Consider the following 56022-nt stretch of genomic DNA (forward strand, 5'->3'; position numbering starts at 1 on the left):
TCGATCCCGGTCTTCTGCGCTTCGGCAGCCTGTTCGGTCATGATCGTGGCGAACACACCCATCCGGCTCCACCGCTTCCAGCGGTTGCAGAACGTCTTCGGCGGGTCATAGGCTGCAGGCGCGTCCTTTCACATCAACCCATTGCGCTGGAAGAAGTTATCCCGCTCAACACCCGCAGGTCATCGGCCCTCGGCCTGCCCGGGACTTCGGAAAGAACGGCCGCAACTGCTCAATTTTCAGGAATGGATTTAATTTACATAATTCGCGTTATCAGCTATTGGGCAGCTGAAGTATTGGTCATCCGGCCACCTCGCGCAGCTGTGTGGTGGCTGGCTGCCCACAAATATAACGCCGGTGTTTTGATGGGGAGCGTGCTGACATATTGCAACGGCGCCCAAAGGGACCAGCATGAACGCCGGTATCACTGCCCCGATATCTTAGCTGCCCATATTGCGAAGCGCCCAGAGTGCGAGCAAAGGCTCATCCTCCGATCGCATGGCATGAATCGCATTCGGCGGCACGTAGAAGCTGCCACCGATCCCCGGCTGAAACCAGTTCCGTCCCGGTTTGCGGAAACTGCCGGGCGAGAGTACCAGATAAGTTTCCTCGGGCATATGCTGATGGTCGGGATAACGCGTACCTGGGGCAAGCAGGCTTAAGCCCAGCCAGATGTCACGCCGCTCTTCAATACCACCGGGACCAAGCAGCATTGCATTGGCATGATTTTCCGCAAACCCGGGGCTGGCGGTGGCGTCTCCTGTTCGTCTTCGCCAGCAGAGCAACGGCGCAAGGCGCCTCACCGCTTGCAAAAGACTGGTGAGATCCCGACCCTCGATCTGCCGGCTCAATGCCTCAGCAAGCCAAATATCCACCACAGGAAGCCTAAGGGGGGCTGCACCCCCCTGCCCCTCGGATCGGCTCGCCTCGGCAATAGCTTCCAGCGAGGCAGGCGAGTTGCCGTCATGGGCACGCGCCTGCATGGCCGGAAGTGCGATATCGAGGAAGTCTTGCAGAACTTGAGGTCTGGGCATCTCGCATTGCCTCCTCATTGGGGGTGCTGTTCGTGTTTACAGATCCTTGACCAGCCTGAGCGCGTCATAGATCGCGGCATGGGTATTCCTCGCAGAGACCGCGTCGCCGATACGGAACAAGCGGAAACGACCCTCGGGATTCTTGTGAACCGCTTGAAGGCGACCCGATGTCAGCGCGTCATAATCCACCTCACCCAGGTTTGCGGATAGCGGCTTCAGCGCAAAATACAGCTCATCCAGCGGCCTGGTGCCGTGGTTAACGACGACCTGATCTACCATCCTGTCACGGGTAAAATCGCCATAGTCGCTGCCCAGCCGCGCCCGCAGCATATTTCCATCGCGCGTCACCGATTGCAGTCGCCAAGTCACGGTAAAGGTAGTGTCCCGTTTTTGCAGGTTACGCATATAAGGTACGAGGTTCATTGCCATGACCTCGGGTGAAAAGCTGCGATCCGGGGTGACAATCTCGACCCTCGCTCCGGTGGCCGAGATCAGATCAGCCGCCTGCAGGGCAGAATGATCGCCAGCATCGTCAAAGATCAGTACATTCCGGCCCGGCTTTACGTCACCCGACAGGATGTCCCATGCCGAGCAGACAAGGTCGTTGCCTTGCCCCAGCACATCGGTATGAGGCAGGCCGCCAGTAGCGATGATGACTTCGTCAGGGGTGGTCGTCAACACATCCTCGGCCTCGGCATAGGTGTTGAAGCGGAAGGTGACGCCCCGCTTTTCGCACTGCGCCATGCGCCAGGCGACGATTGAGATCATCTCGCGCCGACGCTCATCCAGCGCGGTCAGGCGGATCTGGCCCCCAGGTTCATCTGCGGCCTCAAAGACGGTGACTTCATGGCCCCGCTCGGCAGCAACGCGAGCAGCCTCGAGTCCGGCAGGACCAGCGCCCACGATGGTGACACGCTTTCTGGCCGTAGCAGCCGGAATTACATGCGGCATGGTCTCTTCACGACCAGTAGCTGCGTTGTGCAGGCAGAACGCCAGCCCGCCCTGATAAATGCGGTCAAGGCAATAGTTCGCACCAACGCAGGGGCGGATATCATCCTCGCGCCCCTCGATCACCTTGCGGACCAGATGGGGGTCGGCCATATGCGCCCGCGTCATGCCAACCATATCCAGCAGTCCCGAGGCGATGGCATGGCGCGCTGTCGGTACATCCGGGATCTTGGCTGCGTGGAAGGTCGGAAAATCGGTGGCCTTGCGGATCTGCCCCGCGAATTCCAGATGCGGGGCGTTGCGCATCCCCTGCACCGGGATCACATCTGTAAGCCCCGGATCAGTGTCGATGTGACCCCGCACCACGTTCAGGAAATCAACAAGCCCACTGTTCCTGAGCATCTGCGACACCTGCAGCCCCTCGCCAGCGGTCATGCCGCCCGGCTGCATCTGATCACCGGTATAGCGCAGACCGACGATAAACTCGGGTCCGCAACGGTCGCGGATCGCTTGCAGGACCTCAAGCGTAAAGCGCAGCCGGTTTTCCAGAGAACCACCATAGGGCGGGTCAAGTTCATTGGTCAGCGGCGACCAGAATTGTTCAAGCAGATGGCCATAGGCTTCAAGCTCGATACCGTCGACACCCGCCGCCTTCATACGCTCGGCTGCATCAGCAAAGTCGCGGATGATGCGGGTCATGTCCCAGTCCTCGATCCGCTTGGGAAAGGCGCGATGGGCCGCCTCACGCTCATGGCTGGGCGCGACCACCGGCAGCCAGTCCGCCTTGTCCCAGCGTGTGCGGCGTCCCAGATGGGTCAGTTGGATCATCACCGCCGCGCCATGATCGTGACATTCATCGACCAGGCGCTTCATCCAGCCCACAACCTCATCCTTCCAGGCAAGGATGTTGTTAAAGACCGGCGGGCTGTCGCGCGATACTGCTGCCGAACCCGCAGTCATTGTCAGCGCCACACCCGCCTTGGCACGTTCGACATGATAGGCACGGTAGCGGTCTTTTGGCATGCCGTCCTCGGGATAGGCCGGCTCGTGGCTGGTGATCATGATCCGGTTGCGAAGCGTCAGATGCTTCAGCTGAAAGGGCTGCAAAAGAGGATCGTTCGACATGGCTCTGCCTGTGGAGGTGGATTCGTCCCCATAAGCAAGGCGAGAAATGTTCATATGTGTCAATAAAAAATTCACGCATGATCCTAAAGTATGCACCTATGAACAATCGGGTTGAGCCGAATCGTGCAGCGGGCTATGCAGGCAGGCATGGAAAACCTTGTTGCTCCTGAAACGGGCTGGCGTGGGTCACGCGAAGGCTGGCTAGAGGCTGGCTATCGGGCGCTGATCGACAGCGGCATTGACGCGGTTAAAATCCTGCCTCTCGCCCGGCAACTGAACCTGTCGCGTACCAGCTTCTACTGGTTCTTCGAGGATCGAGAGGCGCTGCTGACCGCGCTTATCGAAGGATGGGAGGCGCGGACCACCCGGCCCTTTATCGCTGCGACCCAGGAATATGCCGAGACGCAGACCGAGGCGATGTTGAATCTTTTGGCCTGCTTTCTGCTGGACGCCTTTGATTCCCGACTGGAATTCGCAGTGCGCAGCTGGGCCCTGCAGGATCGTAAGGTGGCGGCGCGGATCGAGGCTGCGGATGAGGCACGGCTTAGTGCCTTGCGCGACATGCTGACCACGTGGGGACACAACCCGGCACTTGCCGATGTGCGGGCGCGCACGATCTATCTGACCCAGATCGGCTATATTTCGATGCGTGCGCAAGAGGATATCGAGACGCGGCTGACACGCATCCCGGCCTATGTTGAAATCTATACTGGCGAGGCCCCGGCCCCGCGTGAAATCGCCCGCTTCAACGCCCGTTTCGTCCCGTTCCGGCGACCGCCACCATGATCGGGACGGCGAGGGAATACGGACCCCCTGCCCCGGAATGTGCATACGGGAATGACGATATCGTTGCAGGATGTGACGCAATCGTTGCATTCCCATGCCCGCGAAGCGGACAGGATAAAACTCAGGCGGCTCTTGATCGTCCGGAAAACCCTTTCACGGCTGGCATCATCTTGTCCGATCTTGCCCCTTCCGACCTAAAACCTCTGGCCCGACGTGCCCCGGCCCCGCCGCTGGTGACCGGGTCGGCCTTCCTTATCAGAATTGCCACGGCGGCGACATGCCAGCCGCGGCGCAAGCCGGCAGGAATATCCTCCTGACCCAAATCAGGCGCCCCGCCTTCGGCGACGGGCCGGGCAGCCGTAACCAATGTCGCCACAGGGAAAGAACCATGAAAAAATCCATTCGTTTCGGCACTGCCCTTGCCCTGCCGCTGATGGCGATGGCCGGGGCTGCCTCGGCCGACTGTGGCAGCCTTTCGATCGCCAGCATGAACTGGCAAAGCGCCGAGGTTCTGGCCGAGCTCGACCGCTTTATCCTGAACGAAGGTTATGGCTGCAATGCCGAGATCGTTGCCGGCGACACCGTGCCCTCGATCACCTCGCTGGTCGAAAAGGGCAAGCCCGAGGTCGTTCCCGAATCCTGGGTGGACCTCATGCCCGAGATCGTCGATGCCGGCTTGAAAGAGGAAAAGATCGTCTCGCTTGGCCGCTCGCTGTCTGATGGCGGCCAGCAGGGCTGGTTCATTCCGCGCTATATGCTGGACGAGCATCCGAACCTGAACAAGATCGAGGAAATCCTCGCCCATCCCGAACTGTTCCCGGCCCCCGAGGATGCCTCGAAAGGCGCGGTGTACAACGGTCCGCAAGGCTGGGGCGGCACTGTCGTCACCACCCAGCTTGCCAAGGCGCTGGATATCGAAAGCCACGGTTTCACGCTGGTTGATACCGGCTCTGCTGCCGGGCTCGATGGCTCGATCGCGCGTGCCTATGAACGCAAAGAGCCGTGGCTCGGCTTCTACTGGGAGCCGACCTCGCTGCTGGGCAAATACGACATGGTCGCAGTCGATTTCGGCATGGAGCACGACCCCGAAGAGTGGAAGCGCTGCACCTCGATTCCTGACTGTCAGGATCCCAAACCGAACGCCTTTCCGGTCGATAACGTCTTTACGCTGGTCTCCAAACAATTCGCTGATGAGGCAGATCCCGCAGTCATCGACTATCTGTCCAAACGCAGCTGGACGAATGAGACTGTGAACAGGCTGATGGCGTGGATGACCGACAACCAGGCCACGAGTGAGGATGGGGCGCGCGAATTCCTGCGCAATAACGAGGCGATGTGGACCCCCTGGGTCACGCCCGAGGCGGCGGAACGCATCAAGGCCGCGCTGTAAGCGCAGCGCCTTTTCCGGGCGGGCGCCGATGCTGCCCGCCCTTCCCTTTCCGATCCAGCGCGGACGAGATCACCATGACATGGTCAACCTCATTTCCCCAGCTCGACGATAGCTATCTTCGTGACCTCAAGAAGGTCATCGATGAAGCATTTCGCAATTTCACCCGCAGTTACGGCGACATGATCGAGGGCTTTTTCAGCCCGCTGCAAACTTTGCTGATCTGGTCCGAACGGCTGCTGACCGGCACCCCCTGGCCGATCATCCTGCTTGTGGTCGCAGGCCTTGCCTGGGGCGCAAGCCGCAGCTGGCGCGTTGTCGTTGGCTCGATCCTGACCCTCGTGCTGATCGGCCTGTTCGGCATGTGGGAGGATACGATGAAAACCGTGTCGATGGTCCTTGCCGCGACGGTTCTTTCGATCATCATCGGCCTGCCACTTGGCATTTTCATGGCTCGTTCTGACCGTTTTCGCGCGGTGCTGAACCCGGTGCTTGACGTGATGCAGACCATGCCAAGCTTTGTCTACCTGATCCCGGTCGTCATGCTTTTGGGTATCGGCAAGGTTCCGGGGCTGATCGCGGTCGTGATCTATGCCCTGCCCCCGATGATCCGCCTGACCAACCTTGGCATCCGGCAGGTCGACCCCGAGGTGCTTGAGGCAGCCGATGCCTTTGGTTCCTCGGCCTGGCAAAAGCTCGTCAAAGCCGAGCTGCCGCTCGCATTGCCGACGATTATGGCAGGGATCAACCAGACCATCATGATGGCACTTGCCATGGTGGTGATTGCCTCAATGATCGGGGTGCAGGGGCTGGGCCAGCCGGTGCTGCGTGCCATCAATAACCAATATTTCACCCTGGGCGTGTTCAACGGTTTCGCCATCGTCGGCATCGCCATTCTGTTCGACCGCATCAGCCAGGCCTGGGGCAAGCGGCTGCAAAAACATCGTGAGGCAAGCCATGGCTGATCCGATCGGTATCGAGATCCGCAATCTTTACAAGATCTTTGGCCCGACGCCGGCCGCCTATGTGGACGCCGTCCGCGCGGGGATGACCAAGGCGGAACTACAGGCAAATCACGGCCATGTGCTGGGCCTGCGCGACATCAATATCTCGATCACGCCGGGCAGCATTCAGGTGATCATGGGCCTGTCCGGCTCGGGCAAATCAACACTGATCCGCCATATCAACCGGCTGATCGACCCGACCACCGGAGAGATCGAGATCGAGGGCCGCAATGTCGTCGACATGTCTCAGGACGAGCTGCGCGAATTCCGCCGCCACAAAACGGCGATGGTGTTCCAGAAATTTGCGCTGCTGCCCCATCGCACCGTGCTAGACAACGCCGCCTACGGGCTTGAAGTACAGGGCATTCCCGAGGCCGAGCGTTACCGCACTGCCATGCGCTGGATTGAGCGGGTCGGCCTGAAGGGCTTTGAAAAGAACTATCCAAGCCAGCTTTCGGGCGGTATGCAACAGCGCGTTGGCCTGGCCCGGGCACTGGCCAATGACGCACCGATCCTGCTGATGGATGAGGCTTACTCGGCCCTCGACCCCCTGATCCGCTATGACATGCAAACCGTGCTGCTGGATCTGCAACAAGAGGTGCGAAAGACCATCGTCTTCATCACCCATGACCTTGATGAGGCGCTACGTATCGGTGACCGGATCGCGCTTTTGCGTGACGGCCTGGTGATCCAGCAAGGCTCGGCACAGGATATCGTGCTGCGTCCGGCCGATGATTACGTCGCGAATTTCGTGCAGCATGTCGATCGTGGCAAGGTGCTCAAGGTGTCATCAATCATGTCACCTGCCCAGGAAGGTACCGGGGACGCGCCCCGCATCGACGCCAACGCCTCGCTGGCCGAGGCGCTTCGTCAGATGGCCGAGGCACGGGTCCAGACACTGCTTGTCACCGCCGGGAATGGGCGCGATGTCGGCACTATCCAGTTCGACAATGCCATCAACGCCTATGCCGGCGGGACAAAGCCGGCGGCATGAGGACCGGCATCATCGGCGCGACAGGCTGGCTTGGCTCTGCGCTGGGCGCGGGCCTCTTGTCGCGCCGCATTTCCCGGCCTGACGAGTTAGTCTTGCTAAACCGCAGCGGCCCAAGACCAGACTATCACGGGTATGAGAACGTCATCTGGGTGGCGAATGCCGCCGATCTGGTCGCGCAAAGCGAAGTGGTGGTCGTTTCGGTCAGGCCCGAGGACTGGGCGGCGCTGGAGCTAAAAGCGGATGGACGGCTCATCATCTCGTTCATGGCCGGGATCGACGCCCGTACCCTGTCGCGTTGCAGGGGGCGGATCGTTCGTGCCATGCCCAACGCTGCGGCCGAGATCGGCGCGTCCTACTCCCCCTTCTGGGCCGCCGAAGGGGTAAGCGAGGCCGACAGGGCCACGGTCCGGCGCCTACTGTCAGCCATAGGCACCACGGACGAGCTTGAGACCGAAGCTCAGATTGACCTCATGACCGCCCTGCCCGGCTCAGGTGCGGCCTATCCGGCAATGATGGCGGTTGCGATGGCCGGGTTCATGCGGGCACAGGGTGTATCTGATGTCATCGCCTGGCGCGCCGCCGAGGCGGCTGTTGTCGGCGGCGCGCGGCTGCTTGAAGGTCGGATGGCCGAGGCACCGGAGCTGCTCGCCGCCTATCGTGGCTATCGTGGCACCACCGCTGCCGGGATCGAGGCCGCCGAAGCTGCCGGGTTTACCAAGGCCGTAACCGTTGCGTTGGCGGCGGCTACCGACAAGGCAAGACGCATGACCATTGACGCGGGTGATCAGGTCTGACCACCCCTGCCGCCTATCCCTGCGTCAGCCAATCTGCAAAAAGCCGCGCGCGTTTTGAGGCGCGCGGGCTAAGCCGCAGGGAAAAGGCCAAGGGCGAAGGGATGCTTTCCGGGACCAGACAGGTCAGCCGCCCGGCTTGAAGGGCACGCGGCATCAAACCTTCCCACCCCATCACCGCGCCGACATCATCCTCGGCCGCCTGCAGCGCAATCATATGGTTGGTGACAAACAGGCCTCGACCCGTCGGAGGCGGATGGCCAAGCGCCCGGAACCAATCGCTCCAATTCGTCCAGCCGTTATTGTCATCGTTCATATGGATCAAAGGGGCGCGCAGCAGGTCTTCAACCCGGCTGATTGAATGCTCTTTGGCAAAGCGTAGCGTGCCATAGGCGCGGATCTGGTCGCGGAATATCTCGCGCCATTCGCCACTGTCATCGCCCGTCGCAGCATAGCCGATGCTGAGGTCGTGGCGGCTTGTCGTAGCGGCCACATCACTGATGATCTGCGAGACGGTGATTTCGGGGTGAATTTTCCAGAATGCGGTAATCTTTGGCGTCAGCCACAGCGCGCTGACGGCGGTGGTGGCGCGAATGGTCACGTCGGCGGTATCCGGCCGATCACGCAGCTGACTGACGGTATCCGATATTGTCTCAAAGCCGCGTTGCAGCGCGACCAGCAGGAATGCCCCCTTTTCCGTCAGCTCGACCCCGCGATGGCGGCGCAAGAACAGCGCGCAGCCCAGATCCTGCTCAAGCGCCTTGATCTGATGGCTGATCGCGGCAGGGGTCACGTTCATCTCTTGTGCGGCAGCCTTGAAGCCAAGGTTGCGGGCTGCCGCTTCAAAACAGATCAGCGCCGTCATTGAGGCAAAGTCATAGGGGCTGGGCACGGCGGTCCCTCAATTTAGATGAACTAATCCAGGATGAAAATTTATGCCGTTGTCAAGCAGGCTTCTTCTGACGGATTACCGGATAAGTTCAATCCTCAGCGGGAAGCCGAAAATGAACGCCACCCATCCTGATATTCGTACCCTGCTTCAACGCCGCATTCCCGGTCGTGCGCTGGAGCAGCCCTTTTACACCTCGGCCGAGATCTATCAGCAGGATCTTGAGAATATCTTCTACCGCGAGTGGCTTTATGCCATCCCGGCCTGCCAGCTTGCAAAACCCGGCGCCTATGCCACCATGCGTATAGGCGCCTATAACATCGTCATTGTCCGGGGTCGCGACGATCAGATCCGCGCCTTTCACAACTCATGCCGGCATCGCGGTTCAATCATCTGCAAAGAGCATCAGGGCAAGGTCGCAAAGCTGGTCTGCCCCTATCATCAATGGACCTACGACCTTGACGGCTCATTGGTTTGGGCAAGCAATATGGGCCCCGATTTCGACCCGGCGCGGCATGGGTTGCGGCCGGTCGCGCTGCGCAATCTCAGGGGGCTGATTTATGTCTGCCTGTCAGATGATCCCCCGGATTTCGACGATTTCGCCCGGCAGGCCGCCCCTTATCTGGAGGTCCATGACCTTGAGGATGCCAAGGTCGCCCATAGCTCGACGATCATCGAAAAAGGCAACTGGAAGCTGGTCTGGGAAAACAACCGCGAATGCTATCATTGCAGCGGTAACCACCCTGCCCTGTGCCGGTCATTCCCGCTGGACCCCGAAGTTGCGGGCGTCGCAGCTGATGGCTCGATCTCAGCACGGCTGCAGGCGCATTTCGACCGTTGCGCGGCGGCGGGCGCTCCGGCGCAGTTCCTGCTGTCAGGGGACGGACAGTTCCGGCTTGCACGGATGCCGCTGCAGGAAACCGCGGTCAGCTATACGATGGACGGCAAGGCCGGGGTACAAAAGCCACTTGGCCGGGTGGCGCTGCCTGACGCGGGTTCACTGTTGGCGTTCCATTACCCCTCGACCTGGAATCATTTCCTGCCCGACCATTCGCTGACGTTCCGGGTCATGCCGATCAGCCCGACCGAAACCGAGGTGACAACCACATGGCTTGTTCACAAGGATGCAGTTGAGGGCGTCGATTATGACCTCAAACGCCTGACCGAGGTCTGGATCGCCACCAATGACGAGGATCGCGAGATCGTCGAGACGAACCAGCAGGGCATCCTTTCGCCGGCCTATGTCCCCGGTCCCTATGCGCCCGACTGGGAAAGCGGGGTGATCCAGTTCATCGACTGGTATGCCGCGTGGATGGAACGTGCCCTCATCCCTGAACGCATGGCAGCCGAGTGACGATGACCGCAGCGACAAGACCCGCCCTGTCCTTTTGGAGCGATACCGAAGAGCTGGAAAGCGTCTCATGCCTGGAAGAGGTGCCGAATGTTATGACCTTTGCATTCCGCAGCCCTTCGGGGGCGCTTTTCACCTATGAGCCGGTGCCTCAGGGTATCGGGCATCGGACCTCTGCCATCTAATCCTCGCCCTCGCGGCCGGGATCGCTGACGGTGACGGTCAAGGCCCGGCCGGGTTCGGTCGGCACGCGCTGGATGCTTGATCATCTGCGCCCCCGGGTATGCGCCTGCGTGCCCGGGGAACCGGGCGGCAGCTTTTCGATCCTGCGCCGGCCTGCAGCGAAATACCTGCTCATCTCGGCCGGGTCAGGCATCACGCCAATGATGTCGATGACGGCATTTCCATATGATTTCTGGCGCGCGCCAGAAATTGTCTTTGTCAACTGCCCACGCCGTCCACAAAGGTCGCATCGCTACACGAACTGATGCCCGAGGTGATCTTTGCCGCCTTGGGCAAAAGCCTGCGTGCCGGCACATCGGGAAACCATCATGAACACCGTTCGGGCTGGGGCATGGGGATCTGCGGCACCTGTCAGGTGCTGAAACCCTTGGGTCAGGTTCAAATGGTTCATAACGGCGGGATCACCGACGAGGACGTCGATGCCGACTATAATTCTGGCCTGCTGCGCGCGTCCCCTGGGCGATGTCGTGATCGACCTGTGACGTCCTCAGACCGCCATGGCGCGGGCGATCCAGGCAGCAATCATCAGATCCAGATGCGCGCCGCCACCATTCTTGAAAACGGTGATCTCATCGTTGGATTGACGGCGGCGAGCGTCGGACTGCACGAGGTCGTAAAGATCGCCAAGCACGCTACCCGCCGTAATCGCGCCCGAGGCGATGGGCATCATCAGCTCTCCGATATGGCCAAGCGTGGTGGCACGGCTGTCCACGAACAGCGCGCCTTTCGCCATCAACGCATCATCGGCCTCTCGCATATCGGCCTTAAAGGCACCGATCAGATCGACATGGGTACCGGGCCGGACCCAATCGCCCAGAATGACTGGCTGGCGTGCCATGGTAGCCGATGAGATGATATCGGCATCTGCCGCCGCCGCCCTCAGATCCGTCACAGCAATCAGATCAGCGTTGACCCCTTCGAGCCTTGCGACCAGATCCTGTGCCTGCTCGGGTCGTCGAGACCAGATCGAAACACGCTCAATGCCGGACAGCACTGCCGTATAAGCTTTGACAAGGCTTGTCGCCACCGTCCCCGCCCCGACGATCAGCAGATGCCGGCTGTCGGCGCGTGCAAGCAGGCTGGCCCCAAGCACGGAATCTGCAGCAGTCTTGAATTCGGTGACTAGCGGGCTGTCCACGATCGACAAAAGCCCGCCGGTATCGTGGTCAAAGACCAGCATTGCCCCCTGAACCGTCGGCAGCCCCCGCGCGGCATTGCCGTCAAGCACGGTAAAGGTTTTGGCTCCATAACCCAGCCCCTCGATATAGGCCGAGCGGCTCATCATCGTTCCGGTCGGCGGGCCAAGAAAGGCGTCCCGGATCTCGGCACGCGGCAGGGTGTGACCATGACGCAGGGCCTCAACCGCATCGACCCATTTCAGCCGTCCAATCGCATCCCGATACGAAAGAAACTGCGGCGCAGAACCCTTGTTTGTCATGGATAGCGATGCCTCCTGTGCTGTGATCGCGGACCGGCGCCCGTGCCGGCATGGTCCCGGCATATCGGCCATTTTTCCCAGCGATGGTCAATCTTTCCTCCATCAAATCATGTGTGAAATCGTCCGGTTCAGTTCGATACTCAGGCAAAGTATTTACTAGTATGCAAGTATGCATTATGAATTGAGCGGGAAGAGGAATCATCTCAATGCAGCCAACCATCGACTTTACGCTTTCGACGGCGCCCCAGGTTTATGACTGGTTGCGGGATGCCATTCTGCGCGGGGCCCTGCCCCCCGGCACACGGCTAAGCGAGACCGAGATCGGCCAGCAGATCGGTGTCAGCCGCCAGCCGGTGCGCGAAGCCTTCATCCGGCTGACCGCCGACGGGCTGGCCGAGGTTCGACCCCAGCGGGGAACCTATATCCGCCGGATCTCGATTTCGGCGGTGCTTTCGGCCCGGCTGATCCGCGAGGCAGTGGAAAGCGACCTGATCCGCATGCTGGCCGAACAGGCAGACGACAAGCTGATCACACAGCTGGATCAGGAAATCGCCGAGCAAAGCGAAGCCGTGGCCCGCGATGACGCCGAAACCTTCGTACGCCTTGACGACCGTTTTCATCGCCTGCTGGCCGTCGCCGTCGGACAAGAGGCGGTGTGGGAGGTGCTTGAGGGCCTCAAATCCCAGATGAACCGGCTGCGCTACATCACGGCGCGAACCTTCGACATACAAAAGCTTATCGGCCAGCACGCCGAAATCGTGGACGGTCTGCGCAATCACGACCCCGCGCTGGCCGAGGCCGCAATGCGCCGCCATCTGCGCGAACTGCTGAACGACCTGCCCGAAATCAGCCGCAGCCGACCCGAACTTTTCATACCCTGACGTATCATCCCGGAGGAGAACGATGATCACCCTGAACCGTCGCCGCTTTGCGGCGCTGGCCATGGCCTGCCTGACCGCTGCATCTGCCCTGACCGCCTCGGCCGCTGAACTGACGCTCAAGCTTGGCCATCTCGCCAATGAACAGAACTCCTGGCACAAGGCCTCGCTGAAATTCGCCGAAGAGCTTGAGCAGCGGACCCAAGGCCGCATCGCAGTCGAGGTGTTCCCCAACGACTCGCTTGGCCGCGAGATGGACCTGATCAACGGCATGCAGCTGGGCACGGTCGAAATGACCATCACCGGCGAAAGCCTGCAGAACTGGGCGCCGATGGCGGCGCTGTTGGCCATCCCCTATGCCTATCGCTCGCTTGAGCATATGGATGAGGTCGCAGCAGGAGAGATCGGCGAAAAGATCAAGGCGCAGATCATCGAACGCGCCCAGGTCCGCCCCATCGCTTATTTCGCGCGCGGCCCGCGCAACCTGACCGCAAACCGCGCCATCACCAACCCGGGCGAACTGAACCGGATGCGGCTGCGGGTCCCGAACGTGCCGCTGTTCGTCGACACCTGGACCGCGCTAGGCGCCCAGCCGACGCCGATGGCCTTTTCCGAAGTGTTCACCTCGCTGCAAAACGGCACAATCGACGGGCAGGAAAACCCGGTGGCACTGATCCAGACTGCCTCGCTTAACGAGGTGCAAAGCCATGTGAACCTGACCGAACATGTGCGCAGCTGGATCTATCTGACCATCGCCGAGCAGGTCTGGCAGGGCCTTTCGGAAGAGGATCAGGGCCATGTGATGGAGGCCGCCCGCATCGCCCAGGAATACGAGCGTCAGCAGTTTCTGCAGGATGAGGATGCGATCCGCGCCGATCTCGAGGCCAAGAGTATGTCCTTTGTCGAGGTTGATCAGAAAGCTTTTGCCGACGCCTCGCGAGAAGCAGTGATCAAGAGCGTCGACGAAAGCATTCGTCCCATCGTCGAAGATCTCTTCAAACAGTGACCGCAACCTTGTGTCCTCCGGCCTGTCCCTTTTGCGGGCCGGCAAATGCCATCAGGGGTTTGGAACCATGAAAAATCTGGCTCTCTTGCAGCGCGGTCTTGCGGCACTTTGCCGGTTCGCCATCGGCGTGGTCTTCTTTGCGCTGATCGCGGTGGTTACGCTTCAGATCACCACACGTACCTTTGGCCTGCCCTCACCGGTCTGGACCGAAGAGCTGTCGCGCTATCTGCTGCTTTACATGACGGCGCTGGGCATCGGCATGTCGCTGATGACGGGCGAACTGGTGAACGTCGACCTGTTGCAGGAAACCGTATCAGCAAGCCGGGCATGGTGGATGCGCCTTATTGCCGCCATCTGCACGGCCGGGCTGGGCGCGGTGATGATCTGGCCGGCATGGAAATTCACCAGGATCGGGGCATTCCAGCAATCCCCAAGCCTGCGCTGGCCGATGGACATCATTCATGCCTCGGTGCTGCTGCTGTCCGTGATGCTGTTTCTTTTCGCCCTTTTGCGTGTGATCGGCATGATCGCGGGCAACGATGACGGGCGGCCCCATCTTTCTGAGGAAGCCTGAGTCCATGGATCTGTTCCTGCTTCTGACCACTTTCGTCGTCACGCTGGCACTGGGCGTGCCGGTTGCCGTCTGTCTTGGGCTTGCATCGCTGGCCTATATCCTGTCGGCTGGGCTGCCGGTGGTGATCATTCCGCAGCGCATGTATGCCGGCATGGATGTTTTTGTGCTGCTGTGCATCCCGGGCTTTATCCTTGCCGGGAACCTGATGAACTTTGGCGGCATCACCGAGCGGATCATCCGGCTTGCCAATGCGCTGGTCGGCTGGATGCGCGGCGGGCTTGCACTGGCCAATGTCGCGGATTCGATGATGTTCGGCGGCGTCTCGGGCACTGCCGTTGCCGATGTCGCCGCAACCGGCGGAGTGATGATCCCCGGCATGAAGAAATCCGGCTATCCCGGCGATTTTGCCGCTGCGATCACCGCCGCCTCGTCCACCGTCGGCCCGATGCTGCCGCCAAGCGTCCCGATGATCATCGTCGGCGCGCTGTCGGGCATCTCGGTCGGCCAGCTGTTTCTTGCGGGGGCGGTACCGGGCGTTCTGATGGGCATCGCCATGGGGGTGACCTGCTACATCCTCGCCGTACGCCGCAACTATCCGCGGCAAGAGTGGAAAGGTTTCAGCGAACTGCTCGCAGCATTCCTGTCGGCGTTCTGGGCCTTGGCCATGACCGGCCTGATCATCGGTGGCCTTCTGACCGGCATTGCCACCCCGACCGAAACCGCGATCGTTGCCTGCCTTTACGCCTTTGTCGTCGGTGCCTTCATCTACCGCGAATTGCCGATCCGCGCTGTGCCCCGCATTGTCATCGACAGCGCCATCTCTTCGGCTGGAATTCTGGCGCTGGTGGGTTTTGCCAACGTCTTTGGCTCGATCCTCGCGTCCGAACGTATTCCGCAAATGCTGGTCAACAGCGTGTTGGCGATCACCGACAACCCGATCCTGGTCATTCTGCTGATCAACATCCTGCTGCTGTTCGTCGGCATGTTCATGGAGACGATCGCCGCGCTTATCATCCTGTTCGTGCCTTTGCTGGGACTTGCGACCAGCGTCGGGATCGAGCCGCTGCATTTTGCGACCTTCGCGGTCCTGAACCTGATGATCGGGCTGACCACGCCTCCGGTCGGGGTGTGCCTGTTTGTCGCCTGCAACATCGCACGCGAACCGCTGGCGCGGGTAATCAGTGCCGTGATCCCCTTTCTTATCTCGAACATCATCGTACTGCTGCTGGTGTCCTATTACCCGCCCTTTGCCACCTGGCTGCCGTCGACACTGATGGGGAACTGACATGGCACAAGAGATCGCCTGCCGCCTGTATGCTGCCCGCGACCTGCGGATCGAGCCCTTGGCCCAACCGCAGCCCGGCGGGGACGTCGCCCTGATCCGCGTTCTGCGCGGGGGCATCTGCGGATCGGACCTGCATTACTATCACGACGGCGGCTTTGGACCGGTCAGGGTACGTGAACCCATCGTTCTGGGCCATGAGGCCGCCGGGGTGGTCGAGGCCGCCCCCGCAGGCTCGGGCCTTGCGCCGGGTCAGCTGGTGGCACTGTCACCCTCGCGTCCTTGCGGCGAATGCGAGTATTGCCGCGCGGGCGAGGATCGGCACTGCCTGGCAATGCGCTTTAGCGGTTCAGCGATGCGCCTGCCGCATGAGGATGGATTTTTCCGCAGTCGGCTGTACCACCCCGTCGCGCAATGCCTGCCGCTGCCCAATGATATCGGGGCAGAGGCCGCAGCCGGGGCCGAGCCTTTGGCGGTCTGTCTGCATGCCCTGACCATGGCGCCCGACCTTTCGGACCGTCGCGTGCTGATCACAGGCGCTGGCCCCATCGGCGCGATCTGCACCGCACTTGCCCGTCTGCACGGTGCTGCAGAAATCATTGTGACCGATGTTCAGGACTTCACCTTGGGGATCGCGCGCCGCATGGGGGCCGACCGTGCGGTAAACGTTGCCGAAAACCCCGAGGCGCTGAATGATCTGGCCGAGGGCAAGGGGCGCGTCGACGTGGTGCTGGAATGCTCGGCCAATCCCCATGCCATCGCGCAGGCCATCAGTATGACCCGCCCGCAGGGCACCATCGTTCAGATCGGTGTCGCGGGCACCCTGCCCCTGCCGCTGAACCTGATCGTCGCCAAAGAGCTACGCGTCTTTGGCACCCACCGGTTTGACCGCGAGTTTGCACAAGCGGTCCAGATGATCAGCACAGGCCGGATCGACCTGTCGCCCATGGTTACAGAAACCCTGCCTGCGACCGAGGCGCAGCGCGCCTTTGACCTTGCAGGCGACCGGACTCAGGCGGTCAAGGTTCAGCTTGATTTCGGGGCCTGAACGATGCCAGTAATCACCGAAATCGAGGACTTGCGCCGCCTGCACCGGCAACGTGTCCCGCGTATGTTCTATGATTATGTCGATGTCGGGGCCTGGACCGGCAGCACCTATCGCGCCAATCGTGCCGATTTCGGACGGATCCTGCTGCGCCAGCGCGTTGCCCGCAATATCGAGAACCGCAACCTTGCAACCACCATGCTGGGCCAGCCGGTCTCAATGCCTCTGGCGCTGGCGCCGGTCGGGCTGTTGGGTATGCAGCACCCGGACGGAGAGATCTGCGCCGCCCGTGCTGCGCTGGCTGCAGGCGTACCCTTTACGCTTTCGACCATGTCCATGTGCTCGATCGAGGATGTGGCCAGGGCGACAGGCGCACCTTTCTGGTTCCAGCTCTATACCCTGCGGGACGAAGAGTTTCTGGACAGCGTCCTTGACCGGGCCCGCCGCGCCGGGGTCTCGGCCCTGGTGCTGACGCTGGACCTGACCATTCAGGGTCAGCGCCATAAGGACTTAAAGAATCGCATGACCGCGCCACCGCGCATGACCTTGCCAAACCTCATTGATATCGCGATGCATCCCCGCTGGGCCTTGGGGATGCTGCGCACGCGCCGGCGCAGCTTTGGCAATATCGTCGGCCATGCACGCGGGGTCACCAGTCTGGGTGATCTGATGGACTGGACCTCGCGCCAGTTCGATCAGCGGCTTGACTGGGCGCGGGTCGAACAGATCATCCGCAAATGGGGCGGGCCGGTGATCCTTAAAGGCATCAACGACCCCGAGGACGCCCGCCGCGCGCTGGATACCGGTTGCGCCGCGATCCTTGTGTCGAACCACGGCGGGCGTCAGCTTGACGGCGCGCCTTCGACCATCCGCGCCCTGCCCTTGATCCGTCGCGCTGTCGGGCCGGACTTCCCGCTTTATCTCGACAGCGGAATCCAGTCCGGACAAGAGGCGCTGAAAGCCATCGCCAGCGGTGCGAACGGCGTCTTTATCGGCCGCGCCTTTACCTATGGCCTTGGCGCCATGGGTCAGAAGGGGGTCGAGACGGCGCTCACCATCCTGCGGCGCGAAATGGACATCACCATGGCGCTTTGCGGCGTCAATGATATCAGGAATTTCGGTCCCGAATGCCTCTGGCCCGGGGACCGAGGCAATGCTGCCTGAAGAATAAGGAACAAACGAATGCGACATACCTGGCGCTGGTTCGGTCCCAAAGACAGGGTCTCGATCGACGACATGCTGCAGGCGGGGGTACAGGGCGTGGTCACCGCGCTGCACCATGTGCCCACGGGTACCGTCTGGTCGCCCCAGGAAATCGCCCGTCGGCAGGCTGAACTGTCGGTGATGACCGATGGTGCGCCCTCGGGGCTGAAATGGGAGGTCGTCGAAAGCCTGCCCGTCAGCGAGGCGATCAAGACCCAGACCGGCGATTGGCGCGGCCATGTCCAGAACTGGATCACTTCGATGCGCCATCTTAAGGCCGCAGGAATCGAGGTGATCTGCTATAACTTCATGCCGGTTCTGGACTGGACGCGCACCGATCTGGCCTGGCGGCGGCCGAATGGCGCGCGCTGCATGCGCTTTGATCTGATCGACTTTGCGGCCTTCGATCTGCATATACTGCAACGCAAGGGTGCAGCCGAGGATTTCCCGGAAGAGCTGCGCGATGAGGCCGGCCGCCGCTTTGCCGCCATGGACGAAACGCGCCGCAAGGAACTGGCAGGCAACGTCGTCTTTGGCCTGCCCGGCGCGGCTGAGCATTTCACGCTTGAGGACGTGCGGGCGCTGCTGGACAGCTACGCACCGGTGACGGATGCGGTTCTGCGCCGGAACTTTCATGACTTCCTTGAACAGGTGGTTCCCGTCGCGCAAGAGATCGGCGTGCGCCTGTGCTGCCACCCAGACGATCCGCCCTTCCCACTGCTGGGCTTGCCCCGCGTCATGTCGACCGAGGCCGATTATGCCGAACGTATGGCAGCGGTCGACCTGCCGGCAAATGGCATCACGCTTTGCTCGGGCTCACTTGGGGCTCGGCCTGAAAATAACCTGCCCGGCATGATGGAACGGCTGGGCGACCGGGTGCATTTCCTGCATCTGCGCAACGTGCGCCGTGACACCGACACGGCCCCCTGTTCGTTCTTCGAGGATGAGCATCTGGCCGGTCAGACCGATATGATCGCGCTGATCGCCGCCGTTCTGCGCGAAGAGGCCCGACGCCGCGACGCTGGCCGCTCTGACGCATTGATCCCGATGCGCCCGGATCATGGTCAGGACATTCTTGACGATATCGGCCGTGGTGGCCAGCCGGGCTATCCCGCCATTGGCCGACTGAAAGGGCTCGCTGAGCTGCGCGGGGTTGAGCTGGCCCTTAGCCACGGGGCGCGGCTGTGACCGCGCGCCTGACCAGCCTTGACGGTCTGCCGCCCGAGGTCGCACTGCCCGGCTATGACCGGGCGGCGCATGGGTTTGGCATTCTGCATCTTGGGCTCGGGGCGTTTCATCGCGCCCATCAGGCCGTCCATACCGATGATGCACTGGCGGCAGAGGGCGGGGACTGGCGCATCATTGGCGCCAACCTGCGCAGCCGCGACATCCCCGAGGCTATGAACGCACAGAACGGGCTGTTCACCGTGCTTGAACGGTCCGGGACCGATCGCGCCCGGATCATCGGTGCCCATGGCCCGGCAATCGGCGGAGATGCGGCGGCGATCCTGCGCACAGCCTGTGGCCCCAAAATCCGCATCCTGTCGCTGACCGTTTCGGAAAAGGCCTATGGGATCGACCGCGCCGCGATGGATGCAGATCCTACCCATCCCGCCGTTGCCACCGACTTGGCCCGGCCGCAAGAACCGCAGGGCGTTCTGGGGATCATCACCGCCGCGCTTGCGGCCCGCCGCAAGGCCGGGGTCGCACCTTTCACTGTCCTTAGCTGCGACAACCTGCCCGACAATGGCCCTCTGCTGCGGGCCGGTGTGCTGGGGTTCGCCCGCCGCCTTGACACCGATCTGGGCGCGTGGATCGCGGATCATGTCGCCTTTCCGGCCACCATGGTGGACCATATCACCCCCGCCACGACCAAGCGCACGCTTGCCGATGTCGAGACGATGACCCTGTGCCGCGATCTTGCCGCAGTAGAAACCGAGCCGTTCAGCCAATGGGTGATCGAGGATCGTTTCCCGCAAGGCCGCCCGGCGTGGGAGGCAGGGGCCGCGCTTTTCGTCAGCGATGTTCGCCCCCATGAGGCGATGAAGCTGCGTATGCTGAACGGCAGCCACTCACTCATCGCATATGCCGGGCAGATGCTCGACCTGCTTCATGTGCGTGACGCGATGGCAGATGCGCCGCTGGTCGCACTGATCCGCCGTCACATGCAGGCAGCGGCGGCCACTCTGCCCAAAGAGGCCGGACTCGATCCCGACGCCTATGCCGAGGCGTTACTTGCCCGCTTTGCCAATCCGGCTATCGCCCATCAGACCCGCCAGATCGCCATGGACGGGACCGAGAAACTGCCACAACGCTGGTTTGCCCCGGCAGCTGATCTGCTGCGCGCGGGGGGCGATACCGGCCCCTATGCTTTTGCAACCGCGATCTGGCTGGCCTGGCTTGCCTCGGTGACCCAGCCACCGGACGATCCGCGCGGGGCGCTGCTTTTGGATCTGGTGCGCAAAGCGGGCGCAGATAATGAGGCACTGACCCGTTCAATCCTTGCGCTGCCGGGGCTTGTCCCGCCGGATCTGGCCGCAAACGCGGGGTTCGTCAGCGCGGTGCAGGAAAACCTTGCCCATATCCGCCGCGACGGATTACGTGCGGCCATCACGACAGAGCTGAATTCATGAGCAAGACGATCCTTTCCATCGGTGAGGCAATGGTCGAGCTGTCGCCATCGGGTCAGGACGGGCTGTGGCGGCTGGGCATTGCCGGGGACACGCTGAATACCGCATGGTATCTGCGCCATCAGCTGTCCTCCGACTGGCGCATTGCATATTGCAGCCGCATCGGCATGGGGCAGTTTTCGCAACAGATGGTCGATTTCCTGACCGGCGAGGGGATCGACGCCACCCACGTCTCTCGCGACCCACAGCGCGAAATTGCGCTTTACGCCATCTCGCTAAAGGATGGCGAGCGCAGCTTCAGCTATTGGCGCGACACCTCGGCGGCAAAGCGTCTGGCGGACGATCCGACTGTGCTTGCCTCAGCCCTGCAAGGGACGGCGATCGCCTATTTCTCGGGTATCACGCTTGCCATCCTGCCCGACGCGGGCCGCAAAGTTCTGATTCAGGCGCTTAGCGCCGCCCGCGCCGCGGGCACTCAGGTGGTCTTTGACCCTAACTTGCGCCCCCGGCTGTGGCCGGATCTGCCAGTCATGCGCAATGAGATCGAAGCCGCTGCCGCCATCGCCGATCTCGTCCTGCCAAGCTTTGACGATGAGCACAGCTTTTTCGGCGACGGCGATCCGCAGGCAACGATTGCCCGCTATCTAAGCCGGGGGGCGGGGCAGGTGGTGGTCAAGGCGGGCGGTGCCGCGATCCACTATGGCGGCCGCGAGGGCGCAGGGTTGATCAAGGATCTGCCGCGTGAAACCCCGGTCGATACCACCGCCGCCGGCGACAGTTTCAACGCCGGATATCTGGCTGCACGTATCGGCGGAGCCGATATTCCTGCCGCGATCCATGCTGCGCATGACCTCAGCCGGAAGGTGATCCTTAACCACGGCGCATTGGTCCGTGAGGCAGTGGCGCGGTAAGATGGTCACGAAACGACAGCAGATGCCCTTGGGCGAAATGCTTCAGGTTCTGACACTGGGTGATGTGCGAAAGCCCGACCGGCAGGCCGGTCGGCAGCCGCGATGACTATTGATGGCGGCTGAAGCGTAAGCGATATTTCAGGCCGGAGGTCGCCATGCCAAAGTATCGCTTTAAATTTAATTTATATCAATGGGTTGAGGTTTATTTATTATAAATAAAATCAAGAACAACCCCCTGTAGAAAACCTTGGCCACAGTCCAGTTTTCATCCACCGCAGATCCTCTGGCACAAACTCCCCGGGCAGGTTCTGATAGCACACTGGACGTAGAAACCTGCGGATCGCCATGGTGCCGGCCGAGGTCGCGCCAAAGTTCGTCGAGGTCGGATATGGGCCGCCGTTAACCATGACGTCACAGACCTCGACGCCAGTTGGAAAGCCATTCACCAGTACCCTGCCCGCCTTGCACTCAAGGATCGGCAGCAGACGCTGCGCATGGGGCAGATCGGCGCCATCCATATGCAGGGTGGCGGTCAATCGCCCCTCAAGGCCACGCGCCAGAGTCAGCATCTCGTCCAGATCGCACACCAGCACGATCAGACCCAAGGGACCAAAAACCTCCTGGCCAAGCGCCGGGTCGGCGAGAAGTTCCGAAACTCTCGTTTCGTAAAGGTTTGGCCCTGCCTCGCGGCCAGCAGCATCAGAAGTCACAAGCAGCCTGACTGCATTGCGACTGTCGAGCACCGAGTTGCTGCAACGATAGGCCTCGGCAATGCTCTCGGTCAGTATGACCTGAGGATCTACCTGTCCCGGCGCCGCACGGATGGCTGCGGCGAAACGGTCGGTATCGGGACCCTCAACCACAACGGTGATGCCGGGATCAGTACAAAACTGGCCTGCCCCCAACCGGCCCGGTCGCTGCCCGGATCATCAGCCCGCACGGCAAGAGCTGCCGACGAAAAAAAACATCGGATTGCCTGAACCCGGCTCGCCCAAAAACGGGATCGGTTCTGGCCGGGCAGCGCAAAGATCAAACGGCGCACGCCCCCTCCCGGCTAGGCTACCGGTACTGATCAGCGGATGCTGGACCAAGGCCGCGCCCGTCTGATGCTCCGCCCCCTGGATCAGACTGAATATACCCGGATGCATCCCGGATTTTGTAATGGCTGCACGAATCTCATCTGCAACAATCTCGGCGGTGCCGGGACCACCGGGCATCCGGTGGTAGAGGCCAAGGCGGTGTCGCCACCAGCGGTCGAGAAAGCCAGCGGCAAGTTCGAAGCACCGAACACTGCCACTGGCCCGATCGGGCGCTGGATCAGCCGCAGATCCGGGCGGGGCGCAGGCTGACGGTCGGGCAGCGCCGGGTCATGGCGTCGATCAAGGTAATCGCCCTTTGCGAATGTGGCTCACGAACATCCGCAGCTGGCCGGCGGTGCAGCCACGCTCACCCTGCAACCGCGCCCCGGGCAAGCCGGTTCCGCGGGTCCAGATCCGGGTGATCGCTTCGGCACAAGCCTTGATCTCATCAGCGATGATTTCGAGAAAGGTCGCCCTCACCTCGCGACTGGTCCAGCCAGAGGGCCGAAACGCATCCTCAGCCGCCTGCACCACCTGATTGACCAGATCAACACTGCCTTGCGAAAACTCATGCACCGGACCATCAACCGGCGCGTTGTGAAAGCGCCGGTCCAAGCCAATCCTTTCCCCCGCGATCAGATCGCCTGCCATGGGCGAAAAGCCCATATCAATATCCTTAAAATTCAAATTCTTTCACGGAATTCCTGCGACCCAACATGAAGGCGTCAGCGACCAGAACCAGCGGTGACAGATCGACATCACACGCTGACCCGGCGACCAGTTCAGCCATATGGGCATATAGCGCGGGATATTCGCCCATGATGCTCATCTGCCCCCCGGCAGGCTGGCCGTTGATTTCAAGCACATTGCCGCCCATGCGTAGGGCGAGCGTACCGCTGTCAGTCTCGAATTCCATATCCCAGGTCTGCGGCCCCTCTTGCCGAAAGTCGAAATCGGCGGAAATTCCCTGAGACAAGCTTAGCCGTGCAGCGATGGGCGCCTGACGGTTGGCAGGAAAATCAAGCTCTGCGCTCAGCACCCTTGCCGGCTGCGGCAGGATTTCGGTCAGGATAGACAGTGCGTTGATTCCGGGATCGAAAACTCCCATGCCTCCTGCGGCAAAGATCCAGTCCTGACCGGGATGCCATTTACGCACATCCTCGCGCCAGATGATGCGGCCACCACGTATCTTGCGCCCGGAAAGCCAGACTTTTGCCGCCGCTACGGCCTGTGCCGCCCGCGAATGCCATGAGGCAAACAGCGTCACCCCTTGCGCAAGGGCGAGGTCGTGCAGCGCATGAACCTCGGCTATCGTCGCGCCCGGCGGCTTTTCCAGCATCACATGCCGGCCCGCCCGCAAGGCAGCGCAGGCCACTGCAAAGCGCGGCACCGGAGGCAGGCAAAGCGACACCACCCCGATGTCCGGCCGGGCTGCAAGCAGATCCTCGATCTGTACGAAATTCTCGACCCCATCGACGCGGCCATGCCGTGAGACCGTGGCAGAAAGCCGCCACTCAGAAGATGAAGATATGGATGGAACATGCTGATCCTGAGCGATTTTTCCAATCCCGACAAGCGCGATCTTTCGCATCAATGGCTGTCCTTTCCAACCTCGCGGCCCCTGCAGCCGCGCAGGAAATCGAAATCAGCCCCGGTATCGGCTCCCCCGACATGCTCATGGAATAGCTGCGCATACCCGCCCTGCGGATGCGGCGCGGGGCTTTGCCAGACGGCCAGCCTGCGCTCGATCTCTTCCTGCGGGACGTCCAGATGCAGGCGACGGTTCGGCACATCAAGCTCGATCATGTCACCGTTGCGGACGATGGCCAAAGGCCCCCCCCGCGCCGCCTCGGGCGAAACATGCAGCACCACCGTACCATAGGCCGTACCCGACATGCGCGCGTCCGAAATCCGTACCATGTCCGTGATCCCCTTGCGCAGCACCTTGGGCGGCAGGCCCATGTTGCCAACCTCGGCCATGCCTGGATAGCCGCGCGGACCGCACATCTTCAGCACCATGACGCAGGTTTCGTCGATATCGAGTGCCTCGTCATTGATGCGCGCCTTGTAGTCGTCGATATCCTCAAAAACCACGGCGCGACCACGATGGCGCATCAGATGCGGACTGGCGGCCGAAGGTTTAAGCACCGCGCCATCCGGAGCAAGGTTGCCCCGCAGGACGGCGATGCCGCCCTGATCTGTCAGCGGGTGTTCAGCAGGCAAGATGACCTCTTCGTTCCAGTTCCGCACATCTTTGACCTCATCCCAGACTGAACGGCCCGAGACAGTCAGCGCCTCCTGATGCAACAGGCCAGCCTCTCCCAAACGCTTAAGAACTACAGGTAAACCACCGGCATAAAAGAATTCTTCCATCAAGTACTGGCCGGACGGCATCAGGTTCACGATGGTCGGAACGTCGCGGCCAAGCCGGTCCCAATCGTCCAGCGTCAGATCGACCCCGACCCGACCAGCCAGCGCCAGAAGGTGGATCACCGCATTGGTCGATCCGCCAATCGCGCCATTGGTACGGATCGCGTTCTCAAAGGCCTCACGGGTCAGGATATCGCTGGGCTTAAGGTCGTCCTTGACCATCTGGACGATCCGACGCCCGGTCAGTTGCGCCATGACGCGGCGGCGCGAATCCACGGCGGGGATCGCAGCATTGCCCGAAAGGGCCATCCCCAGCGCCTCGGCCATACTGGCCATGGTCGAGGCTGTGCCCATGGTGTTGCAGGTCCCTGAGGAACGGCTCATCGCGGCCTCGGCCTCAAGGAATTCCTCCTGCGTCATCTCGCCGGCTTTGACCGCCTCGCTGAATTTCCACAGATGCGTGCCCGAGCCGATCCTCTCGCCCCGGAACCAGCCGTTCAGCATCGGCCCGCCGGTGACAACGATCGAGGGGATATCAGTCGAGGCAGCCCCCATCAGCAAGCTGGGCGTGGTCTTGTCACAACCGACCATCAGCACCGCGCCGTCGATGGGCTGGCCGCGCATCGCCTCTTCGACAGCCATGGCGGCAAGATTGCGATACATCATCGCGGTCGGACGATAGGTGTTTTCGCTTGCTGAAAAGACCGGAACCTCGACGGGAAAGCCCCCGGCCTCCCACACGCCGGCTTTCACCTTTTCGGCCAGATCGCGCAGGTGACCGTTACAGGGTGTCAGATCAGACCAGGTGTTGAGAATGCCAATGACCGGACGTCCGTCAAAAATATCATGGGGATAGCCCTGATTCTTTAACCAGCCGCGATGATAGATGGTGTCACGGGAATTGCCGCCATACCAATGTTGGGAACGCAGCCTACGCGGCCAGGGGGCGGGAGTGAAAGACTTGGACATCAAAGCACCTCGACACAGGTCAGGGGTTCGCTACGCTGATCCAGTGCCAGCGGATTGCGCAGCGCGAGACCAAGTGCCGGGGCCTCGATCTCGAACACATCGCCTGCGCGGCAGCGAATATCATCGGCGAAGGACAGGGTCGCAGTGCCAAAGAAATGCACATGCACATCACCCGGCTGACGGAAAAGCGCGTATTTAAAGTGATGATGTTCAAGGTTGGCGATGCTATGGGACATATTCGCCTCTCCTGACAGAAAGGGTTTTTCCCACAGGACCGAGCCGCCCCGCAGAATACGGCTCATGCCCTCGACATGCCGGGGCAGATCGCCAAGCAGGATCTCGGGACCAAAGCTGGCCGGGCGCAGTTTGGAATGGGCAAGCCACAGGTAATTCCCCCGCTCGGTCACATGGTCCGAGAATTCGTTGCCAAGCGCAAAGCCAAGGCGAAAGGGCCGGCCATCCGGACCGATCAGATAAAGGCCGGCAATCTCGGGCTCTTCGCCCGCGTCCAGCGCAAAGGCGGGCGCGGTCAGGGGCGCGCCAGGCACGGCCAGCGCATGGCCGTTGCCCTTGTAGAACCATTCAGGCTGCACCCCCGGTTCATCCGGCGCGGGCTTTCCGCCTTCCAGACCCATGCGGAACATCTTCATACTGTCCGTGATATCGGCTGCATCAATTGCCGCACCATGCATGGCATCGCGCGCCGCAGCCGAACCAAGATGCGTCAAGCCTGTGCCGCTGACATGCAAATGCGCCGGATCGGGATGGTCGAGCGGTAGCAGAACCCGCCCCTCGGCCAGCGCGGCAACCAGATCGACCGCAGCACCCTGTCCACGGCTTTCAGCTTCGGCCGCAAGGCTGTGTCTGGCAGCGATGGCGGCCAAGGCCAGATCGCGGGTGCTTTCCGCCCCCGGCACCAGATGTGCCTGATCCTGACGGCGCAGAGCAACGGCCCGGCTGCCCTCAGGCAGAATTAGTTGAGACAGATACATGCTATGGCCCTCGCTGCGATCGGTCAGAGCGGGGTACCACCGGCATTTTGCAAGGCATCTCCTCCCACCGGGCAACCGTTCCCCTCTGACGGCTTGCGAATGATCCAGCCATGAAATTACATAATGGTAAAATTACTTCGTCTTCCATTTGCATATCGGATCTGTTATGTCATTACCTCCTGCCCGCCTGATGTTGAAACCTGCCCAACTGCGGCTGATCCAGCAGATCGCCGAAACTGGCCAGCTACAGATGGCGGCCGAACGTATTGGCATGACCCAACCCGCCGCCTCGCGTATGCTGGCCGAGATCGAAAACCAGGTCGGTGCCCAGCTTTTCCTGCGCCAGCCCAAGGGCATGGAACCGACCGAGATCGGACGCGCCGTCCTGCGCCGCGCACGCGTCATCCTGCGCGAGATGTTCAGCATGGCCTCGGACGTGCAGGCGCTGCGCAACGGCTTTGGCGGCGCCTTGCGGGTGGGCGCGGTGACCGGGCCTGCGGTCGGCTATCTCGTTTCGGCCATCCGCGAGATCAAGCAAGGTGCCCCCGATGCCGAGATCACCGTTGATGTCATGCCTTCGCGCGAGCTGTTGCAACATCTGGCGGCCGGAGAAATGGATTTCGTCCTTGCCCGTATCCTGCCGGAATTCGACAGCCGCGACTTCAACATCCTGCCGATGCGGGATGAAAAGGTGGCTTTTCTGGTTCGCTCGACCCACCCGCTAAGCCGCGCCGCCCCGGTGACACTGACCGAGCTTTGCGAACAGGAATGGATCATGCAGCAACGCGGCGCACCGATCCGCGAGGCGACGCTTTCCGCCTTTGCCGATGTTGGCCTGCCCGAACCGCGCAATATCGTCAACAGCCCCTCGTTGCTGCTGACCATCGCCTATCTTGCGCAAAGCGACGCGGTCGCGCCCATGTCCGAAGAGGTGGCCGAACTTCTGATCCGCCCTCCGGTCGGCGCGGGTTTTGCGGTCTTGCAGGTCCCGCATGAAATCCGGGTCTCGCCCTATTACCTGCTGGACCTCAGACGCCGCCCGCTGTCGCCTCTGGCGATGCGGCTACGAGAAAAGCTGGTCATGCTGTCAGAAAGCCCGGTGCGCGACACCTTTGGCCAAGGCGGCTAGTACCCTAAGCACTCTCGGCAGCAAGCTTCAGCCCCAGCCCTGCAAAACAGGCGGCAAAGGTGCGGCGCAGCCAGTTCATCGCCCTTTCGCTGTGCAAAAGGTGCTGCCTGCCCCGCGCCGCCAGTGCGGCATAGCCCAGAAAGACCACAAAGGTCATCAGCGTAAAGCCCAGCCCCAACTCGAACAGCAGGCTGATCGGGCTGCCTGCAGGGACGAATTGCGGGATGAAAGCTACAAAGAACAGCGGCAATTTCGGGTTAAGGATATTAAGCACCACCCCGCGCCAGACCAGCGCCCTACGCGACTGAGGCGCTGAGGGGCGCAGCGACAGCCCACCCCTATCCTTCAACACCGACCAGGCCGTCCACAGCAGATACGCAACGCCTGCATATTTGATCGTCTGAAAGATAACGGCGCTGGTGTGCAGGATCGCGGCAAGCCCCGCCATGGCGATGACCAGATGGATCACCGTGGTGATCGTGCATCCGGCCGCGGCCCAGAACCCTGCCCTCATCCCCCCTCCAAGGGTCGCGGACAGGGTATAGACCACGCCAATTCCCGGCGAAACGCAGATGACAAAGATGGTCAGAAGATATTCAAGGCTCACGCTTCAGGTTCCTCCACCCGGATTAAGCCGGGATTAAAGGAACTTCGGCCTCGCGCAAACACACAAGCACGCCGTTGCGCAAAGGTCCCGGCGCCGCGCTGTGGGTGCGGCACCGGGCAATAGTCAGGCGTTTTGCAGGCTGGGTTCGTCCCGGCTTTGCAAAACAGCCTTGTCGGTCTGGCCAAGGATCTGCGAGGTGACCGTGCCCGCCGTCATCGAACCCGAAACGTTCAGCGCCGTCCGGCCCATGTCGATCAGCGGTTCGACCGAGATCAGCAGCGCCACCAGCGTCACGGGCAGGCCCATGGCCGGCAGGACGATCAGCGCCGCCATGGTCGCACCCCCACCGACCCCGGCTACCCCGGCCGAGGACAAGGTGACAATGGCCAAAAGCGTCATGATCCAGCCCGGATCAAGCGGGTTGATCCCGACTGTCGGCGCCACCATCACAGCCAGCATGGCCGGATAAAGCCCGGCGCAGCCGTTCTGGCCAATGGTTGCCCCGAATGACGCCGAGAACGAGGCGATCGTTTGCGGCACGCCCAAACGGCGGGTCTGTATCTCGACGTTCAGCGGGATGGTCGCGGCACTTGACCGGCTGGAAAAGGCAAAGGTCAGCGCCGGCACGATCTTGCGGAAAAACACCAGCGGGTTCACCCCGGTCAGGCTCAGCAGCACAGCATGCACGACGAACATGATCCCCAGCCCCAGATAAGAGGCAACGACAAATTTGCCGAGGTTCAGGATGTCGCTGGCATTCGAGGTTGCCGCCATCTTGGTCATCAGGGCCATGACGCCATAGGGGGTCAGCACCATGATCAGCCGCACCAGCTGACCGATCCAGGCTTGCAGGATGTCGATCAGGTTCAGAAGGCTGCGTCCCTTTTCCTCGTCACGGCGCACCAGGCGGATCGCGGCGACGCCAAGGAAGGCCGCAAAAACCACCACCGCGATGATCGAGGTCGGGTTCGCCCCGGTCAGATCAGCAAAGGGGTTCTTGGGGATAAAGGACAGCAGCAGCTGCGGCACCGTCAGGTCGGCAACCTTGGGCGCATAGTTCGTCTCAAGCGCCGCCAGCCGGGCGGTTTCGGCCGCACCTTGCGTCAGCCCTTCGGCTGTCAGACCAAAGGCCAGCGCCATGACGACACCGACAAAGGCGGCGATCGCCGTGGTGACCAGAAGCGTGCCCAGCGTCAGGACCGAGATCCGCCCCAGCGCCGAGGCATCGTAAAGCCTCGACACCGCGCTGAGGATCGCGGCAAAGACCAGCGGCATCACCACCATCTGCAACAGCTGCACATAGCCGTTGCCGACCACGTTGATCCAGTCGATCGTGGTTTTCAGCACCGGTGCGCCGTTGCCATAGACAAGTTGCAGCCCGATCCCGAACAATGTGCCAAGGATAAGGCCGACAAAGACCCGCACCGACAGCGACAGCCGCCCGCCTTGCAGGCGGACCAGCACCACGATCAGCGCGGCAAAGATCAGTAGATTGACAAGAACGGTTGCCATCGCGTGTCTCCGGCAATTTCAGATTGAGTCATCAAGCCATAACCGAACCGCAACGTATAGAGACGACCGTTGCAAAACGGTCCTGCGTTGCCGACATGTCCCTGTCGCGGCGGTCGTCCGGGCCGGATCCGACAAGGGGGCAGCCATAGCCCGCCGCAGCACAATATTCAATCTGTTTTTGATTCTGTATATAGATATTGCAGATTATTACTTACTGCCCTGCCGGTTAATCTGCGCCCGCCGATGCCCTCTTTGAGATTTTTTCGCCCTATGGCTCGGCCCGTTTCCCGGTGATCCGGCCCATCGCAACAGCAAGGCAGGCCATGCACAAGCTTTCGCCCCAGATTGTCGCGCGCTTATTGCGCCAGCGGATGCATAGGCAATGACCAAAGACCGGAACGCAACCCTGCGACTGCTTATCGTGGTGGCATTGGTCGGGCTGGCGTTACGGCCCTTTCTGACCGGCGTCGGCCCCGTGACCGCGCCGATGCGGGCCGAAACCGGCCTGTCCCTGCAGGGACTGTCGGCGCTGACACTGGTGCCGATCCTGCTGATGGGCGCGGGGGCGTTCTTTGGTCCGGCCATACTGGCAAGGCTGGGGGCGAAACGCGCCACCGTTCTTGCGCTGGTCATTCTGGGCTTCGGTTCCGGGCTGCGGCTGGTGGCCCATTCGACCTTTGACCTTCTTGGCTCGGCAGTGCTGCTTGGCCTTGGCGCGGCGGGCGCGCAGGCTGCCTTTCCCGCCATCATCAAACGCGAATTCCAACAGGGGCTGAACCTCGCCATGGGGCTTTACGCCTCGATGATGATGGGCGGCGGCGCATTTGGCGCACAGGCCGCGCCGCTGATCGCGGCATGGTCTGGCAGCTGGAGGCTGGCGCTTGGCTGGCTTGCCGTGCCCGCCCTGATGACAGCCCTGCTGGCCGCGCTTGTCCTGCCGTCCGAAAAGCGCCAACCGCGAGAGGGTCGCCAACGGCTGGCCCATTGGCTGCGCCTGCCCCGGGTCTGGCTGCTTATGGCCTGTTTCGGGCTTATCAACGGGGGATACTCATCCTCGGTCGCGTGGATTTCGCCTACCTTTCAGGAACTAGGCTGGTCAGCCGGGGCAAGTGGCGGACTGCTCGCCCTGCTTGCCGTCGGACAGGCAGTTTCGGCGCTGCTGATCCCGGCACTCGCCAACCGCTCACGCGACCACAGGCCGTGGCTGGCGCTTTGCCTTGCAATGCAGATCATCGGCTTTGCCATGCTGATCCTGCGCCCCGAGGCCGCGCCGCATATGGTCACCTTTATGCTGGGCGCGGGGCTTGGCGGGTGTTTCTCGCTGATGATGATTGTCGCGCTGGACCATCTGCCTGGTCCGGCCGAGGCCGGAACGTTGGCAGCCCTGATGCAGGGCGGAGGCTTTCTGCTCGCCGCGCTGCCACCATGGGTGCTGGCCCTGCTGCATGATTTGACGGGCAGCTTCACCGCTGGCTGGGCGCTGCATCTTGCCGCTGTGCTGGTGGTGTCGGTGCTGATCCTTGCCCTGTCGCCCGCAGACTATGGCAAGGCCATGCAGCGCCTTGACGTTCCGGCCGGCCCCGCCGGGGATGCCGCGCCCGCCGAATAAAAGTTTCAACAGGAGGAGAAACCCATGCAAACCATCACCAGGCTGGATCAAGCCGACGCGCGCCTGCTTGTCGAAGGGGCCGAGGCCCATGCCCGCACCATCGGCGTCCCCATGTGCATCGCCGTCACCGATGAAAGCGGCCAGCTTTTGGCTTTTTCGCGCATGGACGGGGGCAAGGTGACATCAGCCACCATTGCCGTAGACAAGGCCTTTACTGCCGCAGCGGCTCGTAAAGCCACCCATGAATATGGCGCAGCTAGCCAGCCCGGCGCGCCAGCCTGGGGCATTTTCTCGGCTATCGGCGGGCGGCTGACGGTCGTGGGCGGTGGGCTGCCAGTTGAACACGAAGGCCAGACGGTCGGCGGGATCGGCGTATCATCAGGGACGCCCGATCAGGATCAGTCTGTCGCCCAGGCCGGTATCGACCACTGGCGGGCCCATCGCGCCTAAGGTTGTGGAAGCGCATCCGCCGCGACCCTGCAGGATCGGGGCGGATGCAGGTTCGGTCCTAGCGCGGGCCGGGCTTACCCGAACGGGTCCCGGGCTTCGGACGGGCACGGAAGGGCTTATCTTCCCCCTTGCCCTGCCAGCCACCCTCGGCGCGGTGCGAGCGGAAACCGGCGGCGCGTCTGGGCCGTCCCTCGGCGCCGTCATCGCGGGCCGATCCGCCATGAGACTTGAAGCCCGCCGATTTGGAGCCAGCCTTGGGACCGGGTTTCGCGGAGGTCTTATGAGCCAGCTTCTTTTCACTGCTCCAGCGTGCCTTGCGCGGTGCCTCGGCTGCCTCGGCCTGCGGCGCAGGCGCATTGCGCGTAACTGGCTCTGACGCGACAGGTTCAGGACGAAGCGGCGGTTTTGCCCCGGCCTTAGCCTTGGCACGCGGGCGCAGTTCCTGCGGCTCGGCGTAGGGGGCGCGGGGGAAATGTGCCCGTTCTGGTCCTCGTTCCTGGCTGCGATCCTGTCCACGGTGCGGCTTTTTCACCCGGGCAGCAGGAGCATCGAAAACCGGCTCGCCCTCAATGCGGCGCATGGTCAGGCCGGGCTCAAGTTCGGTCCGTTCGCCAAAATTATCGGCGACAGCTGCCGCGATTTGTACAAAGGTCTGTTCGGTCTTGACCCGGATCGCGCCAATCGCGTCACGGGTGATATCCCCGGCCTCGCAGATCTTGGGCAACAACCAGCGCGCCTCGGCCCGACCGGAATGGCCGACCGAAAGCAGGAACCATACCGCCGGGCCAAACTCTCCACGCTCCCGCGGGGCCGAAGGCGCCGGCACGACGTTTTCCGACAGTTCCTCGGGCGCCGGACGCCCTTCGCGCCACAGTCTCACAAAGGCCGAGGCAACCTGTTCCGCACCAAACCGGTCAAGCAGCGCAGAGGCCAGCGCGGCTTCGTCGCCCGGCGCTTCGCCCAGGGCGGGATGATCCGTCATCCGCTCATCATCGCGCGCCTGCACTTCCTCGGCCGAAGGGGCCTTGCCCCATTCCGCGACCAGCCGCGCACGCTGCAACAGCCGCTGAGCGCGCTTGTATTCCGAAGACGGCACGATCAGCACCGAGGTCCCCTTGGCCCCAGCCCGTCCGGTCCGGCCCGAACGATGCAAAAGCGTGTCCGGGTTGGTTGGCAGATCGGCATGAATCACCAGTTCAAGCCCCGGCAGGTCGATGCCGCGCGCGGCAACATCGGTAGCGATACAGACCCGCGCCCGCCCGTCACGCAGCGCCTGCAAGGCGTGGCTGCGTTCCTGCTGGGACAGCTCGCCCGACAGTGCCACGACCTTGAAGCCGCGATTGCCCATCCGCGCCAGCAGATGGTTCACATTAGCCCGGGTCTTGCAAAAGATGATCGCGCGGCTCGCCTCATAATAGCGCAGCGTGTTAAAGATCGCGTGCTCACGGTCGCGAGCCGCCACGGACAGGGCGCGATATTCGATATCGCCGTGCTGGCGCGCCTCGCCCATGGCCTGAATGCGCAGCGCGTCGCGCTGGAAATCGCGCGCAAGCTGTTCAATAGCCGGAGGCACGGTTGCCGAAAACAGCAGCGTGCGGCGGCTGGCCGGCGCGCTGCCCAGGATAAATTCCAGGTCCTCGCGAAAGCCGAGGTCCAGCATCTCATCGGCCTCGTCCAGAACGCAGGCGGCAAGTCCGCTCAGATCCAGCGACCCGCGTTCGATATGATCGCGCAGGCGGCCGGGCGTGCCGACGACGATATGCGCGCCACGCTCAAGCGCCCGGCGCTCGGTGCGGTAATCCATCCCACCAACGCAAGTGGCGATCCGCGCCCCGGCCTGGGCATAAAGCCAGCCAAGTTCGCGCGCCACCTGCAAGGCCAGTTCACGCGTGGGGGCAATCGCCAAAGCCAACGGCTGGCTGACATCGGGAAGGCTGTCGCCGTCAAGAATATCGCCCGCCATGGCAAGGCCAAAGGCCACGGTCTTGCCCGACCCGGTCTGGGCCGAGACCAGCACATCGCGTCCCCGCGTCTCGGGCTCAAGCGCCGCTTGTTGTACAGAGGTAAGGCTGGCATAGCCCTTGGCCGCCAGCGCCGCGGCCAGAGGCGCGGCAATATCATGTTCGTTCATCTTCTTCGCCAGAAAGGGGATGCGCAGCATCCGGGTGAAAGGCACCATCCCCTTTGCGGTCAGACCCCAGCCTTGGGTCGCCGGCCCGGAATGCAGAGCCAAGCTGCCCCCATAGCCGCCCCTGCCCCGCAAGTCAAAGCGAAACTCGGAAGCCGGTCTTTGACGTCAGGGCAGCGGCGGCTCTTTTTGGGTCGGCACGCCCGGGTCGTGACCAAGACAGCGACGCACCTCGGTCAGAAACAGTTGCAGTGCCGGGACCGGGTCGCGATGGTGATAGACGATATAGACCTCGGACACCGGGGGGTTCGGCCGGATCGGCAGAAATGTCAGCGGCCCGGCCGTCAGCCGTGCAATTCCCGCCGGCACGATGCTGACACCAAAGCCCGCAACGATCAGGCTGGGGATTGATTGCGCGTCAACGACCTGTTGCGAAACCTGCGGCCGATAGCCCGAAGCGATGATGCAGGACATGACATAGGCCGCGAAATCCGAGCTTTCGGGTCGCAGCACCACATGCTGATCCTCGCGCAGATCGTCGATCGACACATAGGTGCGTCCGGCCAGCCTATGGTCGCTGCGCACCAGCGCCATCATCTCTTCCCGCCAGCCGTATTCATAGGCCAGCTCATCATCACGCGGCACCGAGCGGTTAAAGCTGACATCCGTGCGCCGGCTCAAAACCTCGGTCAATTGAGTCGCTGGCGTCTGCTCATGAACACGCAACGTGATTCGTGGATGCAGGCGCGCAAACTGGGCCAGAAGCTCGGACAGGCCGCCGCGTAAAATCGAACCAGTTGCCCCGATTTCCAGCAATCCGTCCTGGCCGCGTTGAATTTCCCGGATCTCATGCAGGCTGCGTTCATATTGATCCAGCATGTTGCGCGCACGCGGCAGAAACAGCTCTCCGGCACGTGTAAGCGCCACCTTGCGGCTGGTGCGGCTGATGAGCTCGGCGCCAACTTCACGCTCAAGTGTCTGAAGTTGCGTGCTTAATGGCGGCTGCGACATGTTCAGCCTACGGGCTGCCCGGGTAAAGTTCAGCTCTTCGGCCAGAACGACAAAGCAGCGGAGTTGGCGCATTCTCATAGCGTCACCGTATAGATCACTAATAAATCAATATTAGACACGGATGTGACATTCGCCAACTATTGATCAAATAGGGGGCCTGTCTCGGCCTGCATGTTGCCCGATGCGAGTGAGGACGCATCCGGCATGTGCAGGCCGCGGCGCACCTCTTCCGTCACAGGGGGGAACGGAAACACATGCCAAAATGGTCCAGGTCCTTGTTTGGACAGGTTTGCGTGGCGCTGGTGCTGGGGGTCATCGCCGGCTTTTTCGCGCCTGAATTCGCAGCCAAGATGAAGCCGCTCGGGGACGGGTTCATCAAACTTATCAAGATGCTGATCCCCGTCATCGTCTTTTGCGTCGTCGTGCATGGCATCGCCAGCGCGGGTGACCTGAAAAAAGTCGGCAAGGTCGGCATTCGCGCCATCATCTATTTCGAGGTCATCACCACGATCGCTCTCGCCCTTGGCATCGCGATTGCCTACCTCTTTGGTCCCGGTCACGGGATGAACATAGATGTGACCCAGCTCGACGCCTCGGCCCTGTCGTCCTATGTCGACCGCGCCAATGAAGTCAGCAGCGGCGGCACGGTCGAATTCCTGATGAAGCTGATCCCGACCACGATGGTCAGCGGCTTTGCTCAGGGCGACGTACTGCAGGTGCTGCTGGTCGCCGTGCTGTTTGGCTGCGCGCTGTCGCTGGTTGGCGAACGTGGCAAGCCGCTTTTGCACATGATCGAACTGACGGGCGACGTGACCTTCAAGATCATGGGCTTTATCGTCCGTCTGGCCCCGATCGGTGTCTTTGGCGCCATCGCCTTTACGGTCGGCAAATACGGCATCAGTTCACTGGCACAGCTGGGTTATCTGGTCGGGCTGTTCTACGTCACCATCGCCATCTTTGTCTTTGTCGTCCTGGGTTTCGTGATGCGCATGGCCGGGTTCAGCATCATCAAGCTGATCCGCTACCTGCGCACCGAGGTCAGCATCGTTGCCGGCACCGCATCAAGCGACTCGGTCCTGCCCCAGACCATGCGCAAGCTGGAAAAGCTGGGCATCAAGGACTCGACCGTGGGTCTGGTGGTGCCGACGGGTTACTCGTTCAACCTTGACGCCTTCTCGATCTACCTGACGCTGGCAGCGGTCTTTATCGCCCAGGCGACCAACACGCCGCTGTCCACCACGGACCTGCTGGCTATTCTGGGCGTGGCACTGATCACCTCCAAGGGGGCGCATGGGGTGCCGGGTTCGGCTATCGTGATCCTGGCTGCAACGCTGGCCGCGATCCCCGCGATCCCCGCCATCGGTCTGGTGCTGGTGCTGTCGGTGGACTGGTTCATGGGCATCGCCCGTGCGCTGGGGAACTATCTGGGCAACTGCGTCGCCACCGTGGTCGTCGCATCCTGGGTGGGCGATATCGACCGCGACCGCGCCCGCCGCATCCTGGATGGCGAAGATATCTCAGAGCCGGATCTGCTGGACGAAGATGCACCCATGACCCAGCTGCAGCACGGCTGACGAGGTCCCTCGCAGGGCTGACCGGGGCCCGCGTGACAAGACCCGGTCAGCCCTGCCGAGACGACGGCCTGCGCCCTCCCTCCCGATGGCGCAGGCCCTTTTATGTCGGAAAGGCCAGCCTCAGGGCAGCCCGGTCACGAAACCCTCATCCGTCAGAATATCAATCAACGCCTGCACTGCACGGGTGCGATAGCGCCGCGGATTGGTTAACAACGCAAATGGCCTCTCGGCCCCCGTCAGCGGCTGGGTAATGATCCAGCCCGATGCCTCCGGTCGTGCCACCGCCCGCTGAGACAGTGCCGCAAGGCATCGGCTGGAGGCAACCGCGCTCAGCACTGCCTCGTTCGAGGGTAACTCCAGCGCCACCGGCAGCGCCGCAACAGACAGGCCCTGCTCAGTCAGCCAGACCTCGAACTCGGATCGTGTACCTGATCCCGGTTCGCGCAAAATCCAGCTTTGCGTGGTAAGCTCGGCCACCGGCACCGTCTCGCGCCCGGCCCAGGGATGGGTGGCGGCCATAATCAGGACCAGCCGATCTCGTGCCACCACCTGCCGATGCAGATCGCCGTGACTGACCGCGCCTTCGACCAGACCCAGATCAGCGCCCCCCTCTTGCACCGCATCAGCGACCTGAGTGGTATTGCTGACCGTCAGGCGCAGCTCGATCCCCGGATGCATCTCGCGCAGCGCGACCAGCCGCGGCGGCAGCCAATAGCTCGCCACGGTCTGGCTGGAGTGCACCCGCAACCGGCCGCGCGGCTCACGCGCCAGATCCTCCAGCACCATCTCGGCGGTCTCGGCCCGGTCCAGCACCGCGCGGGCCTCGGTCATAAAGGCGGCGCCGGTGTCAGTCAGCACGATCCGCCGCCCGATCCGGTCAAAAAAGCGTACACCATGCCGGGCCTCAAGCGCCGAAATCGCTGCGCTGACCGCTGACTGCGTCAAGTTCAGCGCCTCGGCAGCACGGGTGACATGCTGACGTTCGGCCACGGCCAGAAAGATACGAAGCTGCTCAAGGGTCATGCTTGATTAATAAGAATTATCGAACAATATGGCAAATATAATGCGATAGATTGAACAGCAGTCAGGGACCATGTTCCGCCTTAAAGATAGAAAGGTACGAACATGTCCTCGACAGATCAGCGTTCGCAAAACCAGATCACCGCTGCTGGCTGGCGATTCCCTGTCTTGCCGGGGCTGGGACTGACCTTTGCGATCGCGGTCGCCGCAACAGCGGTGCAGCAGCTGTCGGGCATCGCGGCGCTTAGCCCTCTGGTGGTGGCGATGGTGCTGGGAATGGCGATTGGGAACCTGACCGGCACCCCCGAGGCTGCCCGCGCCGGGATCGGTTTTTCGCTGCGCCGTATCCTGCGTCTGGCTATCGTCCTGCTGGGCTTTCAACTGACGCTTGAGCAGCTGCGCGCTGTCGGCCTGCCAGGTCTTACCGTGATTGCCGTGACACTGGCCGTGACTTTCGTGTTTACCCGCTGGGTGGGCCGCGTGTTGGGGGTCGAGGCACGGCTGGCCGAACTGATCGCCGCCGGCACCTCGGTCTGCGGTGCATCTGCGGTAATCGCCACCAATACGGTGACGCGTGGGACGGACGAGGACGTCGCCTATGCCATCGCCTGCGTGACGGTTTTTGGCTCGCTGTCGATGCTGGCGATGCCGATCCTTGGCGGGATGATGGCGATGGGGCCGACCTCGTACGGCATCTGGGTCGGGGCGACCATCCATGAGGTAGCACAAGTCGTCGGCGCAGGTTTCCAGCACGGGGCCGAGGCCGGGCAGGCCGCCACAGTCGCCAAGCTTAGCCGCGTCATCATGCTCGCCCCCCTGATCCTGACGCTGGGTGCGCTTGCCCGTCGGCGGGGAGCCAAGGGCACGGGCAAAGCCCCGACGCCGTGGTTCGTATTAGGATTTATAGCTGTGGTGGTGCTGAACAGCGCCCTGCCCCTTCCCGAGGCGCTGCATGCCGAAGTCGCAGGCCTGACCGCCTTTCTGCTGACCATGGCACTTGCCGCGATGGGGCTGGAGACTGATCTGCGCAAGCTGCGCGCCAAAGGCATACGACCCCTGTTGCTGGGCGCAGTGGCCTGGCTGTTCATCTCGGCGCTCGGGCTGGGGTTGGTTGCGCTGACATGAGGATTGAGCGCAGCAGCGCCCGCCCCTAGATATGGGCCATGTTGCAGCCCGCCGACACCCGCCCGATGACCCGGCGCGAAACAGAGGTTCGCCGTTTTGTCCGCGACCGCTACGGCTTGCGCGGCACCTTGGCGCTGCATTGCCATGCGCTTGGACTGGACCTGTTGCGCGCGCCGGTGAACGTCATGCTATCGCCACTGTTCCTGCTGGTGCGGCTGGGTGCACCAATCCTGCGGCGGTTAAGGCTGTTGCAGGCAGCAGACTGGCTGGCCGGGCGGCAGATATTCCTGAAATCCGATGTTGCCCGGCAGATCCGGGCCGATCTTGCGTATTTCATCGACGACCTTGCAGATAAGGATCTGGCCCCCAAGGCCCCGCCCGAAAGCATCGCCCGCGCAGTGGCCGATTATGCCGAGACCCGCAACGCCGTCGCTGAGATATCAACATCGCTCATCGTTCTGGTTGCGGGGCTGGTGCTTTTTCATCGCCCGACACCGGGGGTCATCTCGCTTGCCGGGCCGATCGCGCATCTGCAGGCGCAGGCACAGGCAGTGCGGGATTTCGCACTGGGAAGCTGGGCCGGCCGCATGTGGTACTGGGCCTTTCCGGCCGAGCTGTCGACGGCAAAGCTGGTACTGACCGGAATCGGTCTGGCCATGCTGGCCTCGGTCATAACCACCTTTGCCGGGTTGATCGCCGATCCTGTTCAGTTGTGGACCGGCATCCACAGGCGCCGGGTGATGCGCTTGCTAAGACGGCTCGACCGCGCCGAGAACGCCCCGGCGCTTGAGCGTGAGCATGTGCTTGCCCGGCTAGGCGATCTGTCCGATCTGGCGCTGAGCCTGTGGCGCAGCCTCAAGGGCTAGACCTTACAGATTGAATTGCCACCATCGGCCAGCATTGCAGAGCCGGTGATAAAGCTTGCATGGTCAGACAGCAGAAACAGCGCCGCCCGTGCGATCTCTGCGGGCTCAGCCATACGCTTCAGGGCATGCAGGCCCGAGATGAAACCTCCGGTTTCGGGGTTGGTCGCGGCATCTCCTGCCATCTCGGTCAGCGTGCCACCGGGCAGCAGGGCATTGGCGCGGATGCGTTGCGGGCCATAATCCACCGCCAGCGCCTGCACCAATCCGATCAACCCGGCCTTGGCCGCAGCATAGCTGCCCATGCCCGGCAGTACCGCAGTATGGCCGATGAAACTGCCGGTAAACACCAGTGCGCCCCCGCCCCGCGCCAACAGCGCCGGGACCTGCGCCCGCGCGGCCATAAATGCAGCAGTCAGGTTGGTGGCAATCAGTTGCTGCCATTCCGCATCAGCGATCTCATGCACCCGGGCGCCCGAGCCGGTCTGACCGGCATTGTTGAAAGCCCCATCAAGCCCGCCAAACCGGTCCTGCGCCAGCGTGACCAGCGCCTCGGCATGGCCCGGCGCCGTAACATCGCCCGCCAGTACCGCGATGCGACCCGCACCTTGATCGATTCGGGCAGCAAGATCGGTAAGCCGGTCTTCGCGCCGGGCCGAGATCACCAGCCGCGCGCCCTCGGCCGCGAATATCTGCGCTGCGGCGGCGCCGATTCCACTAGAGGCTCCGGTGATAATAATAGTCTTGTCCTTGAGCAGCATTCTGCCTCTCCCATGCTTGTTGCAGGGTCGGTATGGGCCAGGACAGGCACCGGAAAACCCGGTTTCTTGCTTTTGAACAGAATGGTTTCGTTAACATCCTGAATGCGGGCAATTACCCACAGGGACACTACATCTCTGTGGATAGCTTAGGAACCTGCACTATATCTAGTTGACGGCCCGAAACTCTCATGGCTTACTGACGGGGTCATGGTGAATCCGGCCCCGGCCGGACGAAGAAGAGGGAAGCCGGTGAAAATCCGGCACTGCCCCCGCAGCTGTAAGCGGCGAGCGACGCTGGAACACCACTGAGGCCCTGGCTTCGGGAAGGTCAGCCAAGCCGGGACCCGCAAGTCAGAAGACCTGCCATGACACGAGATGACGTAACCGTGCGGCGGGCACGGGGCTGGATCAGGACCGGATGGCATCGCCATCGGCCCGGCCCCTTGTTGCCGACAACACTGAAGGAGCCGAGGCATGACCATCACCGTTTATTCCAAACCCGCCTGCGTTCAATGCACCGCCACCACCCGGGCGCTTGACGCGCGTGGCCTGGCCTATCAGCTGGTCGACCTGACCGAGGACGAGGCGGCAATGGAGCTTGTGACCTCTCTTGGCTATCGTCAGGCCCCGGTGGTCATTGCTGGTGATGCGCATTGGGCCGGATTCCGCCCGGACATGATCGGCCGCCTGTCCTGACCAGCACGATGGGCGGGCTGATCTATTTCTCATCAGGCTCGGGGAACACGGCGCGTTTCGTGGACCAGCTTGGGCTGATTGCCGGGCGCATTCCGATTTCGCCCAAGGACGAGATACCGGCCCCTGCCCGCCCCTATGTGCTGATCTGCCCGACCTATGCCGATGGCGAGGGGCGCGGCGCGGTACCCAAACAGGTCATCCGCTTTCTCAACGATCCCGGCCGCCGGGCGCTGTTGCGCGGCGTCATCGCTGCGGGCAACCGCAACTTCGGCGCGACATATGCGCTGGCTGGCCGGGTAATCTCTGACAAATGCAAGGTGCCGGTTCTTTACCGTTTCGAACTGGCCGGCACCGAAATCGACATTTCCCGCGTCCGGGCGGGGTTAAAGAAATTCTGGGGGACGGAATGCTTGACAATGGCGTAAAGGCCGAACTGGACTATCACGCGCTGAACGCGATGCTGAACCTCTATGACGACGAGGGAAAGATCCGCTTTGACGCAGACCGCAAGGCCGCGCGGCAGTATTTCCTGCAGCACGTCAATCAGAACACCGTCTTCTTTCACTCTCTGGACGAAAAGCTGGGCTATCTGGTCGATGAGGGCTATTACGAGGCCGAGGTCCTTGACCAGTATCCGCGCGAGTTCCTGCACCGGATCTGGGAAGCCGCGTTCCGCCGCAAATTCCGCTTTCCGACCTTTCTTGGCGCCTTCAAATACTACACCAGCTACACGCTGAAGACCCGCGACGGCCAGCGCTATCTGGAACGTTACGAGGACCGGGTGGTCATGGTCGCGCTGGCACTGGCGCGCGGCGATGAGGTGCTGGCGATGCGCTTTATGGAGGAAATCCTTTCAGGCCGGTTCCAGCCTGCAACGCCGACATTCCTTAACGCCGGAAAAAAATCGCGGGGCGAGCTGATCTCGTGCTTCCTGCTGCGGGTCGAGGACAACATGGAATCGATCGGCCGCTCGATCAATTCGGCGCTGCAGCTCAGCAAGCGCGGCGGCGGGGTCGCACTGATGCTGACGAACCTGCGCGAGTCGGGTGCTCCGATCAAGGGGATCGAAAACCAGTCCTCTGGCGTCGTGCCGGTGATGAAGCTGCTTGAGGACAGCTTCAGCTATGCCAATCAGCTGGGCGCGCGTCAGGGTGCAGGTGCGGTCTATCTGCACGCCCATCACCCCGATATCATGCGCTTTCTGGACACCAAGCGCGAGAACGCAGACGAAAAGATCCGCATCAAGACGCTGAGCCTTGGCGTCGTTATCCCAGATGTGACCTTTGAGCTCGCCAAGCGTAATCAGGACATGTACCTGTTTTCGCCCCATGACGTTGAGCGGGTCTATGGCGTGCCCTTCTCGGAAATCCCGGTGTCCGAGAAATATGCCGAGATGGTGGACGACAAACGCATCCGCAAGAAAAAGATCAACGCCCGGGCCTTTTTCCAGACCCTGGCCGAGATTCAGTTCGAAAGCGGCTATCCCTACATCATGTTCGAAGACACGGTGAACCGCGCCAACCCCGTCGCGGGCCGCATCAGCATGTCGAACCTGTGCAGCGAGATTTTGCAGGTTAATGAGGCCTCGGAATATAATGAGGACCTTAGCTACAGTCATCTGGGCACGGATATTTCCTGCAACCTCGGCTCGCTCAATATCGCGGCGACCATGGACGGGCCGGATTTCGGCGCAACCGTCGAGGCAGCGATCCGGGCCCTGACCGCAGTGTCAGAGATGTCGGCGATCAATGCCGTGCCCTCGATCCGGCGCGGCAATGACGAAGCCCATGCCGTCGGCCTTGGCCAGATGAACCTGCACGGCTATCTCGCACGCGAACACATCCATTATGGCAGCCCGGAAGGGGTCGAGTTCACCAGTGTCTATTTTGCCGCCATCGCCTATCACGCGATCCGTGCGTCGAACCTGCTGGCGCAGGAAAAGGGTCGCAGCTTTGCCGGATTCGAGAAATCAAAATATGCCGACGGCTCGTTCTTTGACAAATACCTGAGCCGCGACTGGCTGCCGACGACGCCCGAGGTCGAACGCCTGTTCCAGAACATCCCCCTGCCGCGGCGCGAGGACTGGGCCAGGCTGAAAGACGATGTGATGGCCCACGGCCTTTACAATCGCAACCTGCAGGCGGTACCGCCGACGGGCTCGATCAGCTATATCAACAACTCGACGAGTTCGATCCACCCCATCGTCGCCAAGATCGAGATCCGCAAGGAAGGCAAGATCGGCCGGGTCTATTACCCCGCGCCCTACATGACGAACGAAAATCTGGACTATTACCGCGATGCCTATGAAATCGGGCCCGAAGCGATCATAGACACCTATGCGGCGGCGACCGAACATGTCGACCAGGGCCTGTCCCTGACTTTGTTCTTTCCTGCCGAGGCGACGACGCGCGATATCAACCGCGCCCAGATCTACGCGTGGAAAAAAGGGATCAAGACGATCTACTATATCCGCCTGCGTCAGACCGCATTGGAAGGTACCGAAGTGCAGGGCTGTGTTTCTTGCACGCTCTGAGCGGGGGCTGTCTGCCCCCGCACCCCCGAGGATATTTGTACACGAAAGAAAGGCTCTTCGGATGAAGGACCAAGCGCCGCGCCTGCCTTTGCGGGCGATCAACTGGAACCGGCTGGAGGACGAGAAGGATCTGGAGGTCTGGAACCGTCTTACGGTGAATTTCTGGCTGCCTGAAAAAGTGCCGCTGTCAAACGACGTGCAAAGCTGGGCAACGCTGCGGCCCGAAGAGCGCGAACTGACCATTCGCGTCTTTACCGGGCTGACGCTTCTGGACACGATCCAGAACTCGGTCGGCGCGCCGGCGATGATGCCCGACGCCCTGACCCCCCATGAAGAGGCGGTGCTGTCGAATATCTCTTTCATGGAGGCGGTACACGCGCGCAGCTATTCTTCGATCTTTTCGACGCTCTGCCTGACGCCAGAGGTGGATGCAGCCTTTCGCTGGGCTGAGGAAAACCCGCATCTGCAGCAAAAGGCGCGGCTGGTGGTCGATGAGTACCAGGCCGGTTCCTCGCCACTGAAGCGCAAGATCGCCAGTGTCTTTCTGGAGAGCTTTCTGTTCTATTCCGGCTTTTACCTGCCGATGTATTGGTCAAGCCGCGCCAAGCTGACCAATACCGCCGACCTGATCCGGCTGATCATCCGCGACGAGGCCGTGCATGGCTATTACATCGGTTACAAATATCAGCGCGGTCTTGAACGGCTGGACGAGGGTGAGCGCGCCGCGCTTAAGGATTTCGCCTTTTCGCTGATGTTCGACCTGTATGACATCGAGGCGAAATATACCGCCGAGCTTTATGACGGCATCGGTCTGACCGAGGATGTCAAAGCCTTCCTGCATTACAATGCCAACAAGGCGTTACAAAACCTTGGCTATGAGGCTCTGTTCCCGCCCCAGGCCTGTGAGGTGAACCCGGCGATCCTTGCCGCCCTGTCGCCCGATAGCGAAAACCATGATTTCTTTAGCGGATCGGGGTCAAGCTATGTGATCGGCAAGGCTGTCGCCACTGAGGATGAGGACTGGGATTTCTGATCCCGGCCCTATCCGTGCGCCCGTCTTTGCGCGATGGCCGAGCAGACGAGCAGTTGCGTCATGTGATAGATCATCACCGGCAGCACGGTAGCCCCCACCGCTGCTGCCGGAAAGATTGCCGTGGCGATGGGCAACCCGCTTGCCAGGCTTTTGGTCGAACCACAAAAGAACAGCACGGCCTGATCTTGGGGTGGTAGGCGGAAGAGCCGTCCCGCACCCGCCATGATCCCCATGGCCAGCGCCAAAAGCAGCGCCGTGACCAGAAAACACAGGATCAGCCCCGGAGCGGGGATCGCCGACCAGATCCCCGCGACCGTTCCTGCGCCAAAGGCTGAATAGACGATCAGCAGGATCGAGCCCCGGTCGACCACCATGGTCAGTAACCGGTGACGCCGAACAAAACCTCCGATCCAGCGGCGGGTAAGTTGCCCTATAGCAAAAGGCAGCAGGATCTGGACCGCGACTTTCTGGATCGCGTCGAGGCTTGCGCCTCCGCCTTCCTGATGCAGAAGATGGGTGACGAGCAGCGGGGTCAGCACCACGCCTACAAGGTTCGACAGAGAAGCCGCGCAGATCGCCGCCGGCACATTGCCATTGGCAATCGAGGTGAAGGCGATCGAGCTTTGTACCGTCGAGGGCAGCACGGCAAGAAACATCAGGCCCATGGTCAGTTCAGGCCCCAGCACCTGGCCAAACAGTGCCGCCAGCCCGAGCCCGAGCAACGGAAACAGCACATAGGTCGCGGCAAAGGTCAGTCCCTGCAGGCGCAGGTTCAGCAGCCCTGCCTTGACCGATGCCGGATCCAACCGCGCTCCGTACAGAAAGAAGAGCAGCGTTACAGCCCAGAAGGTCGCCCCTGACAGCAGATCCGCCGCCATGCCGCGCGCAGGCAGGAACAAGCCCAGCAACACCATGCCAAGCAAGAGCAGCATGTAGGTGTCGATGCCGATCCGTTTCAATGCGTTCATCCCTGACCTCCTGACGCGGATGCCCCCTGTCTCATACAGATCGGCGGCGGGCACAAGGCGGGGATCACGGATCATGCCGTTGCGCCCTGAACGCAGGGGCAGCATACCGCCAGGGGCTGTTGCCGCGATGGCGCTTGACAGCTGATGCTGCTGTGCGGCAATGCAAAGCCGCTACGGTTCCGGCGCTTCAGCCGGATGAAAAGGGAACGCCGGTACGCCTTATGGTCCGCGAAGGACCGGGGCAAGTCCGGGGCTGCCCCCGCAACTGTATGCGGAGAGCGATGGTCGATGATGCCACTGGGATAAAACCCGGGAAGGCCGGCCCGAGCAATGATCCGCAAGCCAGGAGACCTGCCGCAGCGATCACCCATTTCCGGCGCGGGGTGCGCCAGGAAAGCGGCCATCCCGCAGAGGTGACATTCACCATCCCGCAGGCTCTGCCCAGAGCCTTTACGGGATATTCTGCAATTCGCGGGTCAGTGACCCGCACTGGAAAGGCCAGGTCGGAATGTTCAGAACCACCGTTTCCCTTATCGCCATTACCGCCGCGCTGCTGCCTGTGATCGTGAGCGCCGAGGAGGTCCCCGAAACCGTGATCCTTGATCAGGTCGTATTGTCGGGCGGCCTCTCTCCGGTCGTCGAAAGCGCCTATGGCCGCGCCTATACCGTCCTGACCGCCGAAGATCTGCAACAGCGCCGCGTCACCACTGTTCAGGACGCGCTGCGCACCGTCCCCGGCCTGTCTGTCACCTCGACCGGAGAGTCGCTGACCAGTATCCGTATTCGCGGCGGTGAGACCAACCATGTCTTGGTGCTGATCGACGGGGTCGAGGCCAACTCTCCCGGTAGCGGGGATTATACCTTCAGCGGAATGCTTGCCGAGGATATCGAGCGCATCGAGGTGCTGCGCGGGCCACAATCGACCATCCACGGCGCCAATGCCGCATCGGGCGTGATCTCGATCACCACCCGCCAGGCCCGCACCCCCGGCCTTCATTATGGCGGAACGGTCGAGGTCGGCGGGCTCGGGACCCGCACGGCCAGTGCCTATGTGCAGGCGCGGGGTGAGCGCGGCGGCATCAGCCTGTCGGCGGTGTCACGGCGCAGCGATGGCGAGGATACATCCCGCACCCCGGGCGGGGATACCGACTTCAACGACCACGACACACTGGGCCTGACCGGCTCGTACGAATTGACCGATGGGATAAGCGCGGGCTTTACCCTGCGCCGCCGCTGGCAGGAATATGGCTATGACGGGACGAGCTGGACCGCCGTAGACTCTCCCGATGATTATGTGATTGATACGCCCTTTACCGCCAAACGCAACGAAACCTATGGTTCGCTCTGGTTAGAGGCAGAGGCGCTGGAGGGGCGGTTTCTGCACCGCTTCGTTCTGTCCGGCTCGAACCAGACGGCAGATCATTTCAACGCAGGTGTCCCGGATTACGACGATGCCTCGCGGCTGCGGGATATCAAATATACCGGCAGTTGGGCACTGGACGGCGGCCATGTCCGCGATGCACAGCAAAAACTAAGCGTGGCGCTGCAAGCAAAGCGCGAGACTTACGAAACTTCGAACGCTTACGGGGCGAACCGTTACGAGCGCGACAGCAAATCGGTGGCGCTGGAATATCAGGGCCAGTTCGACAACGGCCTTGGCATTCAAGCCGGGCTACGCCGCAGTTTCAACGACGTTTTCCGCGATGCCACCACCTGGAGCATCGCCGGCGCCTGGGCCCTGCCCGACCGCGACTTGAGGCTGCGCGCAGCAGCGGGCAAGGCAACCGTCAACCCGACCATGTTTGAACTTTATGGCTATACCTCAGGCACCTATCGGGGCAATCCGGACCTACGCCCCGAGACCAGCCACAGCTATGAACTGGGCGTGGACTGGACCTTTGCCGAGGGGCGGGCAAATCTGGGCGCGACACTTTTTACCAGCAAGGTCGAGGATATGATCACCGGCGCTGGCACCACCTCACAAAACATCTCTGGCACCAGCACCCGCAAGGGATTCGAGCTTGAGCTCGACTATGATGCCACCGACTGGCTGCGTCTGGGCGCAACCTATACCTATATGGACGCCCGGACCGAGGACGGAAAGCCGGTTCCCCGTCAGCCGCGCCATCAGCTGGGTCTGCGCGCCACGGCCGATTTTGCACAGGGTCGAGGCTCGGTTACCGCCGATCTGCGCTATGTTGCGGACAATTATGGGCAGGAATGGTTCAACACCGTATGGCCCGCAATTCCCGCCACGACCAAGCTGCCCGACTTTGTGACCGTGAACCTTGCTGCGCAATATGATCTGACCGACAATCTGCGCCTGACCGGACGGGTGGTGAATCTCTTTGACGAAGATTACTCAGAGGCTTGGGGATATTACGGTCAGGGCCGCACGGCCTATGTGGGGCTGACGGCGCAATGGTAGCACGGCTGGGGCTGATCCTTGGCATGATCGTCGGCCTGGCCCAGCACGCGGCGGCACAGCCACCGCGTCGGGTCCTGTCGATGAATCTTTGCACCGACCAGCTGGCGCTGATGCTGGCTGCGCCAGGGCAGCTCGTCTCGGTCTCGGCCCTAGCAGCGGACCCCAGCTCGTCGGCCATGGCGAAAGAGGCTGCTCCTCTGCCCGCCAATCACGGTCTGACCGAGGAAATCTATCTCATGCAGCCCGATCTGGTGGTGGCCGGGGCCTGGTCCTCGCCCGAGACGATCCGGCTGTTGCAGCGCCTGAACATCCCGGTCGAGGTCTTTCCGGTTGAAAACGACCTTGCCGGCATCCGCGCCAATATCCTGCGCATGGGCAAGGTGCTGGGCCGCGATGCCGAGGCACAGCGCCTGATCGCGCGTTTCGACGCGGATCTGTCGTTACTGTCCGATCCCGCCCCGGGCCCGCGCCCACGCGCGGCGCTATATGCGGTGAACGGCTACAGTTCGGGCCACAACAGCCTTGCCGGGCAGATCATCGCGCTGGCCGGTTTTGACAATATTGCTGATGAACTCGGTCTGCCTGCGGGCGGGATACTGGCGCTTGAGCGGCTACTGATCGCGGACCCCGACCTGCTGGTCGAGGGGCGGCGTTATCCCGGGGCCGCCCGTGGGCAAGAGCTGCTTGAGCATCCCGCGCTGAAGGCGCTTGGTCAGGACAAGTCGACGGTGGTCATGTCAGACCCCGACTGGGTCTGCGGGACGCCCTATATCCTGCGCGCCGTCGCCCAGATGCGCGAGGCACGCCTCGCCTTGCAGGAGGGGCCATGACTCAAAGCCGCTATTCGCTGACCATCGCGGGTCTGGTTGCGCTGGTCGCAGTGCTGTTTCTGGCCTCGCTGCTGACCGGACCGGCCGCAATGGGCGCTGGCCAAAGCCTTGCCGCGCTATTTGGCCGGGGCGATGAAATGCTGGTGCTGATCATGCGCGAATTGCGCCTGCCCCGGGCCATTCTGGGACTGTTTGTCGGCGCCGCGCTTGGCATGTCAGGGGCGGTGATGCAGGGTTTCCTGCGCAACCCTCTGGCCGAGCCGGGGCTGATCGGCACCAGCGCCTCTGCCTCTCTTGGCGCGGTGCTGGCGATCCACACCGGGCTGTCGGCGGCATGGGCGCTGGCCCTGCCCGTTGCGGCATTGGCCGGGGCTGCCTTGTCGGTGGTGCTGGTCCTGATGCTGGCCGGGCCGCGTGGCGGGGCGCTGGCACTGATCCTTGCCGGGATCGCCATTTCGGCTTTGGCCGGGGCCTGCACCTCGCTGGTGCTGAACCTGTCGCCCAATCCCTTTGCCGCCAATGAGATCGTGTTCTGGATGCTCGGCTCGCTCGCTGATCGCTCAATGCTGCATGTCTGGATCGCGGCACCGCTGATGGCGCTGGGGTTTGCGGCCCTGTGGCCCACACGGCGCGCGCTTGAGGCGTTGACGCTGGGCGAGGACGCGGCCGCCTCGGTAGGGGTACATATGGGCCGGTTGCGGCTGATGCTGATCGCCGGCATCGCCGCGCTGATCGGGGGCGCAACCGCCGTCGCCGGCTCTGTCGGCTTTGTCGGGCTGGTGGTGCCGCATGTGCTGCGCCGCGCAGTTGATGCAAGCCCGGCGCGGCTGGTCCCCGCATCGGCCCTTGGCGGCGCGGCGGTCGTGCTTGCCGCCGATATCGCGGTGCGGGTGATCGCACCCGGTCGTGACCTTAAGCTTGGGGTGCTGACGGCGCTGGTCGGAGCGCCATTCTTTCTGCACCTGATCCTGAAAACCCGGCGCGAGGGGTTGTGACATGCTGGAACTGCGCGCCCTTTCCTTTCGCCGCGCCGGACGGGTGGTGCTGGACGGGATAGACCTGCGCATTGGCGCTGGCGAGTTCGTCGGCCTGCTTGGTCCGAATGGCGTGGGCAAGACCACGCTTTTGCGTGCGGCGCTGGGGCTGATACCTGTGCAAGGGCATTCCTCACTCGCAGCGCTGCCGGTTCATGAACGCGCCCGCGCTGCCGCCTATATGCCTCAGGGACGACAGATCGCGTGGCCGATGCCGGTCGAGGCGCTGGTCGCGCTTGGCCGCATCGCCCATCCCCGTGCTGCTGGATTAGACGACCGGGCCGCCATCGAACGCGCCATCGCGGCGCTGCATCTGGAACCTTTGCGCCACCGCCGGGCGACTGAACTGTCGGGGGGTGAGCAGGCCCGGACCCTGATCGCCCGTGCGCTGGCACAAGAGACGCCATTGCTGATCGCGGACGAACCCATTGCCGGGTTGGACCCCGCCGCACAAATCGAGGTGATGAGGCTATTTCGTCACCTTGCCGATCAGGGACGGGGCGTGCTGGCCTCGCTTCACGATCTGGGGCTTGCAGCGCGGCATTGCACCCGGCTCATCCTGCTGGGTCAGGGCCGTATCGCCGCAGACGGACCACCCGAGACGGTGCTGACTGCCGAAAACCTTGCCCGTATTTTTGGCATCACCGCGCATCTGACCCATGGGCCCGAGGGACTGCTGTTCCAGCCCCTCGACACCATTCCGCGCGACTGAGCAGGCGTCAGTCGGCAAGGCTCATCGTGGCCTCGACGGCCTTTTTCCAGCGCCGGTAACGCCCTTCACGCTCATCCTCAGCCATGTCGGGATCAAAGCGGCGATCAAGCGCCCAATCGCGGGCGAACTCGTCAGGTTCGGGGCACAGCCCCGCCTGAAGCCCGGCAAGATAGCCCGCACCAAGGGCCGTCGTCTCGGTCACCACCGGACGATCAACCGGCGCGCCCAGAAGATCGGCCAGAAACTGCATGGTCCAGTCACTGACCGCCATTCCGCCATCGACGCGCAGCACGCCCTGGGCCGCGCCAGGCCAGTCGGCCCGCATCGCCTCCCACAAATCGCGGGTCTGGAAGCCGACGCTTTCCAGCGCCGCCCGCACCAGTTCAGCTGGACCCGAGTTGCGCGTCAGCCCATAGATCGCGCCGCGGCAGTCAGGCCGCCAATAGGGCGCGCCAAGCCCGGTGAAGGCCGGGACCAAAACCAGTTCCTGTCCCCGGTCTGCCTTTTCAGCCAGCCCTTGGGTTTCCGAGGCATGGCGAATGATCCCCAGCCCGTCGCGCAGCCATTGCACCACTGCACCGGCGATAAAGATCGAGCCCTCCAGCGCATAGCTTGTCTGCCCCTTCAGCCGATAGGCGATGGTGGTCAGCAGCCGGTTTTGCGAGACAACACATTCGGCCCCGGTGTTCAGCAGCGCAAAGCAACCCGTGCCATAGGTCGATTTCATCATTCCCGGTGCGAAACACGCCTGACCAACAGTCGCGGCCTGCTGGTCACCCGCAACGCCAAGGATCGGGATTTCGCGACCGAACAGATCCGCGCGGGTCACGCCGTAATCGTCGGCACAGTCACGCACCTCGGGCAAAACCTGCATCGGGATGTCGAGAAGCGCGCAGATCTCATCATCCCAGCGGTTCTCGGCGAGGTTGTAAAGCAGGGTCCGGGCCGCGTTGGTCGCGTCGGTTGCATGAACCCTACCCCCGGTCAGGTTCCAGATCAGCCAGCTGTCGACAGTGCCAAAACACAGCTCGCCCCGCCGCGCACGCTCACGCGCGCCGTCGATCGTGTCGAGCAGCCATTTCAGCTTGGTGCCCGAGAAATAGGGGTCAAGCAGCAGACCGGTGCGGGCAGAGATCATCTTTTCATGGCCCTGCGCCTTTAGCGCCTCGCACATCCCGGCCGTGCGGCGGTCCTGCCAGACGATGGCGCGATGCAGGGGCTGGCCGGTCCTGCGGTCCCACAAAACCGTCGTCTCACGCTGATTGGTGATGCCGATGGCGGCAATGTCGCTGGCATGCAGCCCGGCCTTTTCGACTGCCTCGCGCGCCACGCCAGCAACGGTCACCCACAGATCCGACGCGTCATGTTCGACCCACCCGGACGAGGGGTAGTGCTGGGTAAATTCGCGCTGCGCGCTGGCAATCGCCCGCAAGCCGGGCCCAAAAACGATAGCGCGCGACGAAGTCGTGCCCTGGTCAATCGAAAGAATATGCGACATGGCCTAATCCGGTGCCTCGGTTATCAGATTTCCCGACCATGGCGGGATCGAAGACCGGGGGGCAAGGCCCTGCCCCGCCCCCCGGCAATTGGCATTACTGCCAGGACTTGATCAGTTCGTCATACGAGATCGTCTCGCCCTGCGGCTTTTCGTTCTCGATCGGGCCAACGGGGGCGCCTTCGGCGTCCAGCCATTCCTGCGGGTCTTTTTCCTCATTCAGTTTCGGACCCAGATCGCCCTGCACGCCCGAACGCTCAAGCCGGGCCAGCACTTTTTCTTGCTCGGCGCACAGCGCATCAAGCGCCTCTTGCGGGGTCTTGGCACCCGACAGCGCATCGCCGATGTTCTGCCACCACAGCTGGGCAAGCTTGGGATAATCGGGAATGTTCGTGCCGGTCGGCGACCACTGCACCCGGGCAGGTGAGCGATAGAATTCGACCAGACCGCCAAGTTTCGGCGCCCGCTCGGTAAAGGACTTGTCCTGCACCGTCGATTCACGAATGAAGGTCAGCCCGACATGGGATTTTTTCACATCGACAGTCTTGGAGGTCACGAATTGCGCGTAAAGCCATGCGGCCTGCGCACGATCCACCGGGGTCGATTTCATCAGCGTCCATGAGCCCACATCCTGATAGCCGATCTTGGTCCCTTCGGACCAATAGGCGCCATGCGGGCTGGGGGCCATGCGCCATTTCGGCGTGCCGTCCTCGTTCACGACCGGGGTGCCGGGCTTGACCATATCGGCGGTAAAGGCCGTGTACCAGAACATCTGCTGGGCGATATCGCCGCGCGCCGGGACCGGGCCTGCCTCGCCAAAGGTCATGCCCATCGCCTCGGGCGGGGTATATTTGTTCAGCCAGTCGATGGCCTTGGTCACTGCATAGACCGCCGCCGCGTCGTTGGTTGCACCGCCGCGCGCCACGCAAGAACCGACGGGACGCGAGTTCTCGTCAACGCGGATACCCCATTCGTCTACCGGCAGCCCGTTCGGGTCGCCCTTGTCGCCCATACCGGCCATCGACATCCAGGCGTCGGTATAGCGCCAGCCAAGCGAGGGGTCTTTCTTGCCGTAGTCCATGTTGCCCCAGGCTTTGGTGGGGCCGCCCTCGATATAGGACATGTCACGACCGGTGAAGAATTCGGCAATGTCTTCATAGGCCGACCAGTTCACCGGGACACCCAGATCATAGCCGTATCTGGCCTTGAAATCGTCCTTGGTTTTTTGATCGTTGAACCAGTCGTAGCGGAACCAGTAAAGGTTGGCGAACTGCTGATCGGGCAGCTGATACAGCTCTCCGTCCGGGGCAGTGGTAAACTTGATGCCAAGGAAGTCATCAAGGTCAAGCGTAGGACTGGTAAAGTCCTTCCCCTCTTCAGCCATCCATTTGGTCAGGCTGCGGGCCTGCTGATAGCGCCAATGGGTGCCGATCAGGTCACTGTCGTTGACATAGGCGTCATAGATATTCTCGCCGGTCTGCATCTGCGTTTGCAGCTTTTCAACGACGTCGCCTTCGCCGATCAGATCATGGGTGACCTTGATACCGGTGATGGCCGTAAAGGCCGGGGCCAGAACCTTGGCCTCATATTCATGGGTGGCAATGGTTTCCGAGACGACCTTGATCTCCATCCCCGCCAGAGGTTTGGCGGCGTCGATGAACCATTGCATCTCTTTTTCCTGATCCTCGCGAGAAAGCGAAGAGAGATCGCTGATCTCGGAATCCAGGAATTTCTTCGCGGCCTCCATATCCGCCCATGCGGGCATCCCCAGAACCATGAGCGCAAGCGCCATGGCCGTGGTTCTTTGCATCGGTCTCATGTTTTCCTCCCTATGGAATGAGACGTTGAACCTATCGCGCCCCGGGCCAGCCGCAGCCGCCCCGGAGCCCTGTTCCAGCCCGGTCAAACCCAGCGAAACACCGCTGCGGCATAGGCCAGGCAAATGACGAGCCCCCACCATAACGGCGAGCCGGCAAAAAACAGCCAGCCCAGACAGATGAAGGCCGAACCAAGAAGCGAGATGAACAACCGGTCCCCACGCGTCGTCTCGATACGCAGAATGCCGCGGCGCGGTGTCTCGGGGAAACGGATGGCAAGGATGGTGAACAGAACCAAAAGGCTGGCAATCACCCAGAAAAACAGCGCAACCGGAAAGGTCCAGGCCATCCATCCGCCGGGGACCATCGGGGCAAACCAATCCTTGGCACCATCCCTGACCGGCGTTGCCCAGACCAGAAAGGCAAGGGCAGCGACCAGAATAACAGCAGCAAGGGTATAGATCGCGCCCCAGCCCCGGGGCTTGTGCGTCGCAATCGCAGCGTTCGACATCATACCCTCCCCAGGGCAAAGCCCTTGGCGATGTAGTTGCGGACAAACCAGATCACCAGCGCGCCGGGAATGATGGTCAGAACCCCGGCAGCCGCCAGCACCCCCCAATCCATCCCCGAGGCCGAGACGGTGCGCGTCATCGTCGCGGCAATGGGTTTGGCATTCACTGAGGTCAGGGTGCGCGACAAAAGCAGCTCGACCCAGCTGAACATGAAGCAGAAGAAAGCCGCGACCCCGATGCCACTGGCGATCAGCGGCATAAAGATGCGCACGAAAAAGCGCGGAAAGCTGTAGCCGTCGATATAGGCGGTCTCGTCGATCTCTTTGGGCACGCCACGCATGAAACCTTCCAGGATCCAGACTGCCAGCGGCACGTTGAAAAGGCAGTGCGCCAGGGCGACCGCGATATGGGTGTCAAACAGCCCTACCGAGGAATAAAGCTGGAAAAAGGGCAACGCAAAGACCGCCGGCGGCGACATGCGGTTGGTCAGCAGCCAAAAGAACAGATGCTTGTCACCCATAAAGCTGTAGCGGCTGAAAGCATAGGCCGCGGGCAGCGCCACAGCGACGGAAATCACCGTATTCATCACCACATAGATGATCGAGTTGACATAACCCATGTACCAGCTGGGATCCGTCAGGATTACCCGGTAATTGCGCAAGGTCAGCTCATGCGGATAAAGGCTGAAGGTGCCGGTGATCTCGGCATTGGTCTTCAGGCTCATGTTTACCAGCCAGTAGATCGGCAGCATCAGGAACAGCAGATACAGAACCATCACCACGGTCGGGGTCTTGATGCGCATCACATGGCCTCCGGAATGTCGGTCTGGCTGCGGTCCAGATTGGTCATCACGGTGTAGAACACCCAGCTGACAAGCAAGATCACAAGGAAATACATGATCGAGAAGGCAGCAGCGGGGCCAAGGTCGAACTGTCCGACCGCCATTTTGACCAGATCAATCGACAGGAAGGTCGTCGAGTTGCCCGGCCCGCCGCCGGTTACGACAAAGGGCTCGGTATAGATCATGAAACTGTCCATGAAGCGCAAAAGCACAGCGATCAGCAGCACCCCCTTCATCTTGGGCAGTTCGATATAGCGAAACACCGCCCAGCGGCTGGCCTGATCAATCCGCGCCGCCTGATAATAGGCCTGCGGGATGGATTGCAGGCCGGCATAACACAGCAGCGCAACCAGGCTGGTCCAGTGCCAGACGTCCATGACAATCACAGTGATCCATGCGTCCAACGGA

50 protein-coding genes, 2 pseudogenes and 2 riboswitches (1 of these 54 only partly in view) are annotated in these 56022 nt (G+C 62.1%); of the genes and pseudogenes, 31 read left to right on the plus strand and 21 right to left on the minus strand.

The window, feature by feature from the left end:
- The 3 genes and pseudogenes from PARACOCCUSGL_RS21800 to hpbA all read right to left on the minus strand — a co-directional run.
- Window positions 1-240 (minus strand): annotated as a pseudogene (locus PARACOCCUSGL_RS21800) (transposase); the annotation flags it as partial.
- Between the two features lie 197 nt (window positions 241-437).
- The gene (locus tag PARACOCCUSGL_RS0110970) at window positions 438-1031 is read right to left on the minus strand and encodes a dimethylsulfonioproprionate lyase family protein (protein ID WP_029372054.1); all 594 of its coding nucleotides are present in this window, start codon (window positions 1029-1031) and stop codon (window positions 438-440) included.
- Window positions 1032-1067: 36 nt separating this feature from the next.
- Window positions 1068-3104 (minus strand): N-methyl-L-proline N-demethylase HpbA, encoded by a 2037-nt coding sequence (hpbA, locus tag PARACOCCUSGL_RS0110975; RefSeq protein WP_010396351.1) that lies wholly within the window; start codon window positions 3102-3104, stop codon window positions 1068-1070.
- A 147-nt stretch (window positions 3105-3251) separates the two neighbouring features.
- Between hpbA and PARACOCCUSGL_RS0110980 the strand changes: the two genes are divergently transcribed.
- From PARACOCCUSGL_RS0110980 to PARACOCCUSGL_RS0111000, 5 genes are all read left to right on the plus strand, one after another.
- Window positions 3252-3890: a TetR/AcrR family transcriptional regulator gene (locus tag PARACOCCUSGL_RS0110980; protein ID WP_029372056.1), complete on the plus strand. Its 639-nt coding sequence runs from the start codon at window positions 3252-3254 to the stop codon at window positions 3888-3890.
- A gap of 388 nt (window positions 3891-4278) precedes the next feature.
- On the plus strand, window positions 4279-5280 hold the full coding sequence (locus PARACOCCUSGL_RS0110985; protein ID WP_010396357.1) for an ABC transporter substrate-binding protein: 1002 nt from the start codon (window positions 4279-4281) through the stop codon (window positions 5278-5280).
- A 74-nt stretch (window positions 5281-5354) separates the two neighbouring features.
- Window positions 5355-6242 carry a proline/glycine betaine ABC transporter permease gene (locus tag PARACOCCUSGL_RS0110990; RefSeq protein WP_010396360.1) on the plus strand — a complete coding sequence of 296 codons (888 nt, stop codon included), beginning with the start codon at window positions 5355-5357 and terminating at the stop codon, window positions 6240-6242.
- On the plus strand, window positions 6235-7275 hold the full coding sequence (locus tag PARACOCCUSGL_RS20525; protein ID WP_010396362.1) for a glycine betaine/L-proline ABC transporter ATP-binding protein: 1041 nt from the start codon (window positions 6235-6237) through the stop codon (window positions 7273-7275). Before PARACOCCUSGL_RS0110990 ends, PARACOCCUSGL_RS20525 begins: the two co-directional genes overlap by 8 nt.
- Window positions 7272-8069 carry a pyrroline-5-carboxylate reductase gene (locus tag PARACOCCUSGL_RS0111000; RefSeq protein WP_010396363.1) on the plus strand — a complete coding sequence of 266 codons (798 nt, stop codon included), beginning with the start codon at window positions 7272-7274 and terminating at the stop codon, window positions 8067-8069. Before PARACOCCUSGL_RS20525 ends, PARACOCCUSGL_RS0111000 begins: the two co-directional genes overlap by 4 nt.
- Before the next feature lie 13 nt (window positions 8070-8082).
- Here PARACOCCUSGL_RS0111000 and PARACOCCUSGL_RS0111005 read toward each other — a convergent pair whose 3' ends face one another.
- Window positions 8083-8958 (minus strand): LysR family transcriptional regulator, encoded by an 876-nt coding sequence (locus PARACOCCUSGL_RS0111005; RefSeq protein WP_029372060.1) that lies wholly within the window; start codon window positions 8956-8958, stop codon window positions 8083-8085.
- Between the two features lie 112 nt (window positions 8959-9070).
- On the opposite strand from PARACOCCUSGL_RS0111005, the gene PARACOCCUSGL_RS0111010 reads away from it, so the two are divergent.
- From PARACOCCUSGL_RS0111010 to PARACOCCUSGL_RS22700, 3 genes are read left to right on the plus strand one after another with little or no spacing between them, the layout of a single operon-like run.
- Window positions 9071-10309, plus strand: a complete 1239-nt coding sequence (locus tag PARACOCCUSGL_RS0111010) for an aromatic ring-hydroxylating dioxygenase subunit alpha (RefSeq protein WP_010396367.1) — start codon at window positions 9071-9073, stop codon at window positions 10307-10309.
- Between the two features lie 2 nt (window positions 10310-10311).
- Window positions 10312-10491 (plus strand): ferredoxin, encoded by a 180-nt coding sequence (locus PARACOCCUSGL_RS22695; protein ID WP_010396370.1) that lies wholly within the window; start codon window positions 10312-10314, stop codon window positions 10489-10491.
- 30 nt (window positions 10492-10521) lie between these two features.
- Window positions 10522-10794 (plus strand): ferredoxin, encoded by a 273-nt coding sequence (locus PARACOCCUSGL_RS22700; protein WP_010396373.1) that lies wholly within the window; start codon window positions 10522-10524, stop codon window positions 10792-10794.
- Window positions 10795-11036: 242 nt separating this feature from the next.
- Here the strand turns inward: PARACOCCUSGL_RS22700 and PARACOCCUSGL_RS0111025 are convergent, their stop codons facing one another.
- Entirely contained in the window at window positions 11037-11987 is a 951-nt protein-coding gene (locus PARACOCCUSGL_RS0111025) for an ornithine cyclodeaminase family protein (RefSeq protein ID WP_010396377.1), read from the minus strand.
- A gap of 206 nt (window positions 11988-12193) precedes the next feature.
- On the opposite strand from PARACOCCUSGL_RS0111025, the gene PARACOCCUSGL_RS0111030 reads away from it, so the two are divergent.
- The 9 genes from PARACOCCUSGL_RS0111030 (at window position 12194) to PARACOCCUSGL_RS0111070 (ending at window position 21516) form a co-directional block, all read left to right on the plus strand.
- Entirely contained in the window at window positions 12194-12868 is a 675-nt protein-coding gene (locus tag PARACOCCUSGL_RS0111030) for a GntR family transcriptional regulator (protein ID WP_010396379.1), read from the plus strand.
- Window positions 12869-12890: 22 nt separating this feature from the next.
- On the plus strand, window positions 12891-13871 hold the full coding sequence (locus PARACOCCUSGL_RS0111035; RefSeq protein WP_010396381.1) for a TRAP transporter substrate-binding protein: 981 nt from the start codon (window positions 12891-12893) through the stop codon (window positions 13869-13871).
- A 67-nt stretch (window positions 13872-13938) separates the two neighbouring features.
- A complete protein-coding gene (locus PARACOCCUSGL_RS0111040) occupies window positions 13939-14445 on the plus strand; it encodes a TRAP transporter small permease (RefSeq protein ID WP_010396383.1) in 507 nt (168 codons plus the stop codon).
- A gap of 4 nt (window positions 14446-14449) precedes the next feature.
- Window positions 14450-15730, plus strand: a complete 1281-nt coding sequence (locus PARACOCCUSGL_RS0111045; protein WP_010396385.1) for a TRAP transporter large permease — start codon at window positions 14450-14452, stop codon at window positions 15728-15730.
- Between the two features lies 1 nt (window position 15731).
- Entirely contained in the window at window positions 15732-16775 is a 1044-nt protein-coding gene (locus PARACOCCUSGL_RS0111050; RefSeq protein ID WP_010396388.1) for an L-idonate 5-dehydrogenase, read from the plus strand.
- Between the two features lie 3 nt (window positions 16776-16778).
- Window positions 16779-17936, plus strand: a complete 1158-nt coding sequence (locus PARACOCCUSGL_RS0111055; RefSeq protein ID WP_010396392.1) for an alpha-hydroxy acid oxidase — start codon at window positions 16779-16781, stop codon at window positions 17934-17936.
- A gap of 18 nt (window positions 17937-17954) precedes the next feature.
- Entirely contained in the window at window positions 17955-19163 is a 1209-nt protein-coding gene (uxuA, locus tag PARACOCCUSGL_RS0111060) for a mannonate dehydratase (protein WP_010396394.1), read from the plus strand.
- Window positions 19160-20608, plus strand: a complete 1449-nt coding sequence (locus PARACOCCUSGL_RS0111065; RefSeq protein WP_010396397.1) for a mannitol dehydrogenase family protein — start codon at window positions 19160-19162, stop codon at window positions 20606-20608. Before uxuA ends, PARACOCCUSGL_RS0111065 begins: the two co-directional genes overlap by 4 nt.
- Window positions 20605-21516, plus strand: a complete 912-nt coding sequence (locus PARACOCCUSGL_RS0111070) for a sugar kinase (protein WP_010396399.1) — start codon at window positions 20605-20607, stop codon at window positions 21514-21516. The genes PARACOCCUSGL_RS0111065 and PARACOCCUSGL_RS0111070 overlap by 4 nt, the downstream gene beginning before the upstream one ends.
- Window positions 21517-21737: 221 nt before the next feature.
- On the opposite strand, the pseudogene PARACOCCUSGL_RS20535 reads toward PARACOCCUSGL_RS0111070, so the two are convergent.
- The 4 genes and pseudogenes from PARACOCCUSGL_RS20535 to araD1 form a co-directional block, all read right to left on the minus strand.
- Window positions 21738-23261, minus strand: a pseudogene (locus tag PARACOCCUSGL_RS20535) (aldehyde dehydrogenase (NADP(+))).
- A gap of 10 nt (window positions 23262-23271) precedes the next feature.
- Window positions 23272-24186, minus strand: a complete 915-nt coding sequence (locus PARACOCCUSGL_RS0111080) for a Gfo/Idh/MocA family protein (protein ID WP_010396403.1) — start codon at window positions 24184-24186, stop codon at window positions 23272-23274.
- Window positions 24186-25934 (minus strand): L-arabinonate dehydratase, encoded by a 1749-nt coding sequence (gene araD, locus PARACOCCUSGL_RS0111085; protein WP_010396405.1) that lies wholly within the window; start codon window positions 25932-25934, stop codon window positions 24186-24188. Before araD ends, PARACOCCUSGL_RS0111080 begins: the two co-directional genes overlap by 1 nt.
- Window positions 25934-26926 (minus strand): AraD1 family protein, encoded by a 993-nt coding sequence (araD1, locus tag PARACOCCUSGL_RS0111090; protein ID WP_010396408.1) that lies wholly within the window; start codon window positions 26924-26926, stop codon window positions 25934-25936. The genes araD and araD1 overlap by 1 nt, the downstream gene beginning before the upstream one ends.
- Before the next feature lie 190 nt (window positions 26927-27116).
- Here araD1 and PARACOCCUSGL_RS20540 point away from each other — a divergent pair, with 190 nt between their 5' ends.
- The gene (locus tag PARACOCCUSGL_RS20540) at window positions 27117-28055 is read left to right on the plus strand and encodes a LysR family transcriptional regulator (protein WP_227493341.1); all 939 of its coding nucleotides are present in this window, start codon (window positions 27117-27119) and stop codon (window positions 28053-28055) included.
- A gap of 4 nt (window positions 28056-28059) precedes the next feature.
- On the opposite strand, the gene PARACOCCUSGL_RS0111100 is transcribed toward PARACOCCUSGL_RS20540, so the two are convergent.
- Together PARACOCCUSGL_RS0111100 and PARACOCCUSGL_RS0111105 are read right to left on the minus strand one after the other, a co-directional pair.
- The gene (locus PARACOCCUSGL_RS0111100; RefSeq protein WP_010396411.1) at window positions 28060-28662 is read right to left on the minus strand and encodes a LysE family translocator; all 603 of its coding nucleotides are present in this window, start codon (window positions 28660-28662) and stop codon (window positions 28060-28062) included.
- Between the two features lie 123 nt (window positions 28663-28785).
- The gene (locus PARACOCCUSGL_RS0111105) at window positions 28786-30174 is read right to left on the minus strand and encodes an L-cystine transporter (protein ID WP_010396412.1); all 1389 of its coding nucleotides are present in this window, start codon (window positions 30172-30174) and stop codon (window positions 28786-28788) included.
- Window positions 30175-30556: 382 nt separating this feature from the next.
- Between PARACOCCUSGL_RS0111105 and PARACOCCUSGL_RS0111110 the strand changes: the two genes are divergently transcribed.
- Together PARACOCCUSGL_RS0111110 and PARACOCCUSGL_RS0111115 are read left to right on the plus strand one after the other, a co-directional pair.
- The gene (locus tag PARACOCCUSGL_RS0111110) at window positions 30557-31783 is read left to right on the plus strand and encodes a cyanate transporter (RefSeq protein ID WP_010396414.1); all 1227 of its coding nucleotides are present in this window, start codon (window positions 30557-30559) and stop codon (window positions 31781-31783) included.
- Window positions 31784-31807: 24 nt separating this feature from the next.
- Window positions 31808-32233, plus strand: coding sequence for a heme-binding protein (locus tag PARACOCCUSGL_RS0111115; protein WP_010396416.1), 426 nt, complete (start codon window positions 31808-31810; stop codon window positions 32231-32233).
- A gap of 58 nt (window positions 32234-32291) precedes the next feature.
- Here PARACOCCUSGL_RS0111115 and PARACOCCUSGL_RS0111120 read toward each other — a convergent pair whose 3' ends face one another.
- Both PARACOCCUSGL_RS0111120 and PARACOCCUSGL_RS0111125 read right to left on the minus strand, forming a co-directional pair.
- A complete protein-coding gene (locus PARACOCCUSGL_RS0111120; protein WP_192826989.1) occupies window positions 32292-34364 on the minus strand; it encodes a DEAD/DEAH box helicase in 2073 nt (690 codons plus the stop codon).
- A gap of 165 nt (window positions 34365-34529) precedes the next feature.
- Entirely contained in the window at window positions 34530-35444 is a 915-nt protein-coding gene (locus PARACOCCUSGL_RS0111125) for a LysR substrate-binding domain-containing protein (protein WP_010396421.1), read from the minus strand.
- A gap of 182 nt (window positions 35445-35626) precedes the next feature.
- Here PARACOCCUSGL_RS0111125 and PARACOCCUSGL_RS0111130 point away from each other — a divergent pair, with 182 nt between their 5' ends.
- Entirely contained in the window at window positions 35627-36946 is a 1320-nt protein-coding gene (locus PARACOCCUSGL_RS0111130) for a C4-dicarboxylate transporter DctA (RefSeq protein WP_010396423.1), read from the plus strand.
- A 120-nt stretch (window positions 36947-37066) separates the two neighbouring features.
- On the opposite strand, the gene PARACOCCUSGL_RS0111135 is transcribed toward PARACOCCUSGL_RS0111130, so the two are convergent.
- A complete protein-coding gene (locus tag PARACOCCUSGL_RS0111135) occupies window positions 37067-37969 on the minus strand; it encodes a LysR family transcriptional regulator (protein ID WP_010396425.1) in 903 nt (300 codons plus the stop codon).
- 102 nt (window positions 37970-38071) lie between these two features.
- Between PARACOCCUSGL_RS0111135 and PARACOCCUSGL_RS0111140 the strand changes: the two genes are divergently transcribed.
- Together PARACOCCUSGL_RS0111140 and PARACOCCUSGL_RS0111145 are read left to right on the plus strand one after the other, a co-directional pair.
- Window positions 38072-39091, plus strand: a complete 1020-nt coding sequence (locus PARACOCCUSGL_RS0111140) for a YeiH family protein (RefSeq protein WP_010396426.1) — start codon at window positions 38072-38074, stop codon at window positions 39089-39091.
- A 38-nt stretch (window positions 39092-39129) separates the two neighbouring features.
- Complete coding sequence (locus PARACOCCUSGL_RS0111145) at window positions 39130-39957, plus strand: DUF6635 family protein (RefSeq protein ID WP_010396428.1); 828 nt, start codon at window positions 39130-39132, stop codon at window positions 39955-39957.
- Here the strand turns inward: PARACOCCUSGL_RS0111145 and PARACOCCUSGL_RS0111150 are convergent.
- Window positions 39954-40715 (minus strand): SDR family oxidoreductase, encoded by a 762-nt coding sequence (locus tag PARACOCCUSGL_RS0111150; protein ID WP_010396431.1) that lies wholly within the window; start codon window positions 40713-40715, stop codon window positions 39954-39956. The two genes, PARACOCCUSGL_RS0111145 and PARACOCCUSGL_RS0111150, sit on opposite strands and share 4 nt — an antisense overlap.
- 191 nt (window positions 40716-40906) lie before the next feature.
- Window positions 40907-41098, plus strand: a riboswitch (cobalamin riboswitch).
- A 91-nt stretch (window positions 41099-41189) separates the two neighbouring features.
- Here PARACOCCUSGL_RS0111150 and nrdH point away from each other — a divergent pair.
- From nrdH to nrdF, 4 genes are all read left to right on the plus strand, one after another.
- Window positions 41190-41411, plus strand: coding sequence for a glutaredoxin-like protein NrdH (gene nrdH / locus PARACOCCUSGL_RS0111155; RefSeq protein ID WP_010396433.1), 222 nt, complete (start codon window positions 41190-41192; stop codon window positions 41409-41411).
- Window positions 41412-41419: 8 nt separating this feature from the next.
- Window positions 41420-41836, plus strand: coding sequence for a class Ib ribonucleoside-diphosphate reductase assembly flavoprotein NrdI (gene nrdI / locus PARACOCCUSGL_RS0111160; protein WP_010396435.1), 417 nt, complete (start codon window positions 41420-41422; stop codon window positions 41834-41836).
- Window positions 41818-43944, plus strand: coding sequence for a class 1b ribonucleoside-diphosphate reductase subunit alpha (gene nrdE, locus PARACOCCUSGL_RS0111165; RefSeq protein WP_029372073.1), 2127 nt, complete (start codon window positions 41818-41820; stop codon window positions 43942-43944). Before nrdI ends, nrdE begins: the two co-directional genes overlap by 19 nt.
- Window positions 43945-44005: 61 nt before the next feature.
- On the plus strand, window positions 44006-44977 hold the full coding sequence (gene nrdF, locus PARACOCCUSGL_RS0111170; protein ID WP_010396440.1) for a class 1b ribonucleoside-diphosphate reductase subunit beta: 972 nt from the start codon (window positions 44006-44008) through the stop codon (window positions 44975-44977).
- An 8-nt stretch (window positions 44978-44985) separates the two neighbouring features.
- On the opposite strand, the gene PARACOCCUSGL_RS0111175 is transcribed toward nrdF, so the two are convergent.
- Window positions 44986-45945 carry a bile acid:sodium symporter family protein gene (locus tag PARACOCCUSGL_RS0111175; protein ID WP_029372075.1) on the minus strand — a complete coding sequence of 320 codons (960 nt, stop codon included), beginning with the start codon at window positions 45943-45945 and terminating at the stop codon, window positions 44986-44988.
- 157 nt (window positions 45946-46102) lie between these two features.
- Window positions 46103-46319, plus strand: a riboswitch (cobalamin riboswitch).
- A 134-nt stretch (window positions 46320-46453) separates the two neighbouring features.
- Here PARACOCCUSGL_RS0111175 and PARACOCCUSGL_RS0111180 point away from each other — a divergent pair.
- The 4 genes from PARACOCCUSGL_RS0111180 to PARACOCCUSGL_RS0111195 are packed head-to-tail and all read left to right on the plus strand — an operon-like array spanning window position 46454 to window position 50949.
- The gene (locus PARACOCCUSGL_RS0111180) at window positions 46454-48373 is read left to right on the plus strand and encodes a TonB-dependent siderophore receptor (protein ID WP_010396444.1); all 1920 of its coding nucleotides are present in this window, start codon (window positions 46454-46456) and stop codon (window positions 48371-48373) included.
- The gene (locus PARACOCCUSGL_RS0111185; RefSeq protein ID WP_010396445.1) at window positions 48367-49203 is read left to right on the plus strand and encodes an ABC transporter substrate-binding protein; all 837 of its coding nucleotides are present in this window, start codon (window positions 48367-48369) and stop codon (window positions 49201-49203) included. Before PARACOCCUSGL_RS0111180 ends, PARACOCCUSGL_RS0111185 begins: the two co-directional genes overlap by 7 nt.
- Window positions 49200-50198 (plus strand): iron ABC transporter permease, encoded by a 999-nt coding sequence (locus tag PARACOCCUSGL_RS0111190; RefSeq protein WP_010396448.1) that lies wholly within the window; start codon window positions 49200-49202, stop codon window positions 50196-50198. Before PARACOCCUSGL_RS0111185 ends, PARACOCCUSGL_RS0111190 begins: the two co-directional genes overlap by 4 nt.
- Window position 50199: 1 nt before the next feature.
- Window positions 50200-50949, plus strand: a complete 750-nt coding sequence (locus PARACOCCUSGL_RS0111195) for an ABC transporter ATP-binding protein (protein WP_010396449.1) — start codon at window positions 50200-50202, stop codon at window positions 50947-50949.
- Between the two features lie 7 nt (window positions 50950-50956).
- Here the strand turns inward: PARACOCCUSGL_RS0111195 and glpK are convergent, their stop codons facing one another.
- The 5 genes from glpK to PARACOCCUSGL_RS0111220 all read right to left on the minus strand — a co-directional run.
- The gene (gene glpK / locus PARACOCCUSGL_RS0111200) at window positions 50957-52447 is read right to left on the minus strand and encodes a glycerol kinase GlpK (protein WP_010396452.1); all 1491 of its coding nucleotides are present in this window, start codon (window positions 52445-52447) and stop codon (window positions 50957-50959) included.
- A gap of 94 nt (window positions 52448-52541) precedes the next feature.
- Window positions 52542-54263 (minus strand): ABC transporter substrate-binding protein, encoded by a 1722-nt coding sequence (locus PARACOCCUSGL_RS0111205; RefSeq protein ID WP_029372080.1) that lies wholly within the window; start codon window positions 54261-54263, stop codon window positions 52542-52544.
- 83 nt (window positions 54264-54346) lie between these two features.
- On the minus strand, window positions 54347-54772 hold the full coding sequence (locus tag PARACOCCUSGL_RS0111210; RefSeq protein ID WP_010396457.1) for a DUF2160 domain-containing protein: 426 nt from the start codon (window positions 54770-54772) through the stop codon (window positions 54347-54349).
- Window positions 54772-55575 (minus strand): carbohydrate ABC transporter permease, encoded by an 804-nt coding sequence (locus PARACOCCUSGL_RS0111215; RefSeq protein WP_010396460.1) that lies wholly within the window; start codon window positions 55573-55575, stop codon window positions 54772-54774. Before PARACOCCUSGL_RS0111215 ends, PARACOCCUSGL_RS0111210 begins: the two co-directional genes overlap by 1 nt.
- A protein-coding gene (locus tag PARACOCCUSGL_RS0111220) for a carbohydrate ABC transporter permease (protein ID WP_010396463.1) crosses the window boundary here: on the minus strand, window positions 55575-56022 show its 3' portion. Its footprint extends 440 nt past the window's final position; the window shows 448 of its 888 coding nt (coding positions 441-888); the start codon falls outside the window, past its right edge; it ends in the stop codon at window positions 55575-55577. Before PARACOCCUSGL_RS0111220 ends, PARACOCCUSGL_RS0111215 begins: the two co-directional genes overlap by 1 nt.

The sequence above is a fragment of the Paracoccus sp. TRP genome (genome assembly GCF_000185925.1).
In the GTDB taxonomy this organism is placed as follows: Bacteria; Pseudomonadota; Alphaproteobacteria; order Rhodobacterales; family Rhodobacteraceae; genus Paracoccus; species Paracoccus kondratievae.

Coding starts and splice junctions, on each gene's coding strand:
- PARACOCCUSGL_RS0111035 (WP_010396381.1), top strand. CDS start 12,891: ATGATCACCCTGAACCGTCGCCGCTTTGCGGCGCTGGCCATGGCCTGC.
- PARACOCCUSGL_RS0111130 (WP_010396423.1), top strand. CDS start 35,627: ATGCCAAAATGGTCCAGGTCCTTGTTTGGACAGGTTTGCGTGGCGCTG.
- PARACOCCUSGL_RS0111110 (WP_010396414.1), top strand. CDS start 30,557: ATGACCAAAGACCGGAACGCAACCCTGCGACTGCTTATCGTGGTGGCA.
- PARACOCCUSGL_RS0110980 (WP_029372056.1), top strand. CDS start 3,252: ATGGAAAACCTTGTTGCTCCTGAAACGGGCTGGCGTGGGTCACGCGAA.
- hpbA (WP_010396351.1), bottom strand. CDS start 3,104: ATGTCGAACGATCCTCTTTTGCAGCCCTTTCAGCTGAAGCATCTGACG.
- PARACOCCUSGL_RS0111205 (WP_029372080.1), bottom strand. CDS start 54,263: ATGAGACCGATGCAAAGAACCACGGCCATGGCGCTTGCGCTCATGGTT.
- PARACOCCUSGL_RS0111115 (WP_010396416.1), top strand. CDS start 31,808: ATGCAAACCATCACCAGGCTGGATCAAGCCGACGCGCGCCTGCTTGTC.
- araD (WP_010396405.1), bottom strand. CDS start 25,934: ATGTCCAAGTCTTTCACTCCCGCCCCCTGGCCGCGTAGGCTGCGTTCC.
- uxuA (WP_010396394.1), top strand. CDS start 17,955: ATGCGACATACCTGGCGCTGGTTCGGTCCCAAAGACAGGGTCTCGATC.
- PARACOCCUSGL_RS0111010 (WP_010396367.1), top strand. CDS start 9,071: ATGAACGCCACCCATCCTGATATTCGTACCCTGCTTCAACGCCGCATT.
- PARACOCCUSGL_RS0111080 (WP_010396403.1), bottom strand. CDS start 24,186: ATGCGAAAGATCGCGCTTGTCGGGATTGGAAAAATCGCTCAGGATCAG.
- PARACOCCUSGL_RS0111050 (WP_010396388.1), top strand. CDS start 15,732: ATGGCACAAGAGATCGCCTGCCGCCTGTATGCTGCCCGCGACCTGCGG.
- nrdF (WP_010396440.1), top strand. CDS start 44,006: ATGAAGGACCAAGCGCCGCGCCTGCCTTTGCGGGCGATCAACTGGAAC.
- PARACOCCUSGL_RS0111040 (WP_010396383.1), top strand. CDS start 13,939: ATGAAAAATCTGGCTCTCTTGCAGCGCGGTCTTGCGGCACTTTGCCGG.
- araD1 (WP_010396408.1), bottom strand. CDS start 26,926: ATGTATCTGTCTCAACTAATTCTGCCTGAGGGCAGCCGGGCCGTTGCT.
- PARACOCCUSGL_RS20525 (WP_010396362.1), top strand. CDS start 6,235: ATGGCTGATCCGATCGGTATCGAGATCCGCAATCTTTACAAGATCTTT.
- PARACOCCUSGL_RS0111045 (WP_010396385.1), top strand. CDS start 14,450: ATGGATCTGTTCCTGCTTCTGACCACTTTCGTCGTCACGCTGGCACTG.
- PARACOCCUSGL_RS0111150 (WP_010396431.1), bottom strand. CDS start 40,715: ATGCTGCTCAAGGACAAGACTATTATTATCACCGGAGCCTCTAGTGGA.
- PARACOCCUSGL_RS0110990 (WP_010396360.1), top strand. CDS start 5,355: ATGACATGGTCAACCTCATTTCCCCAGCTCGACGATAGCTATCTTCGT.
- PARACOCCUSGL_RS0111030 (WP_010396379.1), top strand. CDS start 12,194: ATGCAGCCAACCATCGACTTTACGCTTTCGACGGCGCCCCAGGTTTAT.
- PARACOCCUSGL_RS0110970 (WP_029372054.1), bottom strand. CDS start 1,031: ATGCCCAGACCTCAAGTTCTGCAAGACTTCCTCGATATCGCACTTCCG.
- PARACOCCUSGL_RS22695 (WP_010396370.1), top strand. CDS start 10,312: ATGACCGCAGCGACAAGACCCGCCCTGTCCTTTTGGAGCGATACCGAA.
- PARACOCCUSGL_RS0111180 (WP_010396444.1), top strand. CDS start 46,454: ATGTTCAGAACCACCGTTTCCCTTATCGCCATTACCGCCGCGCTGCTG.
- PARACOCCUSGL_RS0111125 (WP_010396421.1), bottom strand. CDS start 35,444: ATGCGCCAACTCCGCTGCTTTGTCGTTCTGGCCGAAGAGCTGAACTTT.
- PARACOCCUSGL_RS0111105 (WP_010396412.1), bottom strand. CDS start 30,174: ATGGCAACCGTTCTTGTCAATCTACTGATCTTTGCCGCGCTGATCGTG.
- PARACOCCUSGL_RS0111120 (WP_192826989.1), bottom strand. CDS start 34,364: ATGAACGAACATGATATTGCCGCGCCTCTGGCCGCGGCGCTGGCGGCC.
- PARACOCCUSGL_RS0111025 (WP_010396377.1), bottom strand. CDS start 11,987: ATGACAAACAAGGGTTCTGCGCCGCAGTTTCTTTCGTATCGGGATGCG.
- PARACOCCUSGL_RS0111145 (WP_010396428.1), top strand. CDS start 39,130: ATGTTGCAGCCCGCCGACACCCGCCCGATGACCCGGCGCGAAACAGAG.
- PARACOCCUSGL_RS0111140 (WP_010396426.1), top strand. CDS start 38,072: ATGTCCTCGACAGATCAGCGTTCGCAAAACCAGATCACCGCTGCTGGC.
- PARACOCCUSGL_RS0111185 (WP_010396445.1), top strand. CDS start 48,367: ATGGTAGCACGGCTGGGGCTGATCCTTGGCATGATCGTCGGCCTGGCC.
- nrdI (WP_010396435.1), top strand. CDS start 41,420: ATGGGCGGGCTGATCTATTTCTCATCAGGCTCGGGGAACACGGCGCGT.
- PARACOCCUSGL_RS0111215 (WP_010396460.1), bottom strand. CDS start 55,575: ATGCGCATCAAGACCCCGACCGTGGTGATGGTTCTGTATCTGCTGTTC.
- PARACOCCUSGL_RS20540 (WP_227493341.1), top strand. CDS start 27,117: ATGTTGAAACCTGCCCAACTGCGGCTGATCCAGCAGATCGCCGAAACT.
- PARACOCCUSGL_RS0111195 (WP_010396449.1), top strand. CDS start 50,200: ATGCTGGAACTGCGCGCCCTTTCCTTTCGCCGCGCCGGACGGGTGGTG.
- PARACOCCUSGL_RS0111055 (WP_010396392.1), top strand. CDS start 16,779: ATGCCAGTAATCACCGAAATCGAGGACTTGCGCCGCCTGCACCGGCAA.
- PARACOCCUSGL_RS0111210 (WP_010396457.1), bottom strand. CDS start 54,772: ATGTCGAACGCTGCGATTGCGACGCACAAGCCCCGGGGCTGGGGCGCG.
- PARACOCCUSGL_RS0110985 (WP_010396357.1), top strand. CDS start 4,279: ATGAAAAAATCCATTCGTTTCGGCACTGCCCTTGCCCTGCCGCTGATG.
- nrdE (WP_029372073.1), top strand. CDS start 41,818: ATGCTTGACAATGGCGTAAAGGCCGAACTGGACTATCACGCGCTGAAC.
- PARACOCCUSGL_RS0111070 (WP_010396399.1), top strand. CDS start 20,605: ATGAGCAAGACGATCCTTTCCATCGGTGAGGCAATGGTCGAGCTGTCG.
- PARACOCCUSGL_RS0111175 (WP_029372075.1), bottom strand. CDS start 45,945: ATGAACGCATTGAAACGGATCGGCATCGACACCTACATGCTGCTCTTG.
- PARACOCCUSGL_RS0111000 (WP_010396363.1), top strand. CDS start 7,272: ATGAGGACCGGCATCATCGGCGCGACAGGCTGGCTTGGCTCTGCGCTG.
- PARACOCCUSGL_RS0111190 (WP_010396448.1), top strand. CDS start 49,200: ATGACTCAAAGCCGCTATTCGCTGACCATCGCGGGTCTGGTTGCGCTG.
- nrdH (WP_010396433.1), top strand. CDS start 41,190: ATGACCATCACCGTTTATTCCAAACCCGCCTGCGTTCAATGCACCGCC.
- PARACOCCUSGL_RS0111135 (WP_010396425.1), bottom strand. CDS start 37,969: ATGACCCTTGAGCAGCTTCGTATCTTTCTGGCCGTGGCCGAACGTCAG.
- glpK (WP_010396452.1), bottom strand. CDS start 52,447: ATGTCGCATATTCTTTCGATTGACCAGGGCACGACTTCGTCGCGCGCT.